The 57671-nt window shown below is 38.0% G+C and carries 46 protein-coding genes and 2 tRNA genes (1 of these 48 running past the window's edge); 9 read left to right on the top strand and 39 right to left on the bottom strand.

Annotated elements, in window-relative coordinates:
* The first annotated feature begins 78 nt into the window (after window positions 1-78).
* Window positions 79-963: a DMT family transporter gene (locus tag GLP24_RS01430; protein ID WP_101768799.1), complete on the top strand. Its 885-nt coding sequence runs from the start codon at window positions 79-81 to the stop codon at window positions 961-963.
* Between the two features lie 201 nt (window positions 964-1164).
* Here the strand turns inward: GLP24_RS01430 and GLP24_RS01435 are convergent, their stop codons facing one another.
* The 5 genes from GLP24_RS01435 to GLP24_RS01455 form a co-directional block, all read right to left on the bottom strand.
* Window positions 1165-2208, bottom strand: coding sequence for a histone deacetylase family protein (locus tag GLP24_RS01435; RefSeq protein ID WP_101768800.1), 1044 nt, complete (start codon window positions 2206-2208; stop codon window positions 1165-1167).
* Window positions 2208-3239: an ABC transporter substrate-binding protein gene (locus GLP24_RS01440; RefSeq protein ID WP_232574689.1), complete on the bottom strand. Its 1032-nt coding sequence runs from the start codon at window positions 3237-3239 to the stop codon at window positions 2208-2210. The genes GLP24_RS01435 and GLP24_RS01440 overlap by 1 nt, the downstream gene beginning before the upstream one ends.
* A gap of 215 nt (window positions 3240-3454) precedes the next feature.
* Window positions 3455-5392: a monovalent cation:proton antiporter-2 (CPA2) family protein gene (locus GLP24_RS01445; protein WP_101768802.1), complete on the bottom strand. Its 1938-nt coding sequence runs from the start codon at window positions 5390-5392 to the stop codon at window positions 3455-3457.
* Window positions 5393-5394: 2 nt separating this feature from the next.
* A complete protein-coding gene (locus GLP24_RS01450; RefSeq protein ID WP_101768803.1) occupies window positions 5395-6012 on the bottom strand; it encodes an NAD(P)H-dependent oxidoreductase in 618 nt (205 codons plus the stop codon).
* Window positions 6013-6119: 107 nt separating this feature from the next.
* Window positions 6120-7067 (bottom strand): AraC family transcriptional regulator, encoded by a 948-nt coding sequence (locus GLP24_RS01455; RefSeq protein WP_152653290.1) that lies wholly within the window; start codon window positions 7065-7067, stop codon window positions 6120-6122.
* A gap of 210 nt (window positions 7068-7277) precedes the next feature.
* Here GLP24_RS01455 and GLP24_RS01460 point away from each other — a divergent pair, with 210 nt between their 5' ends.
* Window positions 7278-8429 (top strand): iron-containing alcohol dehydrogenase, encoded by a 1152-nt coding sequence (locus tag GLP24_RS01460; protein WP_101768805.1) that lies wholly within the window; start codon window positions 7278-7280, stop codon window positions 8427-8429.
* Between the two features lie 331 nt (window positions 8430-8760).
* Here GLP24_RS01460 and GLP24_RS01465 read toward each other — a convergent pair whose 3' ends face one another.
* The 4 genes from GLP24_RS01465 to lptA all read right to left on the bottom strand — a co-directional run bounded on the left by GLP24_RS01465 (window position 8761) and on the right by lptA (window position 11940).
* Window positions 8761-9768, bottom strand: a complete 1008-nt coding sequence (locus tag GLP24_RS01465) for a transposase (RefSeq protein WP_101768806.1) — start codon at window positions 9766-9768, stop codon at window positions 8761-8763.
* A 128-nt stretch (window positions 9769-9896) separates the two neighbouring features.
* On the bottom strand, window positions 9897-10652 hold the full coding sequence (locus GLP24_RS01470; RefSeq protein ID WP_101768807.1) for an ATP-binding protein: 756 nt from the start codon (window positions 10650-10652) through the stop codon (window positions 9897-9899).
* Between the two features lie 320 nt (window positions 10653-10972).
* Window positions 10973-11440: a GNAT family N-acetyltransferase gene (locus GLP24_RS01475; protein ID WP_101768808.1), complete on the bottom strand. Its 468-nt coding sequence runs from the start codon at window positions 11438-11440 to the stop codon at window positions 10973-10975.
* Between the two features lie 11 nt (window positions 11441-11451).
* Entirely contained in the window at window positions 11452-11940 is a 489-nt protein-coding gene (lptA, locus tag GLP24_RS01480) for a lipopolysaccharide transport periplasmic protein LptA (protein ID WP_101768809.1), read from the bottom strand.
* A gap of 284 nt (window positions 11941-12224) precedes the next feature.
* On the opposite strand from lptA, the gene GLP24_RS01485 reads away from it, so the two are divergent.
* The 5 genes from GLP24_RS01485 to GLP24_RS01505 all read left to right on the top strand — a co-directional run bounded on the left by GLP24_RS01485 (window position 12225) and on the right by GLP24_RS01505 (window position 16617).
* On the top strand, window positions 12225-13274 hold the full coding sequence (locus GLP24_RS01485; RefSeq protein ID WP_101768810.1) for an HlyD family secretion protein: 1050 nt from the start codon (window positions 12225-12227) through the stop codon (window positions 13272-13274).
* Window positions 13275-13287: 13 nt separating this feature from the next.
* Window positions 13288-14274: a DUF2955 domain-containing protein gene (locus tag GLP24_RS01490; protein ID WP_101768811.1), complete on the top strand. Its 987-nt coding sequence runs from the start codon at window positions 13288-13290 to the stop codon at window positions 14272-14274.
* Complete coding sequence (locus GLP24_RS01495; RefSeq protein WP_101768812.1) at window positions 14274-14738, top strand: MarR family winged helix-turn-helix transcriptional regulator; 465 nt, start codon at window positions 14274-14276, stop codon at window positions 14736-14738. The genes GLP24_RS01490 and GLP24_RS01495 overlap by 1 nt, the downstream gene beginning before the upstream one ends.
* 178 nt (window positions 14739-14916) lie before the next feature.
* A complete protein-coding gene (locus GLP24_RS01500; protein ID WP_269154928.1) occupies window positions 14917-15579 on the top strand; it encodes a DUF1007 family protein in 663 nt (220 codons plus the stop codon).
* 21 nt (window positions 15580-15600) lie between these two features.
* A complete protein-coding gene (locus GLP24_RS01505; protein WP_407951487.1) occupies window positions 15601-16617 on the top strand; it encodes a nickel/cobalt transporter in 1017 nt (338 codons plus the stop codon).
* Between the two features lie 140 nt (window positions 16618-16757).
* Here the strand turns inward: GLP24_RS01505 and GLP24_RS01510 are convergent, their stop codons facing one another.
* The 3 genes from GLP24_RS01510 to GLP24_RS01520 all read right to left on the bottom strand — a co-directional run bounded on the left by GLP24_RS01510 (window position 16758) and on the right by GLP24_RS01520 (window position 20218).
* Window positions 16758-18062, bottom strand: coding sequence for a lipopolysaccharide biosynthesis protein (locus GLP24_RS01510; RefSeq protein WP_232615423.1), 1305 nt, complete (start codon window positions 18060-18062; stop codon window positions 16758-16760).
* 87 nt (window positions 18063-18149) lie between these two features.
* Window positions 18150-18392: a hypothetical protein gene (locus GLP24_RS01515; RefSeq protein ID WP_101768815.1), complete on the bottom strand. Its 243-nt coding sequence runs from the start codon at window positions 18390-18392 to the stop codon at window positions 18150-18152.
* A gap of 470 nt (window positions 18393-18862) precedes the next feature.
* A complete protein-coding gene (locus GLP24_RS01520) occupies window positions 18863-20218 on the bottom strand; it encodes a sensor domain-containing diguanylate cyclase (protein ID WP_232615424.1) in 1356 nt (451 codons plus the stop codon).
* A 365-nt stretch (window positions 20219-20583) separates the two neighbouring features.
* On the opposite strand from GLP24_RS01520, the gene GLP24_RS01525 reads away from it, so the two are divergent.
* Window positions 20584-20657 (top strand) — tRNA-Gly (locus GLP24_RS01525).
* A 153-nt stretch (window positions 20658-20810) separates the two neighbouring features.
* On the opposite strand, the gene GLP24_RS01530 is transcribed toward GLP24_RS01525, so the two are convergent.
* From GLP24_RS01530 to GLP24_RS01635, 23 genes are all read right to left on the bottom strand, one after another.
* Window positions 20811-21287 (bottom strand): hypothetical protein, encoded by a 477-nt coding sequence (locus GLP24_RS01530; RefSeq protein ID WP_101768817.1) that lies wholly within the window; start codon window positions 21285-21287, stop codon window positions 20811-20813.
* Window positions 21288-21658: 371 nt separating this feature from the next.
* On the bottom strand, window positions 21659-21961 hold the full coding sequence (locus GLP24_RS01535) for a hypothetical protein (RefSeq protein WP_101768818.1): 303 nt from the start codon (window positions 21959-21961) through the stop codon (window positions 21659-21661).
* Window positions 21962-22225: 264 nt separating this feature from the next.
* A complete protein-coding gene (gene hypB / locus GLP24_RS01540; protein WP_221943181.1) occupies window positions 22226-23260 on the bottom strand; it encodes a hydrogenase nickel incorporation protein HypB in 1035 nt (344 codons plus the stop codon).
* 1 nt (window position 23261) lies between these two features.
* Window positions 23262-23603, bottom strand: a complete 342-nt coding sequence (hypA, locus tag GLP24_RS01545) for a hydrogenase maturation nickel metallochaperone HypA (RefSeq protein ID WP_101768820.1) — start codon at window positions 23601-23603, stop codon at window positions 23262-23264.
* Between the two features lie 2 nt (window positions 23604-23605).
* A complete protein-coding gene (gene hypF, locus GLP24_RS01550; protein WP_232615425.1) occupies window positions 23606-25996 on the bottom strand; it encodes a carbamoyltransferase HypF in 2391 nt (796 codons plus the stop codon).
* An 18-nt stretch (window positions 25997-26014) separates the two neighbouring features.
* Window positions 26015-26602, bottom strand: coding sequence for a HupE/UreJ family protein (locus tag GLP24_RS01555; RefSeq protein ID WP_101768822.1), 588 nt, complete (start codon window positions 26600-26602; stop codon window positions 26015-26017).
* 107 nt (window positions 26603-26709) lie between these two features.
* Window positions 26710-27510 carry a formate dehydrogenase accessory sulfurtransferase FdhD gene (gene fdhD, locus GLP24_RS01560; RefSeq protein ID WP_101768885.1) on the bottom strand — a complete coding sequence of 267 codons (801 nt, stop codon included), beginning with the start codon at window positions 27508-27510 and terminating at the stop codon, window positions 26710-26712.
* 83 nt (window positions 27511-27593) lie between these two features.
* Window positions 27594-29204 carry a sigma-54 interaction domain-containing protein gene (locus GLP24_RS01565; RefSeq protein WP_331254151.1) on the bottom strand — a complete coding sequence of 537 codons (1611 nt, stop codon included), beginning with the start codon at window positions 29202-29204 and terminating at the stop codon, window positions 27594-27596.
* A 30-nt stretch (window positions 29205-29234) separates the two neighbouring features.
* The gene (locus GLP24_RS19915; protein WP_331254152.1) at window positions 29235-29663 is read right to left on the bottom strand and encodes a hypothetical protein; all 429 of its coding nucleotides are present in this window, start codon (window positions 29661-29663) and stop codon (window positions 29235-29237) included.
* A 319-nt stretch (window positions 29664-29982) separates the two neighbouring features.
* Window positions 29983-32127 carry a formate dehydrogenase subunit alpha gene (fdhF, locus tag GLP24_RS01570; RefSeq protein ID WP_101768824.1) on the bottom strand — a complete coding sequence of 715 codons (2145 nt, stop codon included), beginning with the start codon at window positions 32125-32127 and terminating at the stop codon, window positions 29983-29985.
* Between the two features lie 58 nt (window positions 32128-32185).
* Window positions 32186-32734: a 4Fe-4S dicluster domain-containing protein gene (locus GLP24_RS01575; protein ID WP_152653274.1), complete on the bottom strand. Its 549-nt coding sequence runs from the start codon at window positions 32732-32734 to the stop codon at window positions 32186-32188.
* Between the two features lie 257 nt (window positions 32735-32991).
* Window positions 32992-33486: a hydrogenase maturation peptidase HycI gene (gene hycI / locus GLP24_RS01580; protein WP_101768886.1), complete on the bottom strand. Its 495-nt coding sequence runs from the start codon at window positions 33484-33486 to the stop codon at window positions 32992-32994.
* Window positions 33487-33556: 70 nt separating this feature from the next.
* Window positions 33557-34006 carry a formate hydrogenlyase maturation HycH family protein gene (locus GLP24_RS01585; RefSeq protein ID WP_101768826.1) on the bottom strand — a complete coding sequence of 150 codons (450 nt, stop codon included), beginning with the start codon at window positions 34004-34006 and terminating at the stop codon, window positions 33557-33559.
* Window positions 34003-34842, bottom strand: coding sequence for an NADH-quinone oxidoreductase subunit B family protein (locus GLP24_RS01590; RefSeq protein WP_328282578.1), 840 nt, complete (start codon window positions 34840-34842; stop codon window positions 34003-34005). The genes GLP24_RS01585 and GLP24_RS01590 overlap by 4 nt, the downstream gene beginning before the upstream one ends.
* On the bottom strand, window positions 34839-35387 hold the full coding sequence (locus GLP24_RS01595; RefSeq protein ID WP_232615426.1) for a formate hydrogenlyase complex iron-sulfur subunit: 549 nt from the start codon (window positions 35385-35387) through the stop codon (window positions 34839-34841). The genes GLP24_RS01590 and GLP24_RS01595 overlap by 4 nt, the downstream gene beginning before the upstream one ends.
* 8 nt (window positions 35388-35395) lie before the next feature.
* Complete coding sequence (locus GLP24_RS01600) at window positions 35396-37150, bottom strand: hydrogenase large subunit (RefSeq protein WP_232579268.1); 1755 nt, start codon at window positions 37148-37150, stop codon at window positions 35396-35398.
* Between the two features lie 9 nt (window positions 37151-37159).
* Window positions 37160-38113 carry a respiratory chain complex I subunit 1 family protein gene (locus tag GLP24_RS01605; RefSeq protein WP_101768830.1) on the bottom strand — a complete coding sequence of 318 codons (954 nt, stop codon included), beginning with the start codon at window positions 38111-38113 and terminating at the stop codon, window positions 37160-37162.
* Entirely contained in the window at window positions 38113-40044 is a 1932-nt protein-coding gene (locus GLP24_RS01610; protein WP_232615427.1) for a proton-conducting transporter transmembrane domain-containing protein, read from the bottom strand. Before GLP24_RS01610 ends, GLP24_RS01605 begins: the two co-directional genes overlap by 1 nt.
* Window positions 40041-40655, bottom strand: a complete 615-nt coding sequence (locus GLP24_RS01615; RefSeq protein ID WP_232615428.1) for a 4Fe-4S dicluster domain-containing protein — start codon at window positions 40653-40655, stop codon at window positions 40041-40043. Before GLP24_RS01615 ends, GLP24_RS01610 begins: the two co-directional genes overlap by 4 nt.
* Window positions 40656-41030: 375 nt before the next feature.
* A complete protein-coding gene (gene selB / locus GLP24_RS01620) occupies window positions 41031-42872 on the bottom strand; it encodes a selenocysteine-specific translation elongation factor (RefSeq protein WP_232615429.1) in 1842 nt (613 codons plus the stop codon).
* Window positions 42872-44281, bottom strand: coding sequence for an L-seryl-tRNA(Sec) selenium transferase (gene selA / locus GLP24_RS01625; RefSeq protein WP_232574709.1), 1410 nt, complete (start codon window positions 44279-44281; stop codon window positions 42872-42874). The genes selB and selA overlap by 1 nt, the downstream gene beginning before the upstream one ends.
* Window positions 44282-44381: 100 nt before the next feature.
* Window positions 44382-44473 (bottom strand) — tRNA-Sec (locus GLP24_RS01630).
* A 205-nt stretch (window positions 44474-44678) separates the two neighbouring features.
* Entirely contained in the window at window positions 44679-45281 is a 603-nt protein-coding gene (locus GLP24_RS01635; RefSeq protein WP_101768835.1) for a hypothetical protein, read from the bottom strand.
* A 62-nt stretch (window positions 45282-45343) separates the two neighbouring features.
* Between GLP24_RS01635 and GLP24_RS01640 the strand changes: the two genes are divergently transcribed.
* Window positions 45344-46465, top strand: a complete 1122-nt coding sequence (locus GLP24_RS01640) for a tetratricopeptide repeat protein (RefSeq protein ID WP_232615430.1) — start codon at window positions 45344-45346, stop codon at window positions 46463-46465.
* A 120-nt stretch (window positions 46466-46585) separates the two neighbouring features.
* Here GLP24_RS01640 and GLP24_RS01645 read toward each other — a convergent pair whose 3' ends face one another.
* The 4 genes from GLP24_RS01645 to GLP24_RS01660 form a co-directional block, all read right to left on the bottom strand.
* Window positions 46586-49345, bottom strand: a complete 2760-nt coding sequence (locus tag GLP24_RS01645; protein ID WP_232615431.1) for a hypothetical protein — start codon at window positions 49343-49345, stop codon at window positions 46586-46588.
* Between the two features lie 17 nt (window positions 49346-49362).
* Complete coding sequence (locus GLP24_RS01650) at window positions 49363-49884, bottom strand: OmpA family protein (protein WP_232614924.1); 522 nt, start codon at window positions 49882-49884, stop codon at window positions 49363-49365.
* Between the two features lie 17 nt (window positions 49885-49901).
* Window positions 49902-56489: a hypothetical protein gene (locus tag GLP24_RS01655; protein ID WP_232615432.1), complete on the bottom strand. Its 6588-nt coding sequence runs from the start codon at window positions 56487-56489 to the stop codon at window positions 49902-49904.
* A gap of 142 nt (window positions 56490-56631) precedes the next feature.
* On the bottom strand, window positions 56632-57671 hold the final stretch of the coding sequence (locus GLP24_RS01660; protein WP_232574713.1) for a beta strand repeat-containing protein. The gene runs 2227 nt beyond the window's last position; 1040 of the gene's 3267 nt are visible here — the last part of the coding sequence; its start codon lies off the right edge, out of view — the gene reads right to left on this strand; it ends in the stop codon at window positions 56632-56634.

Genomic DNA, 57671 nt, shown 5'->3' on the forward strand with positions numbered 1-57671 from the left:
AGGCTTCTCAATGTTGTTGTTTGCGTTTCTTAACTTCAATCAGCACCACCATTCACCTTGTTTCTCTCGGTAGGTACAATGAAAAAACGTTCTGTTGGCTTTGCTATGACCATTTTAATTATTGGTAATTTGGTTGCTGTATTTTCTGATGCACTAATAAAAACCATGGGTAAAGATGCCGCAGTATTCCAATTTGTATTTTTCCGTCAATTATCAGCAGTCATCATCTTGCTCCCTTTTTGCTTACGTGCGACCAAACAGAGCTTTTTAGTTGGCTTAAAATGGCATTGTGTACGCGCTCATGTGTGGTTATTAGGCGCTGTGTTTATGGTGATTTCATTGAGCAGCTTACCCTTAGCAACTGCTAATGCTATTTTCTATGCAGCACCCTTGATCATGCTTCCGTTAGCAATGCTTGTTTACGGCGAAAAACTCAGTCGCTATTCTATTGCTGCCGGTATTATTGGCTTTGCTGGTGTGTTAGTCATTGTGCGTCCGACAGACATTAGCTGGGCGGCATTTGGAGCATTAGTCGTCGCATTCACTATTGCAGTAAACAACCTTTTTATTCGTAAACTACCCACCCAACAGAGCGTTGCCCAAACATTATTACTCACAAACTTAATCGGTATGCCTGCATCACTCGCATTAGCATTGTGGGAAAATAAACCATGGGATTGGTCACCACTGATTACCGCTTCAGGCTCTAGTGCATTAATTTTGGTGTATGCCGCAACATGCGTGGTAGCCTATCGAGCAGCGGAAAGTAATAAAATCGCCAGTGCTGAATACAGTGGTTTAATTGGCGCAGTAATAGTAGGTTATTTATTGTTTAACGAAGTGCCAGATATAACAACTTTAGTGGGCACGATAATGATCATTGCACCATTATTATGGCTAGCCAAAGTCGAAAGAAAGCGGCATAAAAAAGATTCTATTCAAGCAATTGCTGTTAACGAATAATAAAATCTTTCATGACCGAACGTCCTACATACAAAGATTAAGACTCTGAATATACTATTTTTAGCCACAGCTTATAGGTGGCTTTAACGTTACTTGCGTAGGATATCTGTAATAAAAAAAGTGATTGTCCTATAAATAAAAAAGCGATAACCATTAGGCTATCGCTTTTTCATACCGCATGATTTTCTTATTACAACAATCTTAAACCAGTGCTTTATTAAATCCATCAAGGACGGCGACGGTGTTATGACCTAAATCATCTACCGCATAACCACCTTCAAAAACAAATAGTGTTGGAATATTTAATAAGCCAATCATCCAGCCAATATTTTGATAATCGTTACGCATCAATTTAAAGTAACTGATAGGATCATCGGCAAAGGTGTCCATGCCTAATGAAATCACTAATGCTTCAGGCTTATATTCTGCAATACGAGCCAATGCTTGCGCCAATACTGGCTCATACACTGACCAATCAGTCGTGTGCAGTGGTAATGGTAAGTTAAGATTAAAGCCTAATCCTTCACCTTCACCGTCTTCATCAGCAAAGCCTAAATAATGCGGATAATCATAATCAGGATCACCATGAATAGACGTAAACAATACGTCACTACGATTATAGAAAATACTTTGCGTACCATTACCGTGGTGGTAATCAATATCTAATACAGCAACTCGCTTAGCACCTTGACGAACAAAGCTTTCAGCTGCAATCGCCGCATTATTAGCATAACAATAACCGCCCATTAAATCAGGGGCAGCATGGTGACCCGGTGGGCGACATAATGCAAACGCGGCATGCTCGCCTTGTTTAATTAAATCAACCCCTGTTAAAGCACATTCTGTCGCCGCAACAATCGCTTTCCAAGAACCAGCAGTAATAGCCGCGGTCATATCAAAGCTGTAATACCCTAAGCGGCCTTCAATATCTTTAGGAATACGGTTACGCAAATGACGTGCTGGCGCAAAACAATATGGCGAGGCATCATGCACATCACCAAAGGTTTCTACCCACTGATCCCAGCAACTTGCAAGAAAATCAACATAATCATCGGTATGAACCCAACGCATCGGTGCATCACCATAGCTATTAGGCTCTACAATCGTAAAACCACCATGGTTATTTAACGCATTCAGCACCATATCTGCACGTTCTGGTTTTTCAAAACATGGGGTTGCTTCACCATTTAAAAATTCAAAACGAACATGGTGTAAACGTTGTTTTTCAGTGTAGATAACTTTCATTATTTCTTTAACTCCATCCAGTAACGCTGGTAGAGTGCCGTTGCGTCACCAACATCCGCTAAAAATTGACCTTTTTGCTTAATCGCTTTCGGTGGGAAGATAATCTCACTCTGACGAATATTGTCAGGAAGATTATTTAATGCTTCTAAATTAGGCGCAGCATAGCCAATTTCTGTGATAATTTTAGCTTGGTTCTCAGGCTTTAATAAGAAATTAATGAATTGGTAAGCGGCATCTTTATGCTCACTCGCCGCAGGGATCACCATGTTATCCATCCAGAAAATAGTACCTTCTTGAGGATAAGCAAATTTAAGTGCTGGATTTTCATTTTCAGCACGTACCGCAGTGCCGTTCCATTGCATTCCTACTGATACTTCACCAGCAATATAAGGAATGTGTGGCGCATCTGAATTAAACACTGCGACATTTGGAATTAAGGTTTTCAACGTTTCGTAAGCTTGTTTAATTTCAGCTTCATCACGGCTATTAACACTATGACCGTTCATAATCAATGCCATGCCAAACACATCGCGTGGATCGTCAGTTAATAACACATTACCTTTAAACTCAGGTTTCCACAGATCTTTCCAGTGAGTGATTTGTTTACTATCAATATGATCACTGTCATAACCTAAAGCGGTACTGCCCCAAAGATAAGGAATAGAATACTGATTATTAGGATCAAATGGTTGATTTAAAATCGTGCTGTCTAGTTTAGAAAATGCGGTGATCTTACTATGGTCAAGTTTCGCTAATAAGCCTTCATCGGCCATTTTAGACACATAATAAGTAGATGGAAAAACCAAATCATACCCTTTACCATTGATCATTTTGATCTTGGTATACATCGTTTCATTACTTTCAAACGTTGAATAGTTAACCTTAATATCGGTTTCTTTCGTAAATTGCGTCAATAGTTCTGTTGGTAAATATTCAGACCAATTGTAAATATTCAATGTTGTATCAGCGAGAGCAGGTTGAGCGACGAAAGAGCTAAGTAGAAGCGATGCAAGTAGATTCTTTTTAAACATTTCACCTATTACCAATATGCAAATAAAGCTCGATATAAGCTTTTACAATTGACAATAACATAAATATATTTAAGCCGTTATTTAGAAATTGTATGCAAATGCTACACAGATATAATTTCAATAATATAAAAAAAAGACGCTACTGATTAAACAGTTAGCGTCTTATTAACTCAATTGCAGTTACTCTTTTAAATCAAGAATAACTCACTCAACGGTTAGTTATTCTTATCTGCCTGCATTTGTTCTGCTTCTTCGATAAAGTTTTTCGGTGGCGGCGTCCAACCACGTTCCGATTTAGTGTGTTTATCGGTACGCTCTTGTTTCATGGCCTCACCTAATGTTTGTTCTAACTGCATAAACAATTCAACATAAGACGCATTAAAATGATCTTCTTCGGTGCTATCACTCCATGTTTGATACAACAATTCTTTACTCTTCGCTTCCGTTTCAACAAACATTTCTTTTTGCTGTTCGGCTCTAAATGGATGTACGCCTAGTTCTTTCAAAGCTTGTGCACCCATCGCTAACGCTGAACGGTAGGTTTCACTGATCACATAATCAGCACCTGCGCAGCGTAATGAATAATGATGCCCCCTATCATAAGCGCGCGCTAACACACGAACATGCGGATAAGTTTGTTTAATATAATGCACTAACTCGGTAGCACGTTCTTGATCGTCAATTGCCACTACAAATACTTTGGCATCTTCAATACCTGCGGTATGCAACAAATCATGGCGAGTCGCATCACCAAAGAAGCTTTTTATATCAATTTGACGCATATTATCAATTTGAGTCACAGAGTGATCGAGTACCACAGTTTGCATGCCATTTGAGGTTAATAAGCGATTCACAATCTGACCAAAACGACCGATACCAGCAATGATCACTTTACCTTGTTCATCTATTTCATCTGCTTCACGTTCATTTTTTGACGCACTAAATCGAGGTAAAATCACTTTATCAAATAATATAAATAACCCTGGGGTTAAGAACATCGACAATGCCACAACCAATGATAACGTTTGACCTAATTCAGCAGGCAATACATTATTTTGAACGGTGTAGTTCAATAATACAAACCCAAATTCACCCGCTTGTGCCAAGCTAAGCGCAAATAACCATCGGTCACTACCTTTAATTTTAAAAATAAAGGATAAAATCAATAATACCAATGCCTTAATTAGCATTACACCAAGAGTTAATCCAATAATGGTGCCAAACTGATCAAACAAAATACCAAAGTTAATGCCGGCACCAACAGTAATAAAGAACAGCCCTAACAATAAACCTTTAAACGGTTCAATATTTGATTCTAACTCGTGGCGGAATTCACTGTTTGCCAATACCACCCCCGCAAGGAACGTTCCCAACGCTGGCGATAAACCAATTAAACTCATTAACGCGGCAATACCAATCACCAACATTAATGCGGTGGCAGTGAAAATTTCACGTAAACCTGATGCCGCCACAAAACGGAATAATGGTCGGCTAAGATAATGTCCACCCACCACAACACCTGCAATAGCAAGGATCACCACAATTGCGTAACCCCAACCAGGCAAACCTGCCACTAAACTAAGATCTTCATGATGTTCAGCCGCAGCCGTTACAGTTGATTGCGCTTTTTCCACCAATTCAGGTAAGGCAAGTAACGGAATCAATGCCAGCATTGGAATAACGGCAATATCTTGAAACAGTAATACTGAAAATGCACTTTTTCCGCCTTCAGTTTTACTTAACCCTTTTTCATTAAAGGTTTGCAGCACAATCGCGGTTGATGACAATGAAAAAATCAAACCAATTGCTAAAGCATAAGTCCAACTGATACCTAACGCACTGGCAATCCCCATTACCACCGCTGCAGTCACCACAACTTGTAAGCCACCTAACCCTAATAAACGATGGCGCATGCCCCACAACATTTTTGGTTCAAGTTCTAAGCCAACAATAAATAACATCATTACCACTCCGAACTCAGCAAAATGCTGAATCGTAGTGGTTTCGCTGCCAACTAGACCAATAACAGGACCAATAACAACACCAGCAATTAAATAGCCCAATACAGAGCCGAGCCCAAAGCGTTTAGCAATCGGCACCGCAATCACCGCAGCAACTAAATAAATAAATGCCTGTAAAAATATTCCGGTCATGGCTACTCCGCGATCACAAGATCAATACTATGATTTAATTTTGATAATTTACTCGCGACATCATAATCGAGTTTATCTTCTTTAATAGCCATTAACACTCGACGCCAATTAGTTAAGTGTTTGGAAATGCGTTGTTCTTCCGTGGCAGTGCCAGCACCAAATAAAGCAAACGGCGCTAAAAACTCCATTCCCGTTAATTCTGCCATTTGCTCTAACGGCTGTAATAACTGGCGAATCGTAAAGTGGTTAAAACCTTCTTTACGATAACTTGATTCAGAGCCACCTGCGGTAAGCGCACAGAGGAATTTTTTTCCGACTAACGCCTTACCTTCGCTACCATAAGCAAAGCCATATTCCAGTACTAAATCTTGCCATTCTTTTAATAACGACGGGGTGGAATACCAATATAATGGGAACATAAATACAATCACATCATGATCGCGTAACCGTTGCTGTTCTTTGTCGATATCAATACGAAAATTGGGGTACTCAGCATATAAATCCACGGTGGTAACGTGATCAAAACCTTTAGATGCATTAAATAACGGTACATTGATTTCAGAACGGTTTTGCGACGGATGAGCAAATAAAATCAACACTTTTTTTTGAAAAGCAGACATTGTTTTCCTTATTATTGTTGTCTTGTCTTTGATAGATACTACGCTAATAAAACAATATATTATAAATAATTATTATGATTGCATATCAACAATGCTATTTAGGTATATTACCGAATAAATCCTGCATTTTCATGAATTTTACTTGGCGGCAAACCAAAATAACGCTTAAATTCACGGCTAAACTGCGCGGGACTCTCATACCCCACCAGCCCCGCTGCAATATTAGCAGCCATACCTTGTTGTAAGATTAACGTCTTGGCATTATTTAATCGTATTTTCTTAATATATTGCAGCGGTGGATCAGTCACGACTTGTTTAAACACTTTATGAAAAACAGACACACTCATACCCGCCATTGCCGCTAACTCATGCACTTGTAATTTAGTATCATAATGCAATTGTACATAATCAATTACCGATGAAATTTTGGCTAACGCACTATCTTGTTCACAATATTGCGCTAATAAATATCCTTGATCGCCTTGCAGTAAATAATAAAATAACTGTCGAATCAGTGATGGGCCCACAACCATCGCATCAAGAGGATCGTGCAACACTTCAAATAATTGCTCGACACTGCGATACATGCGTTCAGTCATCTTTGCGGTCGCCACACCACAACTGCCCTCATAATTAAATTGATGTTGTTGGTCAGATTCAATCATGGTGACTAACTGGCGAATAACGGTTAAATCAAAATCAATATTAATTCCAATCAATGGCTGTTGTTGTGAGGCAAAGGTTTCACAAACAATAGGATAAGGTGTGGTAACTAATAAACATCGCTGTGGATCGTAATTAAATTGATGCTGATTTAAATGCCCTGTTTTGTGGCCTTGAATAATAATAACAATACCTTGCTCATACATTTGCGGACTATGCTTATGATAACTATCAATCCTAAATAACCGTACCCCAGCAAGATTAGTATCCACACGAGCAGATTGGTGCGCTAACCCATAATACTCACATAACGAATAAGCTAAGGTTATTATAGATGAGGGTATAGCGGCGGGTTGAGGTTCAGCTATCTTTGTAATACTTTCACTTTTCATGACTATCTACTCACAAATTTATTTTCATCACCTTAGCAGATATTCACTATTAATAGCAGTAACAAAAGAGGAATAGGCAAGCATTAAAGAGAATTATGTATTAAGTAAAACCGTATTATCCCCTAGACTGGAGACATCTAAGGTACTCAGTATCTGATAACTAAAATCATTATAATAATCAGCTCAGTTTGCTGTTCTAAGGAAAATAAAATGGACAAATTTACGTATCAAAGCCCTACAAAAATTCATTTTGGTGAAGGTCAAATTGCTGAAATTGCCAATGATATTCCGAAAGATAAAAAGATCTTAGTCATCTACGGTGGCGGCTCAATTAAAAGTAACGGTGTTTATGAGCAAGTTTCTGCAGCACTAACTGGTTTTAATTGGAGCGAGTTTTCAGGCATCGAGCCAAACCCACAATATGGCACTCTAATGCAAGCTGTTGCTAAAGTGAAAGCAGAAGGCTATGACTTCCTATTAGCTGTGGGTGGTGGTTCAGTGGTTGATGGCACCAAATTCATTGCAGCTGCTGCATGTTATGAAGGCGCTGATCCATGGGAAATTTTGCATGACCAAGCACCAGTAACAGCCGCGCTACCTATCGGTTGTGTATTAACACTACCAGCAACAGGCTCTGAAACTAACGGTGGTGCCGTGGTTTCTCGTGGTAACGATAAGCTATTCTTTGGCTCTGCATTAGTGAAGCCTACGTTTGCTATCTTAGATCCACAAACCACATTAAGCCTATCTCCTCGTCAAGTGTCTAACGGTGTTGTGGATGCTTTTGTTCACACCATGGAGCAATACTTAACTTTCCCTGTGAATGCTAAAGTTCAAGATCGTTTTGCTGAAGGCCTATTGTTAACGCTTATCGAAGAAGGTCCAAAAGCACTAGCAACTCCAGATGATATCGCGGTTCGTGCCAATATCATGTGGTCTGCAACTCAAGCATTGAATGGCTTAATTGGTATGGGTGTTCCACAAGATTGGGCTACACATATGATTGGCCATGAACTTACTGGTAACTACAGTATCGATCATGCGCGTACATTAAGTATCGTGCTACCTGCGGTAATGCAAGTTTGTCGTAAAGAGAAACAAGCAAAATTAGTTCAATATGCAGAGCGCATATTTGGTATTACTACCGGCACAACTGACGAGCGTATTGATGCTGCAATCGCACGCACTATTGCTTTCTTTAAAGAAATGGACGTTCCAACTTCACTGACTGATGTTGAACTAGGCACTGCTGATATTGATGTATTAGTTGCTAGCCTTGAGAAACACGGGAGAACAGCACTCGGTGAACACGGCAAACTGACTATTGCAGACAGCCGCAAAATTTTAGAGACTGCGTTATAATCATCACTGAATGATATAACCATAAATTTAAAGGCTAGGTATTTTATATCTAGCCTTTTTTGTGCGTGGTTTTCAGAGTTTATAATAAACATCTTAGACCATCTTGGACAGCCACAAGAAAGAGAGCATTTTGGACAGCCAAATGTTTTAACACTTAAATAGAGTCCTCAAAAAGTAAACCATTCCACCAGCAATAATCTCTCAAATCTAAAATTTACAGCTCATTATTTATAATTCATCACTAAACCTGTTCTATTACCATATTTCAGGATCGACAAAACCCACAATCCTGACGGTTATTGCAGTATTTTCTTTCGATTATAAAAAATATTTAACTAGGATGTAACTGATGACTCGCTGATTTCCCTTTGCACCAATGCCCACCTACATGTTGTTTAAATGCACACATTCGGGACCATTTACCGCTTACATTGGCGTAATGTTCCATAAATTGTTCACTGTGCTCAAGCCAAGCATCCGGTGTTATTCCCATTTTCTGTAAAATCTTTGGCTGATTAGGTGCAATAAAACCTTTTTTATCATTTCGAATACACCGACCAGTCCAGTCAATCAGTTCAAGATAATCGACAAAAGCAAAGTTTATCCCTGCTGTTTTAGCTTGATGTTCTGCGCCAACAAAGGATAGTAATTGGAAGTGACTTTTATTTGATGAAGATGGTTTAGTGGATGTTTTCTTCTGATGGTATTCACGAATACGTTGCTGAATAGAGGTAAAATCTGATTGCTCTAGTGAAGGTGTAATGCCAGCCCTAATAGGATTTAAATCAACGTACATCATGCATGATAATAACGCCTGTTCATCCAGTAGTGCCTGAGACTTAAAACGCCCTTCCCAAAACGCGCCTTTACATTGATCTTCTTTATTGGCTTTTCGTGCGATTTCTTCATTAAGACAGCGCATAAACCAGCTAATACTGCCTAATCGTTGCTGCCATTCAGCCACTAAGTCTGATAATGCTTGTTGTTTATCAGAGCCGATTTGCCCCTCTTTTAAAAAATCGATTGCAATAGGATGACCATTAAATAACTGTAACCAGCGTGATATTACCGCTTCTGGGGTTAGCTTTTGTTGCTGTTCAGTGTCTATTTTTAGCACTAAATGATAATGGTTACTCATCACTGCATAAGCGCAAACATCAATACAAAATACAGCTGCTAATTGTTTGATTTTATTTACTATCCAACCTCTACGATGGTGATAGCTTTTACCGTTATACGGATCATCACCACATAAGTACGCACGACGTACACAGCGATTAATTACATGATAAAAAGGCGTTATTTGAGGCTCGATCAATTTCCGTCTTGAGATTGTCATTCGATTCACCATAAGCAACTTGAAACTTAAGTGTAGTTACTCATAGTTGATGTGCAAAGTTATGGCTGTCCTTTGCTCCCATGGATAGGTGTCGACTACGCGACACATATCCTTATCTGTTAGTTGTTTTATTGCATACGATCTAGAATATAGTCTTGAAGAGCTAAGCCTTTTAATTTTTGTTTACACCCATTAACACGAACCCAAGTGTCTCCGGAAGAATTAAAAAACAAACCAATGGTATTGGATTTAGGAACATTCACCTCTAAAACGTATCCTTTCTCAGCATTTATTACAGAGTGAAATTTAACATTAATCTTAGTTGGATCTATTGCTGGCTCAATCGTACCGATTTTAGCATTAACAACTTTATTTATTTCGTCCTTTTGCGCTATAGATAGCGGTAAACTCTTTACTCTACCATCGTCGCAGATACCCCAAAAAATGCTGCCTCCAGAACCGTTAAGAAATGCAACCACATATTCATCAACTAAGTTCTGGATAGACTTTGCAGGGTTATTTCCTTTAACTTCCTTGAATTCATGGGTCAAATCCTCTTCCAGAGAACAAACCTCGCCCTCAATGAATCTGTGCTGGACACTATCTTCAACCATTTCCAACTCATCAGGAAGAGATTCAAAAAACGCTCTAAGTTTTTTTATGCTCCCTGAGTTCATACGGATAGACTGAGACATTTTATTTATAGAGCCACAGCTCTCAATCAACAAATCTAGTTGCTCAAGTGCTTTAGTTTTACCAACTAATTGCCCCCAAGTTTCAATTTGTCGATTTCGTTGAGGACCACTTTGCAAACCGCCGGGATAATATCTATCATTGATGACTTCAAACGCAACGTCTAGATCCCAGTTCTTATTAATGATCAAAATTACTTCCTATTATTCCGAAGTTTGGTAAAACCACTTACCCGTATTTATCTTTTCATAATATAAAAAACAATATAAATCAGCTACATTTTCACTTTTAAATCCCGATAGTAATCACAAAATCGACACTTACCGTTTAGTTTCTAGTTTTTCTACTATTTAAAATCACAACGCGCAGTAAATATATTCCCTATCACCCTCAAGGAATTCACGATAGAAAATAACAATCGTCGATTTAAATACTACAGCTAAAATAAAACCCCTATCATTTAATAAACAATAGGGGTTTTATTTATGAAGTTATTTACAACTACGGCAAATTAAGCCGTGGTTTTAAAACATTGGCGGGTAACATCGCCCCAGTATTCATCATGGTAAATATCTTCAACAAATACTTCATTGGTGTAACTGCCAATCGCACGTCGCCAAAATGTAATCGCGTGATCAGCGCCCTCAATCTGCTTGCTTTGCCATAGACCCGGCATCATATCAAATAGCGTATGGGCAAAACGTTGACCAGCTTTGTTCTTACGAAATACGGGTACAACATAGAAATCACACACTTCGTAATGATCAACACTCTCGTTAGCAATGGCAGCTAATCCTGCCGGTTTACCTTCGATATACAATAAATACCCTGTGACATTGCCCTCAATCGGAGTATCTAACGCAAACTTACCCTCATCATCAGGCATTTTTTTTGTTAATGGTGAAAATTCAGCTTCATAGGCTTGAGTTAAATTTAAATAGATCGCTAGATTGCTCGCATTAACTTTTACTAATTCCACGAAAATTCCTTTTACTTCGTTTCTGGTAATAATTTGGTTTTAACTTGCTGAGACTTAGTGCCTGTCGCCTTCATAAACTGCGCTTTAAGGTTATAACTGATGGTATTGGCGCGAATAATATTACCATCTTGGGTTATTTTAGCGTTTGTCTTTAATACCATCATGCTATCAGAAGGGGTATAGATGCCGTAACTCGACTCACCATTAATGACTTTGCCGTCTTTCATTACACGTTTGAAGTGAGCAGGCTTGCCATACACTTCAATCGTTTTTAATTCTTTAGTTTTACTATTTAATTTAATCACCGCTTTATCTGCTTTAATGGTGATACCACCTTGAACAATATCCACTTTACCAATTAACGTCGTTGTATTATTTACAACATCTACATCTTGGGTAACGGATGATAATTGAATTGGCAGTGCTGTTTCTGCCGTTGCAGCAAAGACAGATGTACTCAAAAGTAAGAGTAACGTCGCAGTAAATAGCTTTGTTTTCATTATTTATTATTCTCATCATGTGATGCTAATTTTCCGCGATAATACCAAGAAAAGTAAGACGCTATTGCCCCTCTCCTTTACACAGTTAAAATATATCGCTCTCTTTATATTCTAACTGATTTTTACAGTTTTATCTTAAAGCTATTTTTTTGTTTCATTTCATACCTTATCACCAATCAGATATTCCATATAATCAATACCTTATAAAAACATATCAATTTATTGTTGCATGTACAACAAATTGGCGTTAGATTACCACCTTTATTGTTGTATAGGTAACAAAAATGAAAGAAAAAATGTATCAATATATTATTTATAGCGTACTCACTATCGTCGCTTGTTTTTCCCTCTTTTTATTGATCAGTGATAACGTGGCCCCCTTTACAACCCAATCAACCTTGTACCGAGCGGTTGCTAATATCTCACCACAAGTTTCAGGTGTGATCACCAATGTGGCAGTTGAGAATGGTCAAAATATCAATAAAGGTGAGCTACTGTTTACCATTGATCCTGCTCCCTATGCGCTTAAAGTACGTCAAGCACAGGCAAATTTAGCCCAAGCGGATCAAAATTATTCAGCGCAAACTCAACAGTTAGTTACAGCTAATCAATTATTAAAACAACGCCAATTACAATCACATAATGCGGCTATTTCATTAGCTAGATTTGAACGATTAATTAATAAAGGCTTAGTGACTCGCCAACAATTTGATGATGCACAAACACAAGCAGCAGTCGCAAAAAGTGCTTATCAAGGAGCTAAAGCGGAAGTATTACGTATAAAAGCGTTGTTAAATGGAAAATCTAACAATGCCGCTGTTGAATTGGCCCAAGCTAAACTTGCTCAAGCACAATTAGATTTAACACATACCCGTGTGATTGCCCAAACGACAGGTACGATCACTAACCTACAACTACAAGTGGGGAGTTATATTAATCAAGCTACCCCCGCTCTGTTTATCGTTAATGAAAACAATGTCTGGTTAAGTGCCGATTTTAATGAAAAAGGGATGACTCAGTTACAACCTCAACATTTAGTCTACATTGCGTTTGATGCGATTCCTGGCAAAGTATTTACGGGTGAAATAAGCAGTCAAGATCGGGCTGAATTTGATGCTGAAAATCCTAATAACCAACTTTCAAGCGTGACTAACGATAAGCATTGGATCCGTGAACTACAGAAAATTCGCACTCGTATTTCGGTTCATAATCTTAATCCTGCTTTGATTTCAGGTGCTCGTGCCAGTGTTATGGTGCAAAGCAATAATCCAATTATCAATACAGTAGCGCAAGTGTGGATCAAGTTAGTCGCTATTTTTCACTATATTTACTAGCGAGCAAGGCGTTATGACGTTTAATAAAAATGACACGAATAGCGCACTACGGATCGCGCTAACCATCACCTTTTGTATGTTAATTGGTAAGTTGGCTAATTTTAATTCACCGGTTTATTTTGCACTTTATCCAACACTATTAATGACCAAAGGACGTCAATTTTCATGGTCTGGTATTGCCGCCATGTTTTTACCCACATTTATAGCGGCAAGTGCAGCATTAATAGTCAATAATCTTTTTTATAATCACCCCTTTATTATTTGGAGTATCAGCTTATTTTTCTTTGATTTTATGCGGCGTCGAGCCAATACGCCGGCGAAATTAAATCAACTATTAATGCCAACGTTTAATTGGATTTTAATCATTATTTTTGCTCAACATACTGATATGAATATGCCCATGAGGATCCATGAAATATTACTGGCGATGATTATTACTGCGGTAGTTGCCAAAACAATGATATGGCTATTTCCGGTTACTCAAAAACAGCCACCCTTTACCCCGATGCCAACATTTAATATCAGTTATCAACATCGTTTTATTACTCTAAGTTTGCTCGGTATTAGTGTCGCATTTCTTATGGTTGTTAATTTAATTTCAGCTGTCTTCTGTCTGGTACCTGTTATTGCCGCAGCAACACAAATAAGTCGAGCTAATTATATAAAAACCGTGAAGTTACGATTCATCACGCAGATTGGGGGTTGTATGATTGCCCTGATTTTTTCAGTTATCATAATGGGACATCAAACCATTATTCCTTATTATGCATTTATTCTTGGGGGGCTGATCTTTACTTTAGCGATGATGATGAGTACCAGTAACGGTCCAGAACGAGATATTCATGCTGATACTATTTTAGCGACAGTCTTACCGATTCAGCTCTATTTAGGAAATAATACTCTTAATTTAAACAGTACCTTTCTACGCAGCTGGGAACTGGCGGTGACTTTAGGTATATTGTTTTTGATCCATTTTTTATGTTCAACAAAGAGAACCTAATGCATTCTGTTATTACTAATATACCCGAATTGGATAGTAGCCTAAGCTTTACCATTGGGATTACTTACAAACAATTTAGAACCCTTGCGAACCAATCACTCAGTTCTAAATTTGATATTACTCTTGAAATGTTAGGCGCATTACGGGTATTAGATCATTTAGGTGAAATTCCTCAGCAAACCGTTGCCGAAGCATTACAACGAGAGCGTTCAGTAACAAAACGTTTAATCGACAATTGTATTAAACGTGAATTAGTTGAAGCAAAGAAAAGTGCTGACAATAAAAAAGCCCGTTATTTAACGCTTACGCCGAAAGGGATAACGGTCAAGCAACAAGCAGATATCATCATTAAAGCGCTTACAGTTGATTTTTATGCTCCCCTTAACGCACAAGAGTGTGAACAATTATTGTCCCTTTGCCGTCGGCTAGTAAAAACCGATTTCATTTTAAGCAATGACAATTAATCCCTTTAATAATGCAATGAGCTGTTAGTACTCTATAGTTAACAGCTCAATATTCTTCAAATAATGCCCATATCTTCATCTAGATTCATTAATAGCTCTATGTTATAACATAACAAGAATATTGCTATTTACCCTGAATCATTATCACTCATCAATGATGAATATGGAGTCTACTTAGATGCGTTTGAATGCCCTTCCCTGTTTTATATTATCCATTGCAGCGTTATTACCGATAACCAGTCAAGCACACCCCCATTCTTGGATAAGTATGAAAACCTACATTGAGGGAAATAGCACTCAAATTACAGGGTTTAAAATGGTATGGACATTTGATGCCATGACCACCGCCTATATGCTTGATGGTGAGAATATGTCGGCAGCACACAAAGAACAAACATTAAAAGACACCGCGCAATCTGTGATGGAAAACATGAAAAACGCGCACTATTTTACCTATTTTTATGATAATGAAACCCCCATTAAATACCATATTCCTGCCGGTGGTGAATTGGTTAAACCTCGCGCCAAAGCCACACTGACCTTTGAATTACCACTAGCAAAACCTAAAACTATCACTAAAGATTCGTTAAAATTATTGATCTTTGAACCAAGCTATTATGTTGATATGTCATGGGATAATAAAAGTGACATTATCTTGTCACCCGAATTAGCAAAAACATGTCGTTTTACATTAGTTGAGCCAAATCCAACACCAGAACAAGTTACTTTTGCGATGTCGATTCCAGCAGATGCCGATCCTGATAATCAATTAGGGCAAGTGTTTACACAATCAGTAAAACTACACTGCGATATCAACACCACGACGCCTTCCACCAAATAGTCTTAATTTAGGATCTACCCCATGAAATCCGGCAATCATTTACCTTTAGAGGCTGATAATCCCCCATCAATATCATCTTGCTCTCATCACCAACATTCCCATGGACAAGCAGAGACGCGCGCTACACCGATCTCATGGGTAATACGAATGAGTGTTCTAATGTTATTTATAGCGAGTGGCTATGTTTTATGGCAACAATGGCCAACAATGCTAATGGAAAGTATTAAATGGCAACGCGATATTAATGGTCAATTAAGTGATTTACTTTATGATGCGCAACAAAATATCACCGCCGCTTATTCATTGGTTGGCTTGAGTTTTCTGTACGGTATTTTTCATTCACTAGGCCCCGGTCATGGCAAGATGATTGTCACCACTTATCTCGCTACTAACCCTGCAAAAATAAAAGCCAGTTTAATCATGACCGTGGTTTCGGCTTTTGTACAAGCCGTTGTTGCTATTACACTCGTTAGCATTCTGTTGGTGTTTTTCAAATCATCAATGCGACAAGTAAACGATGCGGCTGATCAATTTATTAGCTACAGCTTTATGGCAATGTTATTACTTGGGGTGATTGTTATTTACCGTAGCTTAAAGCAAGTATGGCAACTTAGAACGGCACCGCTGCACCACCATGATCATGGCGATAATTGTGGTTGTGGTCATAAACATTTCGCGAATGCTGATGAAATCAATCAGGCTACCAGTTTACGAGAATATATCGTCATCATATTCAGTATTGGTATCCGTCCCTGCACTGGCGCTATTTTAGTATTGTTATTTGCCAATATGGTTGGACTGTATTGGCTAGGTGTTATAAGCGCAATACTAATGGCTATAGGGACAGCGCTGACTACATCAGCCATCGCATTACTGACCTTATCCGGTAAAAAAATCGTGAGTCGCTATTTAGCTACAAATGATCGCCAACGGACAATGACCAGTATTATTCTAAAATTATTCGGTGGCGTATTGTTGGTGTTGTTAGGCTTACTACTGCTTAACGGTCACAGCTATGGTATGTCGCCCGTCTTATAATCAAAATATAACTAACAAGAGCGACTAGCTTGATCTAGAAAATAAAAAGGTTGAGTGGTGATCACTTTCAATAAGAAAGAAATAACGACACACTCAACCTTTTTTATTGACTCACATTCGGTTGATTTAATCACTCAATATCAATCAACACTAACACCTTGGCGTCGATATTCACGTAGAATTTGCTGCTCTGCGATGGTCGATAGAATAAACATCATCACATAACCGAAGCCTAGCGCAACGATAATCGCCACCACATTAGCAGTAAATAATGCTAACAAATAATAGCTGATAACTAAGGTTACAATGCCACTTAATCGAATCATTAAACTCAGTGTAAATTTACCGTGGGCTTTGATATATGCTAACTGATAAGCATTGAGCATCATAAAAATAAAGAAAATAGAGAAATGAAATAATACAATCTCTGCGCCTTTATATTGTGCAGGGAAAATAAACTCAATAATATCTTTGCCCCCAATAAGCATAACCAAGAAAAAACTCACACTCACAATGACAGCTAATCGATATATCCAACGGCGGATAGCACGTATTTGAGCATGTTCACCTTTACGTACACTTTGCGATAACTCTGGCAATACAAACCGATAAATAGGAAATACAAATAGCATTGTCATATAGGTAAAGATCGGCCGAACGACCACTTGGAAATCACCTAATTCATCTAAACTAAAATGAGTAATCGTTAGCAAAACCGCCGCGTAAATCATTAAAATACTGGCTCCAGCTTCTAAAGATGCCGTAAAACTTTTACGAACATAATTACGCATATTCGGATCCAGCTGCACCGTGGTTAGCGGTTTGGTCGCTATTTGTTTTCTGCGCTTCCAATACATAAAATGCGCCACAATCAATGAGGACGCCATAACGCTATAAAAAAGAGAAGCTAATGCGGTAAAATGAAACACGTAATAACAGCAGACAAAGGTGATAACATTTGATGTCGGTTCAATCCATGTCACTTTATTTGAGACGTCATATAAACGGTACATGGCGATTAAATTGGTAAAGTATATTTTTAACCCCATACCAAAAATAACACCGACCATTTCAAAATAGCCGACATTGATATGCAATTCATGCTTTATATAGGGTAAAACTAATCCCCATGTAATAAGTACAACAATAATTAAACTAAAGCGGAATATATTTATAATGTCATGATCATTATGCGTCTGGCTGTAGGTAACAACCATTGATGATCGAAAGCCTGTCATTAAAATCAATGATAACGATACAATATCAATAACACTATTAAATAGCGCTAAATCATCTTTTGCTACCCACTGTGCCAGCCAAACTTTAAACAAAAAGCCAATCGAAATACTGGCTAATGTTGCCCAAATACCCGCAACAAATGCTTTTTTTAATCGTGTTAATGTATCAACATCGTCAACTAAAGGAATGGCTTGCGATTCTTTCATGCGTAATAACTATAAATAAACATATAGATATGATACTGGATTTTCTGTATGAGATCTCAAACGAATAGCAGATTTAATCATTTACAACTAAAAATCGGTATTATCATTTATTTGATAATGCTTTTTTTCGTAAATTAAAGCATAAATCACTTCAAATTCAGCACAGTAACGATCTAAATGATGTAACAAATATTGAAGATTAGTATTTAATCCATGGTTAATACAATAACGTATTGTTTTCTCTGTGCTTTTTATTTTAAATCGAGCGATAACTAGCCGACACTTTAATTGCTGTTGTGGTAATAATAAACAACCAATTAATGACGCCATTTTAAATCCAAAAATAATATAATTAAAATATCATTCCATATTCTAACAATTTTCATAGGATGGTTAATAATTTAAAATGAAATCAAATTTTTTAGAAATCTCTACGTAAAACAAAAAATGTATCAAAACGAAGACCGTTAACATGCCGCTTATAGTGCTAATTTCCCAGAAAAAACTGTGGTATTAAAAAGTAAAGTCACGGTATCACCACAAACTTGTTTTGTTTGTATTAATGAGCAACAGCAAGTTGTCGGTCATCTTATTAGTCATCCTTACCACAAAGGTTCGAACCTAAATCACACCCAATACCCCCTGTAACTAAGAGTATTCAGCTGCATTTACATGATTTAGCCCTTGATCCAACGGCACAAGAGAAAGGGCTACTAAGATTATTATCTCAACCATTTATTTACTGTTCTTACGACGACGACTTATCAATCGATCTCATTAATTTCAGTACAAAACTCTGCTTATATAACGGTAATGCGATTACGACCATTCTTTTTTGAATGATAAACTGCGTCATCAATATTTTTAAATACTGCATCAATTTTATCATTTTTTGGTGAAAATGACGTTAAGCCAATGGATACTGTAATATGAATAACCTGACTGTTATATAAAAAAGAATGTTGATTAACAGCCCTTAGAATTCGATAACATACATCCTCCGCATGAATTCGGCTCGTTTTATCCATAAATAAAATAAACTCTTCACCTCCCCAACGAGCGAATATATCACTAGTGCGAATATTATTTGAACAAATTCCAGCAAAAACTCTTAATATTTCATCACCAGCATCATGTCCATAGGTATCATTAACTATTTTAAAATGATCAATATCTAAAAAAGCAATACTATGAATAGAGGTAACATTAGAAAAAAATACCTTTTTCATTATCTTATTCATATATCTACGGTTATAAATACTTGTTAATTCATCCGTAATAGCCTCGTGCTTCAATATATAATTAGTATCATTAATATAAATATTAGTTAACAAAAGGTAACGTTCACGCTTATATATATATAAGAAAAAAGCAATCACTATTAAATATAATAACACATGAATCACAAAATAATTTTTAGGGTCATATTTTTTATTTTGTATAGAAAACAACCACTTACCATTAGGTACGGGAACTGTAAAAACGTTTATCGTTCCCGCTGTTTTATCAACGATGTTATCAAATATGGTTGATATCTTACCATCAGGATTAAATCCTTGTATTTTATATGCTAATTTTTTCAATGGTAGCTTATTACTGATATTTTCAAAATCACTAATAGCAATAACAAAACCGATAAATTCTGATTGTTTATTAAAAAGAGGCAACCTTAAAATAAAAGATAAATGATCATTTTGAATGAGTTTAACTGGACCTATCAAGGTAAGTGATTGATTATCAATAGACAACAATACACCTTTATGCCTGCCTTTTAATCGATTTAAATCGTGCCCGATCGCAGAATTTTCCTTTGAATAAGGATATGTAAATTGAATGACGCCTTGTGGTGCAAACTGTAATTCAGAGACACTATTATTTGTTGCCATAACTTCTTTTGCTAATTTATCAAAATCTTTAGCGCTAGCATTATAATCATTTGATTTCAATAACAAATTAAACGTTTTCAAACTAATTATCATATTATTAATTTCATTATTGATAATTTTTGATACGCCTTGTTCTAAAACTAAATCATTTTTCTTATTCAATAATTCAAATTGTTTTTTTTCATTTAAAAAAAACATTTCCAGTGCTATTAGCGTCAATAATAAGGATACAATTATTGCTAAACTTGATGGTGTGATTTTTAACTTCATTATCAATACTTCAGGGTGCATTAAAAACAGGATGAACTCATCACATACTATTAATTTATGTTTATAACTACATATATATGCTCTTATCATGTATATTATATACAATTTTATGAATATAAAATATAGTTAAAACGCATACTTCATCACAGATTAAGTATATATTTTCAATCAAAAAAAAACAGAAGTCCTAACAAGATGGTAGCCTTTATTAAAATAAAAAGATTAAACCAACATTATAATTGATCAATATTTAGCCTTTAATTGTTTCATAACGTTCATTTAATTCATGTTTCCGCACTAATTATATAATTTACAAATAATTTAATTGACCTATTGGATACATACCTTTAATATTCAGCCATTAAGCGGATATCGTATAATGGTATTACATTAGCTTCCCAAGCTAATGACACGGGTTCGATTCCCGTTATCCGCTCCAATACATTTCTTAATGTAAATATCATATTGTTACTAAAATCAAGTATTCCAACCTTAGGATCGCCTTCTGGTATTTTAGCAAAAAAAAACGATATCAAACTATTGATATCGCTTCTACAATTACAATAATAATTAATGTATGCTCAAACCATTCTTATGATTTATTCCACGATTGAACAAACCCTTCGGCAGAAATCTTAAAGTGTAAATCTGATTTTTGATTATAGATATTGATGAAAATTTTATGGATATTAACAGTTTCGGTATATTTAAATTGTGTAATGAGAAAAGCTAGACCTTTATTGGTTGTTGGCGTATACACCCAATAATTTTTACTGTCTTCCGTCCTACGACAAATCTTATCCATCTCTATTTTTTGACCATTAATCGTCATTAACACCGTCTTATCAAACCCATTTTTATTGCATTGACTTAAAAATCGCTCAAAACCATTATTGTTATACTTTGCCTTATAAAGCGAAAAAAATACTTTTTGTTGCCCCTGCTGTTCATCAATCAATGACGATAAAACATAGTGCCCATCGATTCCTGAAGAATTCCATTCTGATGCATTCACATGAACAGGTAACATTGTGGCACAAGCCCAAGCAAGCCAAAAAAATTTACTCATATTATTCCTTTAACATCAATAAAATAAACAATCCCTGCACGGTATTGTTTTATCCAAACTTAAATTTTATGGCATCACTATCTAGAAAACATATCAATATAATAACGACAAATTTAATAATGAAAATTTTTAATAAAAACGAATAAAGGCTGATCACAAATAAAATTTCAATCTACTTTTACAGTGCATTTTTTTGCGATTGATATCATAAATAGCACTAAAATTAATCTATAAAAATGATTTTTTAATACCATAAGATAATCACGAAAATGATTGGTTCTAAAATGGCTTGTTACTACACATGTCTACATCGTAATCTGTATATATAAAAATGCTCGTACTGTATCAGTACGAGCATTCACAATAATCACTTATAAACCAGTCCACATCGCAGCGCCAGCAGCCCAAACTTCAACATAGGCAGCATTACATCGAAATTTTAAGTAACCCCGATTATTATCTTTTTGATAATTAACATAGACCCAACCACGATTATCTTTAGATTTATTATCTAAACTATTATCTGACATCGCTGTAACTTTATAATTAGTTTTAACCACAATCCGTTGTTGACACATTTCAATATCTTGAACAGTGGGAGGCTGAAGGGTTTCAGTAGTAATATCACAGCCAGCTAATAATAATAATGCTGTAACAAAAGTGTATTTTTTCATTGGCTACTTACGTTGTTTATCATCAAGATTGTCGCTAATGAGAGACCGAACGCAAGTACGCGTTTAAGCCCTGTTAGCTTGTTTGCGCGGGATTCTATAGATAAATCAAAAAAATGATAGTACTAATTTATTTATTTAAACAAATTTTTGAGCACTATCACTAATTAATATTAAATATTGCCCACACATAAAAATAGTAAAAATGCTGTATCTATATAAATAATATTTACAGCATTTTAATAACAAATAAAATACGCTAATTAATTACAATTGTTGTCGATTTTCATTTAACCAGTTAAACCATGCATCCATCCCTTCACCGGTTTTTGCCGACAGCTTAATAACTTGAATGGTGGGATTTACTTTACGTGCATTCGCAATACAATCTTCTATATTGACATCAACATAAGGCAATAGATCAATTTTATTAATGATCATTAAATCTGCTGCGGCAAACATATTGGGATATTTAAGCGGTTTATCCTCGCCTTCTGTTACTGATAAAATAGCAACTTTAGCGGCTTCACCTAAATCAAAACTTGCAGGACAAACTAAATTACCCACATTTTCAATAAACAAAAACCCTGGCTCATTAATCGCTAGCTGATGGTAAGCATCATGGATCATCTGCGCATCAAGATGACAACCTTTGCCTGTATTAACTTGAATCGCAGGCACAGTTGTCGCACGAATACGATCAGCATCATTACTGGTTTGTTGATCACCTTCGATCACAGCACAAACACACTGATCTTTTAATGTCATTAAGGTTTCAGTTAACAACGTTGTTTTACCTGAACCGGGGCTTGAGACTAAATTAAGCACTAATTGACGATTTTCAATAAAATGTTCACGATTATGTACGGCCAGTTGATTATTATTACCTAAAATATCCATTTCTAATGTTAATAATTGTCGCTGTGATACACCTGCAACATGCACTTCTGCTTCACCTTTACCATAATGCAAGTCACCCGTTTCTAGACGCTCGGGTTGGTGCTGTTCATGCTGGTGATTATCTGCATGATGATGGCTGTGATCATGTGAATGTGGTACGTGCTCATAATCATGTCCATCGGTTGCTTGCTCGGGCATAGTTCCCGCAGGCAAAGTGTAATGAACATGATGATGAACATCACCTTGATGGTGATAATGGTGATGGATCACAATCGATTGTGGCATATCTATAGCTGAATGATCATTGTGCTGATGTGGATGTTCATGTTTATCTTCGTGAGAATGGTGTTCGTGAGAGTGGCCTTCAATTTGACTATCGCCACAACCGCATACATTGCACATATTATTCAACCTCGATATTTTTAATCATTAATTCTTCTCCAGTTTCAACTTTAAGCTGATAACCGTGACAACGTGGGCAACTCACACCACGCTCAGGAATTTCTACATGTTGCAAACAATCTAAACACCACACTCGGGCTGCAATCGATTCAATATTCAATTTAGCATCTTCAGCAATGGTGCCACGGCTAGCAAATTCGAACCCCGTAGCTAATGCCTGAGGTTCGATACACGACAAAGTGCCAATGGATAATGTCACACTTATGACACGTTTAAATCCCTGCTTTCTAGCTTGTTCAACTACGGTATCAACTGTATTTATACTCAGTGATAATTCATGCATGGTTACAATTCCTGTAATTCGATGGCCGCATCTCTATGATGATGAAGTGCATACCACAATTGCCCAGCAGCTATTGAAGCATCATTTGAAGGCAATTTTTCACCACAATATAGCGGTTGGGATTGACCAGAAAATTGCTGGTAAATATGATCGACTAACACACGATTTTGAAACACACCGCCACCTAATACAACAGCATGATGGGGATGTTGTTTCGCAATAGTGACAATCATTTCAGCTATTGCCATAAATACACTACGCGCCAAGCGGTTGATCCATGTTTGACGTTGATCATGACTTATTCCATGAATAAGCGGCAATACAGACGCAAGCAAAGGCTGCCAATCAATAATGCCATCAGCCGTGATCTGAAATGATAAAGGAATATGATCAATATCTTGTGTAGCAGCTTGTTCTAACAGCAACCCACATTGACCTTCATAATTAACCTTATCCACCAGCCCTAATAAACAAGCCCAAGCATCAATAAATCGTCCCATTGACGAGGTATAAGGTGAACGGCTGCCGCTTTGCCATAATTGATACAAGTTACTAAAATGCGTCTCACTCCATGTTGAAAAAGCACCTAATTGCATCGCTTTAATATCATCAAGTTCATAGCACTCCAGTAACATCGCCAATAATAATCGTGCAGGCTCTTTTATTGCTTGCTCTCCACCAATAAGACGGAAACAGCGTAAATGACCAATGCGTTGATAAGTCTGACATGATGCTAATAGCACCTCACCACCCCATACCGAATTATCATCCCCCCAACCTGTACCATCAAAGGTAAAACCAATCACAGGCTTAGTGAGATTATGTTCAGCCATTACTGCTAAAATATGCGCATGATGATGTTGTACTTGAAGTAAATTTAATGACGTTTGAGACGCTGAAATCAATTGTTTAGCATAAGCCGTTGAATAGTAACTAGGGTGCTTATCACACACAAGTTGTGGTGCTGTAACTTGATATAACCCTTGAAGATCAACAATGGTTTGTTGATAACGCTGCTCTGTATCAAGGTTATTAAGATCACCAATATAAGGTGACAATACCCATTGTTGAGGTAGAGCTAAAGCGATCGTGGATTTTTGTTGCGCACCTAATGCTAACGTTATTGTCTCAGATTTTTTACCAAATTGACTATAAGGTGCATAGCCTCGAGCCATACGTAACGTTCGAATTTTACCACCTGCATAATGAACTACACTGTCATCACAGGCATGAACAATCGGACGATTATGGTCAAGTACACTATCGATCACACCTAAAAATTGCTGCTCAACTTGCTTAATATCCGTTGCAATGGGCATACCTGACACATTAGCACTAGTCATGACTAACACCGCGGTGGCATTAATGTCAGCCAATGCGGTAAACAATAAATAATGCAAGGGTGTATAAGGCAACATAACCCCTAAATAAGGCACATTTGGGGCAACATTCGTAGCAATATTTACAGCGTTAATATCATTTAAAGATATTGATTGAGATTTATGCATTAATACGATTGGACGAGCTTGAGAATCCAATGCTTGCCACTCAATAGGATCACCTATAACCCATTGTTGTGCAGTCTTAATATCAGCGACCATCACAGCCAATGGCTTTTGCTGACGATGTTTAATGTGACGTAATTTTGCAACAGCTTGAGTATTAGAGCCATCACAAACAAGATGAAATCCACCTAACCCTTTAATCGCAACTACAGCACCAGCTTGGAGACGTTTTGCTAATTGATTAATAGCGGCTTGTTGTGTTAATTCAATATCTGATGTTGCGTTGTCTTTATAATCAATAAATCGTGTCCACGGCCCACAAACAGCACAACTTATTGGCTGAGCATGATAACGACGATCAAGCGGATTCACATACGCTTGCTGACAATCACTACATAATACAAAACCTTGCATACTAGTGGTTGCTCTGTCGTAGGGCAAAGCACGAGTAATGCTATAACGAGGACCACAGTGAGTACAGTTGGTAAAAGGATAGTGATAGTAACGCGAGGCAGGGTTAGCAATGTCTTGTTTACAAGCATTACAAAGCCCTTGATCGGGAGAAACACAGACCGTGGTGCTATCACAGTGCTGACTTTTCTCGATACTGAATAGTGCGGGTTTTTCAGCGGCTAACCACAACGGTAATAGTGTTACCGTCATTTGATCAATACGACTTAAAGGCGGTGCTTGTTGTTGAAGATCAATAATAAATTGCTTAAGGTTTTCAGTCTCACCTTGAGCCTCTATTTTAACCCCTTCCGAATCATTAATTACCCACCCAACCAACGCATATTGCAGCGCTAATTGGTAAACAAAGGGGCGGAAACCGACCCCTTGTACAATGCCGGTAATATGAATATATTGTCGTGCAAAGTTGTCTTTCACTACGATTTTCCAGCTAAATTACGACAGCATTAAAATGCCACCAAAGGCTGCCATAACAACACCAACTACACGCATTACACGTTGGTTTACAGCAGAATTCATAACTAATTTACCTAATGCAATACCAGACACATGTAAGATTGCAGTTGCGACAACAAAACCACTAAAATATTCTAGCGCTTGTGCGTCAAGTGGCATTTCCATACCGTGAGCCATGCCATGAAATAGTGCAAATGCCATAACTAAGCCCGTTGCCACTTTCTCTGACATACGACCACCAGCCAATAACATCGCGCCCATACCAAGCACTGATAAAGCAATACCCATTTCAACACCAGGCAATACCATACCAGCAACACCTAATGCACCACCAACAACCATAATCCCAATGAATGCCATTGGTAAACGAGATACAGCTTTACCACCAATCAACGCAGCCAATAAGCCAACACCAATCATTACAGATAAGTGATCAAGACCTGTAAATGGGTGTACAAAACCCGTCATAAAGCCAGTAGCTGAATGAGGACCAATGTGACCAGGATGCGCTAAAGCGAGTGGTGAAAAAAGAGTAAGCGCACCAGTAATAACATGTTTAAATTTCATTTATTTTTGTCCTTAGTGTAATAGAATGAAAACCCGACGTTGCGGGAGATTTATTATAAACAAGCACGACTATTTCGTACTTATTTATTTTAAATAATTAATTGTTATTAAATCATCCCGATAATACGTTCAGGGTGAGTATATGCATCTGCGCGACCATTACGACAATGGCCTAATAACGTTAGGTTAAGTTTTTCAGCCAGATCAACCGCCATTTTAGTTGCAGATGAAATAGCTAACAACACTTCAACCCCTGCTGCTGCCGCTTTTTGAACCATCTCAAAACTAGCACGACTCGTGACTAATACTGCGCCACCTGTTAACTGTCGTTGATGAATACACCCTACCAATTTATCAAGCGCAATGTGACGACCTACATCTTCAAAAATTGCAGCCACTTGACCTTGTTGGTCGATATATACCGCCGCATGTGCTGATCCAGTTAATTGGTTCAGTTGTTGTTTGCGTAATAATTGTTGTAATACGGGATCAAGGTAACTTAAATCAAACTGCACCGATGATGGTACAGGGTCTAATGCTCGACACACGGTTTCTAGTTTTTCTTCACCGCAAATACCACACCCAGTTAGCCCAGCTAATGAACGACGTTTTTGCTGCAAACGCACAATACAACGATTAGCAACCGTGAGATTAATATTAATGCCATCACAGGTTGGTGTCATTTCAATATCATGAATATCACGATGATGATCAATGATCCCTTCTGATAACGAAAAACCAATCGCAAATTGTTCTAAATCATTTGGCGTACACATCATTACGGTGTAAGCAACACCATTAAAAGCAATGGCAACCGGCGTTTCTTCAATGATGAAATCAAGTTCACAGCAATCATTTTTGCCTTTACGGTAACGTACAATAGAACGTTCGCTTGCATTACAAAACATCGATTCCGGTAACGCTTCAAAGGTGTTCAATATCTTTATCCTTTACTTATCGATTACGATATTTATTGTTTTATTTATAGTATTTAGCTAATCAAACGATAATCTTGACTATTCAAACCCATTTTTTTCATACGTGATAATAATGTGGTTCGCTTTAATCCCAGTTGATTTGCGACACCATTAAGCCCAGCGATAACACCATGGCAGTTTATCAATGCATCGATAATCATTTGTTTATCAATTATCACTGCTGTCGGCTTTACATTGATTGATGGCACAACCTCTGCCGCAGTACTATCAATTGCAGTATTGGTTAACATTACAGGTAAAGAAATTAATTCTTGGGTGGGTACATTTAGTACATGACCACGGGTTAAAATCACCGAACGTTCAATGATATTCCGTAATTCACGCACATTACCTGGCCACGAGAATTGCTGCATGATAGCCATATCTTCCACCGCAATCGACGTAATAGTTTTCCCCATTTTTTTTGCTAATTCACGAGTAAAATGTTTTACCAATAATGGAATATCTTCAGCCCGTTCACGTAACGGTGGTATTTCAATTGGAAAAACATTTAGACGATAATACAAATCATTTCTAAATCGTTTCTGTTGCACCATTTGTAATAAATTAACATTCGTCGCCACAATAATACGTACATCAATACTAATGAGCTGATTCTTACCTACGCGTTCAATTTCATTTTCTTGTAAAACACGCAATAATTTAGGCTGTAGCTCCAATGGCATATCACCAATTTCATCAAGAAATAGCGTACCTTTATCTGCTTGTTCAAACCGACCTACGCGTTGTGTTATGGCACCAGTGAATGCGCCACGCTCATGACCGAACAATTCACTTTCAAACAAGCCACTTGGAATAGCGGCACAGTTCATCTTGACCATATTCGTTTTACTGCGATGACTCATTTTATGAATCGCGCGAGCAATTAATTCCTTACCCGTACCTGATTCACCTAAAATCAATACCGTACTATCATAACTGGCTACTAATGCAACTTGCTCCAATACCTTATTCATCACTTCACTTTGACTAATAATGTCATCAAAAATGGCAGGTTCATCATAGCAATCTTCAACACTAATAAATTTAGTCAGCGTTCGATGAGGCGTCGTAGATTGATGTACTTTAATACTGTGTATCGCCAATGCAACTCGTGCTGATATTTGTTTAAATAATTCAATCTCACTGGATTGAAATTGTGTTTCTATTGTTCTGACATAACAAATATAACCCGTCGTTATACCCCGAAATATCATTGGGATTATAGACGCACTTTTCGCCTGTGATGAAAAATAAGGACTATTCTCATTCTTACTTATTTTATAAATATCCGCGGAAGTCAAAATAACCACTTGATTATTTTCAACTACATTTCTAATCATACTATCATCAGTGAAGAAATGGCATTGATAGTCCATTTCCCCATCAACATCACTACCCGAATATTGATTATAGTGCCCATCTTGAGACTGTATAATCGATAGTTCATTCATTCCAAATCGTTGATATAAAAAACGTAATAACGAACTAATCAGCTCTTGTTTTGAACTCTGATTAATAACGGCATTAGTCACATCAACTATAAACTGAAAATCCTGATGTTCATGACTTAATTGTTGTGTTAACGATGAAGCAACTTGATGCCCAAGCATATGTTCGATCATTGCAGCAATCATATTATTGAACAACTTAAATTATTTTTCTACATCATCATGATTAGGTAAACGAAGATTAATATATTCAATCACACCTAATTGTTGATTTGCTATTAGTAGCGGTATTTTACAATAAGTTTGAATATTAGTGTATGCAGGATGAAGATATAATTGAGGGAAAGTACGATAAAATTCTTCGCCATTAATATAATGACTGTATTCATGTGATACGACATGATGAAAATTTAAAATATCTCCTGAATAATCATGATGTTGAAATTCCTTATCTGCATTTTGATAATATAGAATTGATTGTGCATTTATATCATCTTTTAGAATAATATTAACACGATCAGCATCGATAAATAATAATCTTTCATTATTTAGAAAATTTATAACACCTGATATATCATTTATCGTCAATAATGCCTTAGAAAAGATCATTAAATCACTTTCAAAATTTCCCATGCTAATATTAACTCTTACTGATAATATGGCTCGAATAGCGAATAAGAATCCAAGCATTTGTTATACAATTCTCAATCATTTTAATAACCAAGTATTGATCCATATCAATCAATAATTATTAACAATAGTATCTTTAAAATAAAACTGGTAATAATGCAACATTTTGAACTGATAAATAAATTAAAATACTTATTTTATCAAATAAAAAAATAAGGCTCCAAAATAAAAATAATCAATCTTTTATCTTGGAAACCTTATTTTCATTTATGATGTTATATATTGTATATAAAACGCAACAGGTTTTATTTAAACAATATATTTACGCATTTTTAACATGGTTTTTTAAGCGTGCTTTCAAATTACTGTACTCAGTTTGTACATAATTTTCAGCCCACGGTTGATCATCAATATTTTCTACTTTAACAGCACAATATTTAAATTCAGGCGTACCTGAAATAGGATCAACATGTTCAATGGTTAATTCATTACATGCACCAATCCACCATTGGTATGTCATGTATACAACACCTTTGTTCACACGCTCATTGTAGTTAGCACGAGAGATAACTTTACCACGGCGAGAAGAAACCCACACTAATTGTTGATCATCGATCCCCAATGCTTTGGCATCATCTGGATGCATTTGCACATAACCAGGTTCATCCGCCAATGTTTGTAATGCAGAACAGTTACCTGTCATTGAACGACAAGAGTAGTGACCTACTTCACGTACAGTTGACAATACTAACGGATAATCAGCATCAGGTTGTTCTAGCGGTGGACGCCAATCAGAACCAATAAAGATCCCTTTACCTGAAGGTGTTGTAAACTTATTACCTTCAAATAAGTATGAGGTTCCTGGATGATCTTCTGTTGGACAAGGCCATTGCACAGATTTCAGATCAGCCATTTTCTCATACGTTACGCCAGCATAATCAGGACATAATGCACGTAATTCATTCCAGATCTCTTCGGTATTGTTATACGACATAGGGTAACCCATGTACGTTGCTAACAAACTAAAGATTTCCCAGTCTGGCTTCACATTACCCGTAGGGATCACGGCTTTATAGAAGCGTTGGAAACCACGGTCAGCACTGCTGTAAACACCTTCATGTTCGCCCCAACTTGTAGCTGGGAAGATAACATCAGCAAATTCAGCGGTTTGAGTCATGAAGATATCTTGTACGATAACAAGATCCATCTTGCGCATAGTATCGCGCATTACGGATAGATCAGCTTCAGTTTGTGCTGGATCTTCACCAAAGATATAGAAAGCTTTACAAACACCTTCGTTTACCTTGTGACCTAATTCAGTTAAGCGGTAACCCGGCTTACCTGAAAGCTCAACACCCCATGCTTTTTCAAACTTTTCACGGTTTGCATCAATATTTACATCTTGATAACCAGGGAATTGGTGCGGCAACATACCCATATCACAGGTACCTTGAACGTTGTTTTGACCACGAACCGGACCACAACCCACACCAGGACGACCAAAGTTACCCGTTAGCAATGCAAGACCTGCTAAACCACGAACAACATCAACTGCTTGACCATACTGAGTAACACCCATACCCCATAGAATCATCGCTTCAGGTGCCGCAGCATAAGTACGCGCAGCAAGGCGAATATCGGCAGCTTTAAGACCTGTTACTTCTTCTACTGTTTCGGGTGTGTAACGTGAAGCAATTTCACGGAACTCAGCAAAACCTTCAGTATTATTTTCAACGAAAGATTTATCGTATAAGTTTTCTTCAATAATCACATTCGCTAACGCATTAACGAGTGCCATGTTTGAACCGTTCTTCAACGCTAACCACTGATCAGCAACACGCGCAGATTCGATCTTACGTGGGTCACATACAATAATTTTAGCGCCATTTGCACGGGCTTTAAGAATATGTCTTGCTACAACTGGATGAGAATCAGCCGCGTTGTAACCGAAAATGAGTAAGCATTTAGTAAGTTGAATTTCGGGAATAGCGTTACTCATTGCGCCATTACCTACTGTTGTCTCCAGACCGGAGACTGATGGTGCGTGTCACACCCTAGCACAGTGGTCAACATTGTTGGTTCCGATCACCGCCCTTGCGAGTTTTTGCATCACATAGTTGGCTTCGTTACCCGGACCGCGGGCTGAACCTGTTGTCATTATCGCATCTGGACCATACTGCTTTTTAATTGCCATTAGCTTATCGCCGGCAAATTGAATAGCTTCGTCCCAAGACACGGCTTCTAATGCTGATTCACGTGTACGGCGAATCATTGGTTGCTTCAAGCGAGGCGTTAATAAGTTGGTATCGTTGAGGAAATCCCAACCATAGTAGCCTTTCAAACAAAGTTGGCCTTCATTGGTACGACCCATTGCTGGTTCTGCTGCCACGACTTTGTTATTTTCGACAACCAACTTTAGTTTGCACCCAGTACCGCAGTAGGGACAAACAACAATTGATTTTTTCATTCTAACCTTTTGGCTATAATTGTTATTAATATGTATTCTAAACTAAAAGTTTATAACACTAACGAATAATCGCTACAGCGGCATTAAGCGCAGCTGCTTCACGTTTTTGTTTGCTTGTTTCAATCAACGTTTCAGCTTCAATAATCTGAATAGCATTAGTAGGACAAACTTCTACACATGCAGGACCCGCTTCACGATGAGAACACAAGTCACATTTTAATGCTTGAGACTTAGGCACCATGCGCTTAAATAGCGATGCACCTTTTGATTCTTCAACCATCTTAGTCACGACATTCATTGCACCGTAAGGGCAAGCAATGACACAGGTCTTACACCCGATACAGCGAGACTGAATTACTTTTACATAACCATCTTCTAAAACGATGGCGTTATTAGGGCAAACCTGCGCACAAGGTGCATCATCACATTGACGGCACATTACGGGGGTTGTCACATGCACATTTTTTACCAACGTTAACCGTGGTGAAAAATCTGCTGGAGCAATCCCTGTTAGTTTGCCATCAGCTTGGTGAGAAACAACACAAGCAATTTCACAGGTTCGACACCCAATACACAGATTTGGATCTGCAAAAACAAACCGGTTCATGGTCTATACCTTGTTAATGTCGATACATCACAGCATAGCGTTACGCTGTAATGCTTTATAAGCATTTATTGTACCAATAAATATCTATCATCATAATTTTTTTTAACTAAATGAAATATAATCAAAAAAAAAGAAAGTGCGAGCACTGTCACGCTTTCTTTTTTTAGAGTGTCGATAATCAGTTTCTACGAGTCAATTACATCGACAGTTTTCGTCAATAATATCGACACATCATCGACACTTATGATGGTTAGAACTTAACAATGTTCAAAGCCACCAGAGCCTTGCCATTCAGGTAGCCGCTGATAAATAGTGGCAACCGCTGCTTGCACCATCTCAGTTAATGGAAATGAAAACGCCACAATCGCGGGCTGGATACCCACAAAAACGACCTCAGGCACAAAGGTTTTTAAATCATCAATTAAGAAATTGAGCGGTAAGCTATGGGTCGAAACCACATACATATCGACAATAGTTTCTGGATCAATAATTCTAATTTCACCCGCTTGTTCACCAATATCTGCCGCATCCACGACAATCACTCGTTGTGGCTGTGCTTTACGAATAAGATGTAAACAATCTTCTGGCATCGAACCGCCTTCCAGCACACTCCAACCTGATATCGGATTATCTTTGATCATCTTCGCTAATAATGGCCCTGCACCATCGTCACCCATCATGCTATTACCCACGGTAAGCACAATATTACTAACCGATAGATCAACATCATCATTAGAAACACTTTCACCCATCATAGTTGACAAATTCACTTCCTGAAGCATATCTTCACCTCATTTAGTATATTTTCATCATGTAACATGGTTAGCGTATTCCTCTAATCATCATATACATTGTCGGTTCGCGGTGAATATCCCCAAGCGCAGTAATAAAATCACGGGTTAACTGCTGTGAACGGGCATTCTGAGTTGAACTATCAATGCGATCAAAAGCCAGCGCCAGCATATTAAGGTGTTCAGGATAAATCGTAATTTCACCAAACACAAAATAGCCTTTCATTTTATTGAACGCTTCGCCATCTTGTGGCAAGCCACTGATCCAGTTTAGGTATTCATCACCTTCACACTCAATTACAGCTTTTAAGCAATCGACCACGCCTAAATGGTGACCAATTGCCAAGCTGTAGTACATGATCTGTTTAGCTTCTTCAGGCACATCATAGCTTTCATCAACAAACTTACGTCCTAATGTATAAAAGTAGACGTGGCCTTGAAAATGGCGAGATTGTGTTAATTCCGCTAAAACATCACTCATTGGTGACAACCTCCACATGATGTCTGACCTTGCTGTGCACTTGAACTCACATCAGAACCTGTTAATGCTGCCATGGTTTTTGACAGTAAAATATTCACAATTTCTGTTAATCGCGGATCATTTTTGGTCGCAAGATACGCACTGATTTTTTGATCAACATCATCAGCGCTACAGGTTGCTAAGACATCCATCACATCATCAGCAATACGTTGTCCATGCAAATAACCTGCAAGCACGCGCGCTTGACGTTCAATCATCACTTTAATATCCAATGGAATCTCAGTGTGTTTTAAACTCGCTTTTTGTACTTCAGGTTGGTGTACTTTTGCTTTTAATTTTTGATCAAGTAGCCCTAATGCAACCGCAAAACCATAAATAGTCGCTGCTGGTGTTGGCGGACAACCCGGAATGTAAACATCAACGGGAACAATTTTATCAGTACCGCCCCACACACAATAAAGATCGTGGAAAATACCACCATCACAACCACATGCACCATATGAAATTACAATTTTGGGATCCGGCGCAGCTTCATAAGCACGTAATGCAGGTGCTCGCATAGCGCGTGTTACTGCACCTGTAAACAAAAGAATATCGGCATGACGAGGTGAAGCAACAATTTTAATACCAAAACGTTCAGTATCAAAAATTGGTGTTGTTGCTGCAAAAATTTCAATTTCACAGGCGTTACAACCACCACAGTCAACACGATAAACGTAAGCTGAACGACGAATTTCTTTGATCAACGCATCTTTAAGCTTTTGGCTATTAGGTGGAAGCGCGACAGGTACAGTTTGAGTATGAGCTGTACCAACTAGCTGTTTAATACCTTTCACTTTTGCTCCTCAAGGTAACGTAGATGACTAACATTTTCGCTATCTAACATATTGTTGCTACGGCGACATTCAGGACACGTTTCAATTTGCTTACGGCGTTCTATAAGTTGCTGACCCGTTACACCACTGTGCGCTAAGGTATCCATGACATATTCAAGTAACTTACGTGCCACAAATGGACGATCACATTGGCGACAGTTCGCTAAAGTAAACACCGCTTCATCATAAAGATCCGCTTTATTAGTAACCGCTAGCTCAAAATTTTGAGTCAATTTAATTGCTTTTGTTGGGCAGACTTCTTCACAACGACCACAATAAATACAACGAGCAGTAGACAATTCCCAGCGACGTGTTCCCGCTTTAGTATCTGTTTCCATGATCAAAGCATTGGCAGGACAAGCACGCGTACAAGCACCACACGATAAACACTGATCAGCATCTAACTCTGGCTTACCACGAAAATCTTCACTCACTTCCATCGGAGCAAAAGGATATTTAGTGGTAACGGAACCTGTTTTGATTACTGTTTTTAATAACTTAAACACATGACCTCCTAAAGCTTGAATGGCGAGTTCTTGCGGTCAATGCTGTATTGCTCAATCGCTTTATAAGGAACGGTTTTACTGCGTTTTTTCTTAGTATCAACAATCGTTACACGGTCAGTACATGAGTAACATGGATCTAAACTACCAATGATTAACGGCGCATCAGCAACAGTATTACCACGTAACATATAACGCAATGTTGGCCAGTTTGCATACGTTGCTGCACGACAACGCCAGCGGAATAACTTCTGGTTATCGCCTGTCATACTCCAGTGAACGTTTTCACCACGTGGTGCTTCAGTAAAGCCAAGTGCAAATTTATTAGGTTTATAGTCAAAACCTTCCGTTAAAATCGCACCTGGTGGCAAGTGATCCAAACCGTATTCAATCACATTTAATGATTCAAATACTTCGCGTACACGTACCATAACGCGTGAGAACACATCACCATTTTCCATCACTTGAATATCAATCGGCACGCTACCGTATGACTCTAATGATTGACCATGCACAATACGTACATCGCGGTTAAAACCACTCGCACGAATCAATGGACCTACAGGGCTAAAATCACGGGCGACTTGCTTGGTTAGAATACCTACACCTTCAGTGCGGCTTCCAATATTAGGCGTTGAAAGTAAAACATCCACCAGCTCAGAGAACTTCTGACGGACTTCTTTTACCATCGCAATACCTTGTACGCGCTGCTGTTTTAGAAAATCACGACGCACGCCACCAATTAAGTTCATGCCATATGTTTTACGGGCACCCGTTAGTAACTCGGCCAATTCCATGGTCTTTTCACGTACACGGAAAAATTGCATAAAGCCCGAGTCAAAACCAACAAAGTGGCTTGATAGACCAATGTTTAACAAGTGACTATGTAGACGTTCAACTTCAAGTAATACCGTACGGATCATCTTGGCGCGGAATGGCACATCAACCGATAATGCGTTTTCAATAGTATTGCTGTAACCCACACTGTGAGTAAAACCACAGATACCACATACACGGTCAGTTAGCTGTGCCACTTCATGATAACCCATGCGTGTTTCAGCTAATTTTTCCATACCACGGTGAACATAGAACATACGGTAATCCGCATCAACAATGTCTTCACCATCAACGAACAAACGGAAGTGACCCGGTTCATCTGACGTAATATGTAACGGACCCACAGGCACGATACGGTTGCTGTCATTACCAAGTTGATTATCAAACTGGTACGTTTCAGTTTCTGTTGTTGGTTGTGGACGCTGACGGTAATCCATCGCATCTTTACGTAATGGGTGGAGGTTTTCAGGCCAATCATCTGGCAGTATTAAACGACGCTCATCGGGTAAACCTACTGGACGTAAACCGTACATATCACGGATTTCACGTTCGCCCCATACCGCAGCAGGAATAGTTGGTGTAATAGAAATAAACTCTTGGCTATTAGCATCAACTAAGACTTTTACGGTTACCCAGCTTTTTACTTCACCTTCCATTGAAAGCGCATGATAAACCGCAAAGTGACCATTAAGGCTACGTTCATCATTACCAAAAGTAACCGTTAACCAGCCGCCTTGATCGAAATAAAGCCATTTCATCACCTCAACCAACGAGGTCATTTTAACGGTAATAGTGACTTGATTTTCTGTCTGCCACTCTTCATCAATAATCGCGGATGGAAAGAAATGATTCACACCATCGACATAATTTTTACCAATACGACCCGCTTGTGGCTGCGAGTGAAATTGTTGAGATGTATTGTTTGTCATATCTATTACTTACCAACCAAAAATTAAAAATATTAGTGCCAATACAGCCACCAAAAAAGCAGGGAAAATCGTGCGATGGATCTGAGTGAAACGTACACGCGCCATGGTGTTTTCAACTAAACCTGCAATCAAGAACACTACAAACAATTTAATTAGCAAAATGATGGAAGCTGAAAATAAGCCGCCAAAACTCAAGCTACTTGCTTTACCCCAAGGAATGAAAATCGCAAGGAATAACTGTGCAACAACAAGCTGTTTTAAACCTAAACCCAGTTTTACCATCGCCAATGCAGAACCTGAATATTCTGTCACTGGACCTTCTTGAAGCTCTTGTTCTGCTTCTGCACCATCAAACGGCACTTTGCCCATTTCGATAAACAATGCAAAGGCACACACAAGACCCGCAAGAACAACGGTTAATGGATGCTGCCAATGGTTATTCGCTAGTGCGTGACTGATATAACCTAAGTCAGTCGTACCGACACTTAACGCAACCACCACAATCGCAAGAATTAGAATTGGTTCAACTAAGATACCCAGCGTTAGTTCTCGACTACTACCAATACCTGCAAACATGCTGTTTGAGTCAATACCTGATAATGCAAAAAAGAAACGAAAAATCGCTAACAAGTAAATATCGGTAATAATGTCGCCCGAAATTGGAAACGGTGACACTTGAGTAACGGTAGGTAATGCCATACCAATTAATAGCATTGTCACAACAAGTACCCATGGCATTATCCAAAAAATAAAACCAGAGTTTGCAGGCGCTACCGATTGACGACGTAATAATTTGGCAATATCACGGTAATCTTGTAATACACCAGGCCCTTGACGAGAATGAATTTTAGCGCGAATAACGCGAGAAAACCCCGTTGCCAGTGGCGCTAACATCAGCATTAAAATGGCTTGGACAATCGCTAAAACAATCCAACCCGCTGTTGGCATTTCAAGTGGGGACATTAGAGACTAACTCCTGAAATGAGAGGAACGAACAACACTACAACCACCACGGCAATAATGCAGAATCGACACACTTTACGACTATCCAGCGTTGGATTTTCACCACCTTCACTTAAATAAGGCAGTACAAAACGCTCAGTCAATGATGCTTGGCGGTTGTTATAAATAAAACCAAACATATTACGCATCGGACGAGTAATACTTGCAGCAGAAACCGTCATACGTTGTTCGTATTGGTAACCACAAGCCCAAGGATCACCTTGATGACGACGCGGAAGACGACGTTGACGAAAAGCGTAAAGTAATGCAGCAGGTACTAACGTTAATAGTGCCAGTGCAATGGCGATTACAGGTGTTGAAAGGATCGCTTGATCAGCAACCGCAGGGTAAACCGTTAAACCATGAGCAACCGTTAACGGTGCCATATTTAACATTGAAGACGCAATTGATGAGAAGTAAGGTGCAATCCATGGCGCACACACACCTAGCACAATACATAATATTGCCAGTGATGTTGTGGCGGTGATCATTGCAGGACCCACTTCACGGGTATTGGCAGCGCGTTCTGTTTTAGGTGCGCCAGTAAAACAAATACCGTATACCTTCACAAAACACATACATGCTAATGCACCGGTAAAGGCGAGCATTACCATACCAAATGGACCAAAGACTAAGTTTGCAACCGTACCGACTTTACCCAGGCTAAATAGCGATTGGTAAATAAACCATTCTGAGACAAAACCATTTAATGGTGGCAATGCACAAATTGCTAACGTACCAATCAAAAATGCTGCGGCTGTTTTAGGCATTGTTTTCGCCAAACCGCCCATGTCATCCATGTCTTTGGTATGCATACGGAACACCATTGAACCAGAGCCTAAACATAACAGGCCTTTGAACACCGCGTGGTTTAGTAAGTGATATAAACCACCTAACAAACCAAGCAATGCCAATACTGGATGATGCGAAGCAATACCAATCATGCTTACACCTACACCGATTAAAATGATGCCGATGTTTTCAATAGTGTGATATGCCAATAATCGTTTGATATCATGTTCTGCTAGTGCGTACATTACGCCAAGCACAGAAGACACTGCACCGAAGATTAGCACTAAGAAGCCCCACCATAATTGGGTTGCGCCAAGAAATAAAATCGCAAACTTCAAAATACCGTAGATGCCGATCTTAACCATTACACAAGAAATTAAGGTTGAACAATATGACGGTGCAATGGGATAAGCTTTAGGTAACCAGCCATGTAAGCCAATACCTGCTGCTTTAATACCAAAACCAACCAATGCTAATAAGAACACTAATGATGCCATTGCCCCAGTAACAGGGTTATGCATGATAGCGCTAAATTGATAGCTATTAGCATGAGAGGCAACAATCATAAATGCCACTACAACTAAAAAGCTAGCGGCATGATCTGCAATAAAATATTGCAAACCCGCTTTTTTACTTTTCGCACTACCATCACTAGTAACAATTAACCAAGAAGCCAGTGAAATGATCTCCATAAAGACAATAAAGATCATTACATTGGCTGACACCACAATGGCTGTCATCGCTGCAGCAAAAATATTGAACAGGATATTAACCTTCCAACCGCCTTTGCCATAGTACTCTTCAAGGTAGTTAATTGAATAAACAGACGCTGCCATGGTGACCACAGATATAACCACCACCATCAGTGCTGATAGCATATCCATACTAAACCAATGACTCATTGCGGCAGTCGCATCCGCAGTATCGTAACCACTTATTATGGTGCTAACACCCGCAATGATGCCAAACAAGCCACCAAACGCACTGATCACACCCGCAAGGCGTAAACTTTCTTGCTCATGTTTACGCCCTTGATACGATAAAATCGCAGCCACGGCATAACTGATTAAAGCAAAACAAACTAAAACTAATGGACTCATCGTGTTACTGCTCCACCTTTGGCTGACGCTGAACTATCTGCCGCACATTCACGTTTAATATCACGTGCTTTAGTAATATTAACCTCATCGATTAACACAATTGCTTGAGTTGGACATACTTCAGCACAAGCGGGTCCTTGTTCACGGAAACCACACAAATCACATTTAACAGCAATGCTTTTTACTCCCGGTTCCCAAGCAAGAATATCTTGACCAAATGTGCTTGGAATCGAAGTTGAAGGGTTACTTGAACGAATAGTTGAAGGGATATAAGTATCGTAACTATTTGCCATTGCAATAGGTCGGCTACCATCAAAAGCGATTGCACCAAAAGGACAAGCAACAGCGCATAAAGTACAACCTACGCATAATGTTTCGTTAAGCATGACGCGATCTTGTTGCTTGGTGATCGCTTGTACTGGACATACAGTGGCACAAGGTGCATCTTCACAATGACGACACATCACAGGCGCGGTGGCATTATCTAATTTAACCACGGTTAGGCGGGGATGGCTTTGCAGTCCTTGTTGTTTATGTACTGTCGAACATGCTGCCATGCAGGTGCCGCAACCAATACACTTCTCAGGATCTGCAATTACAAAGCTTTTCATTGTCTACCTAGTCAATCGCAAAAAAACCTATTAAAGCAAGAAATGTGCCATACAAGCACATTTAATATAATATGATTTATATCAAAAACTTAAAAAAACATAATAGTAAAAAAATACTTTCCGAGATGACAATATATTGATTGTGGTGCCGTCGGCGATAGCTTCGACACGGGCACGTCGACACACTTCGACACACTTCGACAGTCAAGTGTCGAACCATCATCTTGAAGAGCGATGTTTATATTAGAAAAAGTACCATACAAAAAAGCCCTCTACCTATATTTCATATAAGTAAAGGGCCGTTATTACTACTCTAAATAGGATGCTGCATGGTGTTAACAACGTTGCTTATTCGCCTACATCTACCGTTATCGGTTAATCCCATGCTTTTAAAATAATGCGTTCATCATCATCACGTTTAACCCAACCATCTTTTTCCATGCGGTTCGCTAGCGGAATAGAATATTTACGACTGAGATCGGTACGATCTTTAATATCAGTCATGGTAATACGATCATGGGGTTGATGATCTGCAATCACTGCTTTCACAAGATCTAAATACACCCCCATATCAAAATAGATATTCTCATCAAGAGCGGTAATATATTTTTGATGGCTTAATTGGCGTAACCACTTTTTACCACCTACAATTTTGACTTTATTTAGCTCAAGCCCTGCTTTGCCAAACTGACGAATTTGATGCAATATATCAAGCGCATCTTGAGGTAGATCATCTTCATTATCACCTTGCCCAATACACCATTTACCATAACTTAAATGCACTTTCTGTTGCTGTTTTAAACGCTGCATGATCAGTTCAATTACAGCATCATTGATCCGTAATCGACTACATAATTCAGCTGATGCCATAGAAATACCAGCACCTAATAATGTTTCAAGCTGTTGCGATATATCTGCTATCCATTGGTTATCAAAACAAAATGGTGCAATGAATGTTTGTTGTTCCGTTGGTTTGAAATCAGCCTCATAACATTCAAAATAACCTTGTAGCACTAATAACATCTGTCGTTGCGATTCAGGCTGTAAGTGTTGTGGTAAATTATTGAGTACATCGTATAAGCGGCGTTTTTGATAGCCAAAAATATAATCACTCCACACCACTTCTGCACCATGTTGTAAACCACTGCCGCCTTTTTGGATCATCGCCAATCGTTGTCCAAATAATAATGGCATTGGCTTTTCAAATACTAATCGTGCAAGCTCAGTGTTGGGAATGTAGCTCAAACGCGCCGTGCCATGCCACGTTCCCATCGCCACTTCGACTTGGCGTTGTTTTTTAACTTTTAACTTAACTGCGGTTTTCGTTAATCGCACAATACATTGATCACGCAAAGTAATCTGTTGATTAACACCTGTGATAAAATGACCTCTACCAATATCTTTACGACCTACACCTTTAACATTCACCGCGACACGGCATGTTGCAGATACCGTAGTTAATTGCTGATGATAAGCTTGAATAGATCGTACTGTCCCGACAAGGTTTGATGGATGACAACGTACTTTATCACCAATCGCTAATTGCCCTTGTGCGAGTGTGCCCGTTAGCACCGTACCAATTCCGTTAACAACAAACACCCGATCAATATACATAAGAGGATCAGTCGCGGACTCAACCACGGTATTATCATCGCTGTTTACTGGAGCAATGATTTTATGGCGCGCAATATTAACTTGTACGGTATCAATTAAAAGCTGACGTAATGCTTCAATGTTATCTTTTTTCAATGCAGATACAGTCACGATTTCAGGTAATAACCCGCTACGTTCCATAACCTGTTCTAACACTTGATCTTCTATTTCAGCTAATTGATCAGCATTGACTTTATCGCGTTTATTAATACAAACGACAATATCTTCAATTCCCATCGCATGCGCAACATCAAGGTGTGAAGTGGTCATTGGCATCCAACCTTCATCGGCCGCCACCACTAATAACAACACATTTAAATGCCACACACCTGCGACCATATTACGCAAATAACGTTCATGCCCCGGCACATCAACCACGCCAATAGTATTGCCATTATCATCTTGAAAATGGGCAAAACCTAAATCTTGAGTCATACCTAATTGCTGCTCATGAGGACGCGCGGTGAGCATACCCGTTAACGCTTCAATTAATGCAGTTTTACCATGGTCAACATGTCCAGCAAGGCCAACCACTGCTTGATATTGTGTGGGTATTGCCGCCATTATTTAGCCTCACCATGGGTATAAGATTGAATATAATCGTCAAGTTGGGCAATAAAGACAGCATGATCGCTATCTAATAAGGTCGCGACATTTAATAGCAACTGATTACTATTAACATAACCAATAATGGGGGTTGGCAAATCACGTAGCGCATCTAAATGTGCTTGTGCTTTACCCGGCAAGGTCAGTTTTAGACCATAACAAGGATAGGTTTCACTAGGGATCGCGCCACCACCCACTTGCATTACAAGGGGCACTGCTTGAGCATAAGACTTCCAGCGCTGAGACCACTGTTGCGCTAGCGATTGACTAACCTTGGCGCGATCTAATGCCTGTTGCGCGACACCAAAACCAGCAGGATCTCGATTTAGTTTCTGAATTAATAATTGCTCAAGCATTGATAAAACAATTCTCCCCGGACGGAAAGTTCGCATCATCGGGTTTTTGGCTAATTGTTGGCACAATTTTGAACACCCAGCAATAATACCCGCTTGCGGTCCACCAATGATTTTATCACCCGAAAAACACACTAAATCAACACCCATTTGTAAATAGCGCGGTAATGACACTTCACTTTGAGCGTATTGTTCAGACGATAAACCAGAGCCTTGATCGATCACCAATGAAACATGTTCAGGTAAACGTTCAGCTACATCCTGAATATCAGGTGATTCAGTGAACCCCTGCATAGAAAAGTTAGACTGATGCACCATTAAGACCATTGCGGTATTTTCAGTGATCGCATTAATATAGTCATCACTGGTGGTGATATTGGTTGTTCCCACTTCAACAAGTTTGCACCCAGAAAGGGCTAAAATATCAGGGATTCGAAAACCGCCACCAATTTGTACTTGCTCACCGCGAGACACAATAACTTCTTTACCCGCCGCTAACGCATGTAACACTAAATACACTGACGCTGCATTATTGTTCACGACCACACAATCTTCAGCGCCAATCCAGCTCTGAATCAAGGTCGGTAATAAACCATTACGATCACCGCGTTTGCCATCACTTAATTTTAATTCAAGGTTGTTATAGCCAACGTTAACGGCTTTAACACTGTCCCAAATTTGCTCATCAATGGGTGAACGACCAAGATTAGTGTGTACAGCAATACCCGTTGCATTGATTACTCGTTGTTGGCGACGACGATATAACTGACGACAACTATCAAGCACTAATGCCATGATATCGAGATCATTAACACCTTGGGTTTTAAAATCAGGATGCTGACGAATCGACGCAAAAAGTTGACGCAGTGTATTTGTCACAACAGGTCGACTTAATAAGCGCACATAATCGGCTAAATCTGAATGTTGAAGGAGTTGTTCAATTTGAGGTAAACGATAATTAACGGTTGAAGCGAGTGATGAAGAAGGTAATGCTGGCGATGTTATTGTCGTCACGGTAAGTTCCTTGGCTGAATTGCAGACAACAGCACTCATACCCTAACCTTAAACAGGCAAAGTAATGAGTGACAGAGGAACCATTTAAACGCGCGAAAAATGGCGGAAGAGGCAGGAATTGAACCTACCAAAGCTTATACAGCTCACATCGGTTTTGAAGACCGAGAAGGCCACCAGACCTCATCTCATTCCGAGATTCTTGTGCATCATAATGTAACTATCATCGTCGTTATTTGATTTACATCAATTTGTAGTACAAATACCGATATACCAATAAGGAATTCACCACGATGTGTATTATTTCATCATACAAAAGTTAAATTTCGTTATTATTAGCGTAAAAAAGCCCTACATTACTGTAAGGCTCAAACAATAAAATACATTGATAATAATAGCGTTATCTTACAACACCATTATCTTGCATATTTCCAATTAAAATATGTGTCAATTCAGCAATAATCTCATTCATATTATTGGGATCAATCGACTCTGATGATGTTGACCAAATTGGTTTATGACTTTGAGTATCAAATAATGTAAATTCAACATTAACAAACTCGTACGATACGGTATAACTATCATCATAAATATAGCTATAAGAACTATTATAGTAATTATGAAAAGACATACTGCCGCCATAACCATAGCTATTATTATTACCTGGATAACGAATGTTTTTATCTTCGATATTAACTAACTTAGCAACAAATACTGTTTGGGTACTATTTTTCTTAATATAACTCGATAAATCTGCTTTTGATGGTAATTTATCTGGATATATTTGAGAGCTTGAAATTGCATTAACCCCCTTCTTTTGTAATTCTTTTACCATATCATCTTCAAATATTCGTCTAACTCGTAAGTTATCTGACATTGCAACAACTAATGAGCTTGTAATCGGAAAATTTGAATATGTTCTATCAACCCAAGATGATGTTAAATTGCTAGAAGCACACGATGTTAACAACATTGTTAATATAAAAATAAATATTGCACGCATAATACATCCCTTTAAGTTATGTTCTAAAATTAACAATAGTACAGGGATAGGAGAAAGCAATAATGAAAAAAATGATCGTATCAACTTTAATAATACTTTGTGGATGTGCGACAGAAAATAATGAATCGAATCGATTAAATGAGCCTGAATTAAATAAACTGACATCTATTTCAAAAAATAAAGCACTACAAACACTCTCACCATTATCTCAATCAATATTAAATATTGAAAATGCAGAAACATCTAACCAAGAAAAGAATAATGAAATAAAAAAAATAGAATTCATGGCTGAAGATGACCCTGATGCCATGATTTATTTAGCCGCCTTATATGAAGAAGGAGAACTCGTCACAAAATCAGAAACTAAAGCGCGTTCACTCTATAAGAAAGCTGCAAATAAAGATCATCTTCTTGCTCGTTATTACTACGCTTTAATGCTTATTGATGGAAGAGGCGGCAATACTAACTATACAGAAGCCGAGTCACACTTACTCATTAATGTTAAAAATCAGCACGATCCATCATCTTACTCATTAGGCTATTTATATTTTATACAAGAAAAATATCAGAATGTGATTGATACTTTAAGTAAAAATAATAATACCAATAATGAATATTCAAATTATTTATTGGCTATTTCATATCTAGAATTAAACAAAAACACCCCACAAGCTATTCGTTTATTACAACAATCAGCTCAAAAAGATCATCCGTATTCTCATCTCGTTTTAGGTGATATCTATCGTCGAGGACTCTATGATATCGAAGTTGATAAAGAAAAAAGCTTTAAACATCTCAACATTGCAGCTAAAGACAATAATCCAAAAGCTTTATTTGATTTAGCAACATTGAGTATGGAAAATTTAGAATTAATTGAAAATGATCTGAACATTGCGATTAGCCAATTAAAATCAGCTGATAAAAATGGATATCCAGCCGCAAGTTTTGAATTGGCAAAATTATACGATAAAGGTAGCCTTATTGAGCAAGATTTTAATAAAGCTATTTATTGGTATAAACGTTCAGCCTCACAAGGGAATAATAGAGCAATGTATAATTTAGCCAGTATTTACATTAATGGAGATGGCGTCGATGTTTCTATCGAGAAAGCTGAATACTGGTTAATAAAATCAGCAAAGAATGGTAACAATCGAGCTAAAGAACTCCTTAAAGAAAATAAATGATTTCTTTAAATTATTTACAATTAAAAAGCCCAATAATATATATTGGGCTTTTTCTTATTCATAAAAAAAACTTGCTTGATATAACATCAAGCAAGCATTGCCGCTACAAGTAAACGATAACTAGTTATCAATACGAATACCGAAAATCAATTCCTCTGATTCACCAGGAGCGACACTTCCAATCGTTCCTATAATTGCCCCTGTAGAACCATTGGTAATCGTATTTATTGTCCCTTCAGATATGTTGGGTAACGTTCCTATAACATTAAATGTTGTATAAGCAGGTGTGGCATCAGTTAAGGTCACGTTACGAGCTTCTTCAATTGCAATATTTTCTGTTGTTAATCGATACATAATGCACTGTCCAGGTGCTATAGCGAAGTTTGTAGTAACATAAACATTAGTATCTGACAGCCCATCACAATTTAAATCAGGTGTCTGTTCTTTAGTTACCTTCATATTCGTATTAGCAACGGTTGTTGTATCAATCACTTGTAATGTTCCACAGCTAACAATAGTTTCAACGGTTGTAATGTTATCCGTTCCCTGTGGGGTATTCGCTGGTACAAGAACCTTTATAAATAAAACTTTCTGCGCACCACCAGCAAGAGAAGCCACTGACGTTATCGCATTATCAGCCCCTGTCAGTACATTATCATTATCAGTATCTTCATAAATAACAGTAGAAAAACCAGCATTTGAATTAGCAACAGTAAGCACTATATTTAAGAACTCATCATTACTGAGATTATTTAATATATGTTTATAAACAATGCTCCCTCCTGCAAAAGTCACCCCATTTGAATTAGGAGGACCAAAGGCTAGACATTGATTACTATTATCAACCATAACCGCATCATGTTTAATATCTTCTGCGTTTGTCGTTGGAGAAAACACTTTAAAATAAATATCTTGAGTGGCAGATTCTGCATCTACGGGAACAGTTACATCCGCATAAACAACGACCGCATCATCAGGACCTAATACTGGAATATTGGTAATGACTTCATTCTCAGCATTTTTAAACACGACAGTCCAATCAGCAGGCATGGTATTGACCGCAAAATTTGAGCCACTGTATTGCAACTCATAGCTTTCAGCTGCGCCTGACTTATTAGTGACATATAACGTAAACCGAGTTGTTGCACCAGGTTGTGCGGTATTAGTTGTCACTGCCGCTGATTCAGGACCCGCACCATAACCACAATCATCTTCAACAGCATCACAGTTATCTTCAACGGTTAACCCTGTTTCTGCTCTCAGATTATTAGTTAAATCAACCGTACTCGCGACGATTTCACCCAACCGATCAATAACAGTATTTGTTTTTGAGGTATCATTTGACGATCTTGCACGTTTAACCGTTTGGTATGGACCACCAATGGCAGAAGCGGGAAGTGTTGCAATCAGTATAACTTTATATCCACACACACCATTACTATCAGCCACTAAATATGATGGGCATGTTTCGCCAACAGCAGGAATAATACCCGTATCAGGATTACTGTCATTATCCGTATCAATTAATGGGGTTACGCCATCACTTTTGTATAAGAAAAAACTGGTACCACTCGGAAATGTTGACGATTCAATCGTAATATTAAAAATATCTTCATCATTACCCGTATTCCAAATATAATTGGTAAAACTGACTCGCGCACCTTGCGAAGCGGATGCTATCTCAACAATCTCATTATTTGTGTCATCAAGTGCATCACAATTATTATCAGTACCAACGTCACAACCACCATTGTTAGCAATAACCGCATAATTAGACGTAATTAAAAATGGTACTCTATTAGTGTTTGTTGAAACTAACTCACCAGAATCAACCGAACCACTATTATCTTCATCAAAACCATAGATACCTTGATTGTACAATGTTGTTGCAGAAAGGCCTGAATCTATATTCACTTCAAATGTTATCGTTGCAGATTCGTCAGCCGCTAAACCATCCATAACAAACTGAATTTCATCATTATTGGGACAAGAAGCATTAGGTGCAATACAGGTTGTAAAGGCTAAATCTTGATCACCCGAAGTTTCATTTCCTCCAATAGTTGTACCTGAAGCCGTTATTGTTGTACCCGATAAGCTCCAAGATACTGCACCATTAAATCGCATACCTTCAGGTAGAACATCATTTAAAATAACACCGTTAGTTTGTAATGGATCCATATCGGTGAGACCCACATTGGCATACGTAAATGTTACTGTATGCGGCCCACTTGGTGATGCACCGATATTGGCACTTAATGCTTTTGATATTTCAACAATCGGTAAATTCGTTGCGGTTACAGTATCAGTATTTGTCTGTATTCCCACACTGCCATTTGCAACAGAAGTACCATTAACAGCAACCGCTTGGCTGGTTGCAGTCACCGTTAGCGCATCCGATACATTAATTGTCGCAGCAGCATCAATATCCGCCACAATAACAAATTCAAAACTTTCACCTGGCGCTAATGGACCTATCACTGATCCTGAAGAAATTGGTGATGAGCCAGCATCAGCAACACCATCATTATTTTCATCTGGATAAATAGTTGCAGCACTAATAACAGAGGCAGGTAAAACAACATCAAGAGCGAAAGAATCTGTACTATTACCCGTATTAGTAAGTACATGATTGAACGTCACTGTTCGACCAGGAGCACCTAACTTAGATTGATCGTTAATTAAAGTAAGTGCCGCTACTGGCTGAACAAGGGTCTCTACTAAATTAGATGTTGTGCTACGTAAAATATTGGCACTATCCCGATACGTTGCACCCGCTTGATTTTTAATCACTGTACCAGATTCAGTTAAAGCCATGACAGCAAAGCTGGTACTAGCAATAACGGTTATACCTATTTTGACGATTCCCTTGAAGACATTCATATGACGCTCCCCCTTCCCTATTGTGCACTAGAATGACTAGCCACTGAATTGTATTGCATGCTAACCGGATTAAAATCTGCACCTAAAAGAATAAGTTGTGTACGGCGATTTACTCGGTTGTCTGTTTTGTTATTGGATATAATAAAAGGTTCTCTCGATCCAGTACCTAACGTTACTATTCGATGAGAAGATATCCCTTGCTGTTGTAAATAATGAGCAACAACAACCGCTCTTGCTTTCGCTAATTGGTCGTTATAATCCGCTTTTCCTGAATAATCAGCAGAGCCGATTACAGCAATATTTAATGTAGGATTCGCTTTCAATAATTGTGCCGCTTGATCGAGTTCTTGCTGTTGCTCTTTACCTAATAATTTATTATCAAAATCAAAATTGACAACCGCTGGCCAATAATGGCCTCCAACAACTGTTGTCGTCTGTCCACAAGCAAGATCACCATAGTCAGCATAAATAGCTTGATTAGAAACACAGCCTGAAATACCGATACTTAAAAGAACTAAAGAAGTTGTTAATAATTTCATGATTACATTCCTCACCACTATTCACTTAACCAACCAAACAAGTCTTCATCAAGCTTAAACATCATTTCAAAATAAAAGCCTTGTAAGTTATATCCTTGCGGATCAAGGTCATCATCGTCAAAACCAATTACGTTATAACCAATACCTGCACGTAGATTTTTCATAACAAGATAGTTCAAACCGACACCAAATGAATAACGACGACTATCAAACCAATCAGTACCTAACATTCCGCCGTGTACATCAACATCCCAACGTCGATTAATATAATAAATAGCACGACCATCAATAATGGTTGCTACTGAATCATAATCTTGTTCATATTCAGTAAAATCTTCCCACTTCAAGCCAACGCGTCCAGATATTGTCCAATCTGGCGATAATTGGTAATTCTGATGGGTTGAGAAAATATGTGCGGTACGAGTACTATCATTACGCTCAGTTTTCCACTCATAAGCACCTAACATATGGTAACGATTGCTTAATCTCGGGCGATAAGCAAAACCTAAACTGAAATGATTACTCCATGTATTTTGCGCATTTTCTTTATCAATATAACGATATTCTTCACGTACAAGCCCACTCCAATCCTGACTCAAACGTGTTACCCAAGCGCCCAATACTCCATAATAATCTTCAGATTCACCATGGCGGTACTCTATGCGACCTGTGGTTTTATAATTTGGATTACGTATATCAGCTAAACCTAGAGAGACTGCAACACCTGACGTCCCTTCACCCTCAATGACTTCAACATATTCAATTGCAGGATCAACACTGATACCCGGTATTACTTCAAAGCGACCACGATAACCATTTGCTAATTCAAGACTACGACCATCAGATGCACCTCTTTGTCTAAACTCATTAAAGGTACTGCCACCATGAAGCCAATCAACATCGATACCAGCTGTAAATAGACTTGTTGAACCACTGCCTAAATTACTAATACCACTAAGAGAATCAATATACTCATACTGAGTATAGATACTGGCTTGCTTATGTACTTTCCAATCAGCTTTTACGTTAAAACGACGCTTACTATCATGACCAAAACTCTGTTCATATTCAGTATCTAACCGACCAGGACGCCCCCATAAACTAAATGTGCGGCCAAGGCCAACTATCGCTGTGGTATATTCCTCAGAATCGGTTTCCGTTTCATTTTTTATATAACGAGAACCTAAACGAGTTGTCCACTGAGATCCTAAGATCTTAGTATCTACCGTTGCACCAATGGTCTGTTGTTTTTCGGTATGTACAAGGGATTCAGAATGGCTAGCTTCAATGTTTAAATTCATTAATCCTGTCAATTTCTGACGATGACGAAGACGAAGCTCTTGACGTGCAGGGGTTACACCGCCAGTTGTATTAGTAAATCCTTCTTCAGCATAAACATATTCAAGTTCAGTGGCTGCTTGGGTATTCCAATCACGATTAATTCGAAGTTTATAAGCCATACCATCTTTAATTTTATTACTTGTGTCTGTTGCTGTTGTTAACGTATCAGCACTTTCATTTCCTTTATGGGACATCGTCGCAACAGAAGCGGTTACTTGCGTTTTACTATCAAAATCATAATTAACCCAAAGACTACCGATATCATAACCTTCAACATCATTATCGTTATATTCATAGCTAATACCGGAAATCAAATAAGGGGTAAATAAATAAGAAAGCCTTGCCCCTGCTACTGTATAAGCATCACCATCACCATCAACATCATAAGCAACTCTTACTTTAATAGGATTAAGATTAGCGTCATAAGTTGGAATAACACGATTGAAACGCATATCACCCGTAAAATAATCAATCGTATAATCAATATAACGCGCTAATGGTTGCTGACTTAATACCAAGCCTGCATTATCTCTATCATAAGTAACTAACGTTACCGTATCTGAATGACGAACAATACGGGTATCTCCGATGCTATAAAACATCGCAGTACCATTACCATTAAACTCAACAACTTTATGTAAATCTTCTGGACGAGCACCATATAATTGGCCAGTTAATTTGCCATCGTTATACATGCTATTAAAGCCATTAAGAATCTGGCTCGTACGACCAATATCAGACTCGTCAGTTCCATCGGCAGTACTATAATCACCCCACATTGCAAAATGACGTTCTTTCTCAAGCTTCACATAAAGCTTACTGGTACTACGGGCATCATAGCCTTTTATACTCGCATCACCTGGGATTGGGTAATAACTATCAGGTGATATTTCGCGATAAAATTCTTCATCAGACTTATCACTGTCATAACTTAAGGTTAAATGCATACCACCTTTAATATTACCTTTAATAAAGGCAGCGGCTCTTTCATCATGGCTATAACTTTTATTTTCATAACCATCTAATTGAGCCGGTGGTTGCTCTCCACTAAAGCGGCCATAGCGTCCGGTATAATTTAAAATACCGGAGACGAATAATGGGCGTTTAGCAGCAATTTGATAAAGCTTTATTTTGTCAGAGAAATCTTCGACTGAGGCTTGAATATTAACTTGCCCCGTATTTTCAGTACTACGTAAATAAACAGTTTTTTCACCATTAATAACACGAACCTGATGACCTGTTTCATTCTCTTGAATATCAGGATCTAACCAAGTATCACCTTGATCTGTATTTAGCGTTACAAAGTAAGTACCTCGCGCCAAATTATTATTTTCATCATACAGTTTAATAATAACTGGAATAACAGAGCGCCCACCATCGGCACGTAATACGTCACCATCAGCAACAACACTAATACGTTTTGCAGACTTAGGATGAGAGAACGTTTTGCCTAAAACTAGACGTTCATTACCAAATGGATCAATCGTTTTAATTTCAACAACATTGTCACCATCTTCTAAGGGCACACCATACCAACCAACAATCTGAGCATTTTCACGCTTATTGATAATACGTTCGCCTAACTGATCAATACTGATCACCTGACCATTAACATACAGTGTCGGCTCAACATCACCTCGAATAACGGCAATGAAACGGCCATCATAGCTATAATCATTGGTTGGCCAATACCATGCGCCTGATTCTGCTTCTGCTCGAGTAATATTTTTCGCTTCACTTTCAGGCAATGGAATAACATCTTGTAGAATATTATCAATTCTAAACTTAGCTTCTTTCGGAATGTTATTGTATGCCGTTGGCACTATTTCAGTTTTAATTTTGTAAAGCGATAATGCCGTTCTCAAATCGTTAAGCTTTTCTTGTGAATCACTAAAGCCAAAACGAATGGATGATAATTTATCAGTGCTTGGATAAATATAAGCCTCATCTTGTACTGATTTTGGATATAACGTAATCATACTCGCAAGATCTTCGTTACTACCTTTACGTGACTCTAATGCATAACCTTTAAATACAGTTAAAGAGGAAGTAGATGCTGACGTTTGAGAAGCATTGTCAGCAGCGGTTGACGGCCCACTAATAACGCCGGCTTGTAATTCATCTGCTTTTAATGCTTTTGGTTTGGCATCATATTGTAATCCTTTAAAATTCTCTGCTGTTTTAAATAGCCACTCACCATTTATATTGGTGTTTCTTTCCTTTAATTCTTGATAAACCGCTTCTTGATTTTCTACCGGACATGGCGCGACAAAATCTGCACGATGCATTTCACCACGTCGCATATCAACAAATCGAGAATCGCCTTTTCCAGCATTACGTGTATCTGTTGGCTCTAATTCAATGCCTAAAGGTAGGGTTTGTTTGTCAACTTTCATGACATGATTACCCGCCTTAACACCAAACATTGAATACTGACCATTTTCATCAGTGATAACATAATCACCCGTTTCTAAATATATTTTCACTCCACCAATAGGCCACATCTGATTTTTCATGATGTCGTTACACTGTGCATCAACAAAAACTTTACCGAAAATAATGCCTCTATCTGACATCACTCCCGTTTGGGTAACCTTAACTTGGTATTTATCAATATTAGAAGTAAGACGGGAATCCGTAGTACCACCAAAGGTCGCTGCATTAACATAAACAGAGTTGATACCATCTGAATCTATAGCACCTGCTGTTAGTTGCAAAACATAGGTTAATTTATAGCTACCATTTTCAGGCGGTTGTGTACTGCCACTTAATGTCCCAATATCAAAACGATATGTATAAGTATCAATACGTACTGGATCTTTATAAGGTTGATCATTTAATCGAGTACTGCCTTCCATATATTTAAAACCATATGGCATTGAATCAAAAACTTGTGCATCAAATAATTGACTGTCTGGTAGGTTATTTTTAATCGTTACTGAATATTTAACGAAGCTACCAATTTCTGCGTTATCTTTATCAGCATCTTTTTGAATGGTTAATCTACGATCTAAACTTTTGGGGTCTAGCGGTATATCAAACGTATCAACCCGATCTCTCACCGTAATAGGGAATAAACCTGAATTTTCAATATCATCATTACCATATGGGCCATATGACATCGGGGTAACATTATAAATATTAAAATTCGCTAACGTTGTATAAGCCGATGGCCACACATGCGTTTGTGGTGGCTCAACCGAAATATAATATTGATTACCATTAATTGGGGCTAATTTAGGAAATAACACTCGACCATCAACATCTGATATCACTTCAGCAACAGGGACTAAGCCATCAACATTTGGCACTCGCACTTTTGCTGTTGGTGCTACATTATTTTCTGTTTGATAAAACTTCACTATCGCATTTTCTACACCGTTAAAATTAGTCGCATCAAAAACCACAAATTGAGGGCTGATATAAGCTAAATCGGTCAGAATAATTCTGTTGTTATTGTTAGGATCAAAGACTTCAATCACTAATTCATCATTTGGATTTGATTGAATCTCACAATCATCTGCTGTCGAACCGTTTAGATCAAAACCTTTAAAATTAATGGTGTTATCAATATTAGACAATAATGCCGTGCGACTTATTTCACCTGTACGCCAAGGAATTGAAATATCATCTAAGCAATGGTTACCACCTGGTCGAATATAATTGTCCTTTGGCGATACCGCATGCACAGGAATAACACTTCTGAAAATACCCGTATTCGGGCCTGTTTCAGCAAAAATCCAATAAAACGAATCGCCTTCACTTGATCGTAATGTTACGGGATAATTGGAAGATTTAGGACCAATAATATCAATGGTGGACGCATGTTCATTACCTTGCGGAAGAATAATTTGGGCATGAACACCATCAAATTTTGAATCAAATCCAGCTGAACTTGAATGATAATAAAAGTTTGTAGGAATAAAATGTTCGTGATTACTGTATAAAATTGTAAAAGCACTATTTGGGTCTAATACATTATTATCAATAAGCTCAAAATCAATTAAATTATCATCTTCTTTACCTACTAAGGTATTACAGGCTTCACCACTTCTTGAAATATTTTCAGCTGTTGATGATAAATTAACTTCAGCTTCGCTGTATATTTTAAATGGAACAGTTCCTCGCACATCATTAACTTGCGCATAATAAGAGAAATGTCCTGATGTATTTGGTTTCATATAATCAGGCTTAACTAAAAAGCCCACCTTTTCTACATTACCTAAACCATCCCAAGAGCTATATTCATACCAATCTAAATTATGGTCATCTTGTTCAAAAATAAAATTATTATTAATTCCGACTAATACCACACCGCCATCAAAATTATATTCAGGAGAAACTAAGGTTATTGGTGAATGATCTTTAGCTGGCTGGCCATTAATCACTTTATCTTGTAATAAAGAAATATTAGCAGGAAGTTTTACTGAGATTAACACACCAGTATGGCTAACTTTTACTTGTGAACCTGCGGTTTCTGATTGAACGAAAATATTATACGGCAGTGCTGCCGATTCAGGCTTGGTGCGACCAACACTGGTATAATTGACTCTAAAGTCAATTTCAGAAAGTGATGTCACTTGTTGCTGACAAATAGGTGAATTTTCAATGGTTAAATTAACAATAGGCCCATTAATCACAGTCAGTTTAGTCGAACTGGTTTTTTCAACTGAAGGTTCATTGATTGATGTAACAACAGTATCAATATCATAGAAGTCGTTGTTTTTATCTGTTGTTGGAAGCTCAACAGTGTAAACAATATTAATAGATTCACCCGGCTTTAACTGGCCAGAAATATATTCTCCATCACTGTTTTTATTAAGCTCTGGCTCACCGGGATCATGAATACCATTACCATTAGTGTCAAAATATATCTTTATATTGTCTGCACTCGGTGATGTAAGATCCCCATTATCATCAGTTAGATTATTAACATTAATAATATAGCTATCTTTAATATTACCTGTATTAGTTACTGTATGAGGAATACTAACAATAGAACCAGGTGAAACATTTTTTTCTGTCTTATTATCTCCCGATGTATCAGGCGATAATGAAACATCATATACTTTTTCAACTTTAATATGGGATATATTCGAAAGCACTCGAATATTCTCACCCGTCGTTGAGTCAAAATAAGTCATGATGGCCTGATTCATTATTTTTGTACCAGCATTAGTTAACCCAAAAACTGTTGAACTCACACTTAATAATATAAAAACAATGAGGTACTTCATTTTAGTTATTACATCTAAGAGGGCCATAAGCACTCTCCAAAGGCTAGTAATTCAAAGATATGGATATAGGCTTATTGAAATTACTTGGTTTAATTACTTTTAAATATATATTTAAAATAAGCTCAATAAGCCCCCCTACAAGGTAGGGAGGGCTAGGTTATATTTGCTATTAATCAATCTTCACTACAAAGTTACCGACAGCTTTATCACCAGGAACAAGTGTTCCTACAGTAAAGGTAACAGTGTCACCGCTTACCGCACCAGTAACGTCAGTACCAGTAGTACCATCAGGGTTACATAAAGGACCTAAATCATCAGCCTCTAAAGGATATGTTGCATCAGCAAGTGCTACAACAGTGCCTGAATCGGTCGTATTACGACAACTTACTAAGCTACCACCCGCATGAAATTGAGAGTACTCAGTTAATTGGTCTGTAATAACCGTATTTAGCGCATTAGATGTACCTTCATTAACAGCAATCAGTTTCCAAACAACACACTGTCCAGGTTCAACATTTGTCGTTTGCTCTTTTAAGAAGGTCTTATCAGTATCAGCAACACCATCACAATCAGTATCTAAATCAGCATACTTATAAAGACGGACCTGACCTTTAACAACTTCTGAATTATCTTGACCTTGAGCAGTCACTGTTGGATCTGTTGTTGATACAGCAGTAATTGTTGTTAGGTTATTTGTACCAGATGTTGCATCTGTTGGTGCAAATACAGTGACTTCCATTGGAATGGTTTCACCAGGTTCTAACGTTAGTGTTGGAACTGTATCTGAGCCATCGGTTGCATCACACGCTACTTCTACACTTACAGTAGAACCATCCGCTTGCTGCACAATAATTGGCGTCGTTACAGGATCATCACATAAGTTACCAACTTCAGTATCAGGTGTACCATCACCATCAGTATCAACAGTAATTGTATTATTAAATCCAGTCATATTATTACCTGAACTTAAATCAACAGTTTCAGTTGTATTACCATTGTTACCTAACGTGTGGTCGTAAGTAACACTACCACCGGGTTCGATTTGGTTACTTAATGATGCTGGCGTAATATCAATACTTGCATCAGTTGCAACATCAAATGCTTCAACTTTACGGTTAGATGCATTAGATGCGTCTGATGTAGCAACAAGTGAAATGATATAATCCATATCACCATCACTATTTGCATCAATCGCTGCCGTTTGATCAC

The organism is Photobacterium carnosum, assembly GCF_021236965.1.
GTDB lineage: Bacteria > Pseudomonadota > Gammaproteobacteria > Enterobacterales > Vibrionaceae > Photobacterium > Photobacterium carnosum.

What these genes read in the sequence shown, in the direction of transcription:
- GLP24_RS01430 (WP_101768799.1), top strand. Translation starts at nt 79, where the DNA reads ATGAAAAAACGTTCTGTTGGCTTTGCTATGACCATTTTAATTATTGGT.
- GLP24_RS01435 (WP_101768800.1), bottom strand. Translation starts at nt 2,208, where the DNA reads ATGAAAGTTATCTACACTGAAAAACAACGTTTACACCATGTTCGTTTT.
- GLP24_RS01440 (WP_232574689.1), bottom strand. Translation starts at nt 3,239, where the DNA reads ATGTTTAAAAAGAATCTACTTGCATCGCTTCTACTTAGCTCTTTCGTC.
- GLP24_RS01445 (WP_101768802.1), bottom strand. Translation starts at nt 5,392, where the DNA reads ATGACCGGAATATTTTTACAGGCATTTATTTATTTAGTTGCTGCGGTG.
- GLP24_RS01450 (WP_101768803.1), bottom strand. Translation starts at nt 6,012, where the DNA reads ATGTCTGCTTTTCAAAAAAAAGTGTTGATTTTATTTGCTCATCCGTCG.
- GLP24_RS01455 (WP_152653290.1), bottom strand. Translation starts at nt 7,067, where the DNA reads ATGAAAAGTGAAAGTATTACAAAGATAGCTGAACCTCAACCCGCCGCT.
- GLP24_RS01460 (WP_101768805.1), top strand. Translation starts at nt 7,278, where the DNA reads ATGGACAAATTTACGTATCAAAGCCCTACAAAAATTCATTTTGGTGAA.
- GLP24_RS01465 (WP_101768806.1), bottom strand. Translation starts at nt 9,768, where the DNA reads ATGACAATCTCAAGACGGAAATTGATCGAGCCTCAAATAACGCCTTTT.
- lptA (WP_101768809.1), bottom strand. Translation starts at nt 11,940, where the DNA reads ATGAAAACAAAGCTATTTACTGCGACGTTACTCTTACTTTTGAGTACA.
- GLP24_RS01485 (WP_101768810.1), top strand. Translation starts at nt 12,225, where the DNA reads ATGAAAGAAAAAATGTATCAATATATTATTTATAGCGTACTCACTATC.
- GLP24_RS01490 (WP_101768811.1), top strand. Translation starts at nt 13,288, where the DNA reads ATGACGTTTAATAAAAATGACACGAATAGCGCACTACGGATCGCGCTA.
- GLP24_RS01495 (WP_101768812.1), top strand. Translation starts at nt 14,274, where the DNA reads ATGCATTCTGTTATTACTAATATACCCGAATTGGATAGTAGCCTAAGC.
- GLP24_RS01500 (WP_269154928.1), top strand. Translation starts at nt 14,917, where the DNA reads ATGCGTTTGAATGCCCTTCCCTGTTTTATATTATCCATTGCAGCGTTA.
- GLP24_RS01505 (WP_407951487.1), top strand. Translation starts at nt 15,601, where the DNA reads ATGAAATCCGGCAATCATTTACCTTTAGAGGCTGATAATCCCCCATCA.
- GLP24_RS01510 (WP_232615423.1), bottom strand. Translation starts at nt 18,062, where the DNA reads ATGAAAGAATCGCAAGCCATTCCTTTAGTTGACGATGTTGATACATTA.
- GLP24_RS01515 (WP_101768815.1), bottom strand. Translation starts at nt 18,392, where the DNA reads ATGGCGTCATTAATTGGTTGTTTATTATTACCACAACAGCAATTAAAG.
- GLP24_RS01520 (WP_232615424.1), bottom strand. Translation starts at nt 20,218, where the DNA reads ATGAAGTTAAAAATCACACCATCAAGTTTAGCAATAATTGTATCCTTA.
- GLP24_RS01530 (WP_101768817.1), bottom strand. Translation starts at nt 21,287, where the DNA reads ATGAGTAAATTTTTTTGGCTTGCTTGGGCTTGTGCCACAATGTTACCT.
- GLP24_RS01535 (WP_101768818.1), bottom strand. Translation starts at nt 21,961, where the DNA reads ATGAAAAAATACACTTTTGTTACAGCATTATTATTATTAGCTGGCTGT.
- hypB (WP_221943181.1), bottom strand. Translation starts at nt 23,260, where the DNA reads ATGTGCAATGTATGCGGTTGTGGCGATAGTCAAATTGAAGGCCACTCT.
- hypA (WP_101768820.1), bottom strand. Translation starts at nt 23,603, where the DNA reads ATGCATGAATTATCACTGAGTATAAATACAGTTGATACCGTAGTTGAA.
- GLP24_RS01555 (WP_101768822.1), bottom strand. Translation starts at nt 26,602, where the DNA reads ATGAAATTTAAACATGTTATTACTGGTGCGCTTACTCTTTTTTCACCA.
- fdhD (WP_101768885.1), bottom strand. Translation starts at nt 27,510, where the DNA reads ATGTTTTGTAATGCAAGCGAACGTTCTATTGTACGTTACCGTAAAGGC.
- GLP24_RS01565 (WP_331254151.1), bottom strand. Translation starts at nt 29,204, where the DNA reads ATGATCGAACATATGCTTGGGCATCAAGTTGCTTCATCGTTAACACAA.
- GLP24_RS19915 (WP_331254152.1), bottom strand. Translation starts at nt 29,663, where the DNA reads ATGGGAAATTTTGAAAGTGATTTAATGATCTTTTCTAAGGCATTATTG.
- GLP24_RS01575 (WP_152653274.1), bottom strand. Translation starts at nt 32,734, where the DNA reads ATGAACCGGTTTGTTTTTGCAGATCCAAATCTGTGTATTGGGTGTCGA.
- hycI (WP_101768886.1), bottom strand. Translation starts at nt 33,486, where the DNA reads ATGGGTGAAAGTGTTTCTAATGATGATGTTGATCTATCGGTTAGTAAT.
- GLP24_RS01585 (WP_101768826.1), bottom strand. Translation starts at nt 34,006, where the DNA reads ATGAGTGATGTTTTAGCGGAATTAACACAATCTCGCCATTTTCAAGGC.
- GLP24_RS01600 (WP_232579268.1), bottom strand. Translation starts at nt 37,150, where the DNA reads ATGACAAACAATACATCTCAACAATTTCACTCGCAGCCACAAGCGGGT.
- GLP24_RS01605 (WP_101768830.1), bottom strand. Translation starts at nt 38,113, where the DNA reads ATGTCCCCACTTGAAATGCCAACAGCGGGTTGGATTGTTTTAGCGATT.
- GLP24_RS01610 (WP_232615427.1), bottom strand. Translation starts at nt 40,044, where the DNA reads ATGAGTCCATTAGTTTTAGTTTGTTTTGCTTTAATCAGTTATGCCGTG.
- GLP24_RS01615 (WP_232615428.1), bottom strand. Translation starts at nt 40,655, where the DNA reads ATGAAAAGCTTTGTAATTGCAGATCCTGAGAAGTGTATTGGTTGCGGC.
- selB (WP_232615429.1), bottom strand. Translation starts at nt 42,872, where the DNA reads ATGGCGGCAATACCCACACAATATCAAGCAGTGGTTGGCCTTGCTGGA.
- GLP24_RS01635 (WP_101768835.1), bottom strand. Translation starts at nt 45,281, where the DNA reads ATGCGTGCAATATTTATTTTTATATTAACAATGTTGTTAACATCGTGT.
- GLP24_RS01640 (WP_232615430.1), top strand. Translation starts at nt 45,344, where the DNA reads ATGAAAAAAATGATCGTATCAACTTTAATAATACTTTGTGGATGTGCG.
- GLP24_RS01645 (WP_232615431.1), bottom strand. Translation starts at nt 49,345, where the DNA reads ATGAATGTCTTCAAGGGAATCGTCAAAATAGGTATAACCGTTATTGCT.
- GLP24_RS01650 (WP_232614924.1), bottom strand. Translation starts at nt 49,884, where the DNA reads ATGAAATTATTAACAACTTCTTTAGTTCTTTTAAGTATCGGTATTTCA.
- GLP24_RS01655 (WP_232615432.1), bottom strand. Translation starts at nt 56,489, where the DNA reads ATGGCCCTCTTAGATGTAATAACTAAAATGAAGTACCTCATTGTTTTT.